This window comes from Streptomyces sp. PsTaAH-137 (genome assembly GCF_003259365.1).
In the GTDB taxonomy this organism is placed as follows: Bacteria; Actinomycetota; Actinomycetes; order Streptomycetales; family Streptomycetaceae; genus Streptomyces.
This window is the reverse complement of sequence record NZ_QLLY01000028.1, coordinates 1-57348: the sequence shown is the minus strand read 5'-3', so window position 1 is coordinate 57348 and position 57348 is coordinate 1. Positions and strand designations below refer to the sequence as shown.

Below are 57348 nucleotides of genomic sequence, written 5' to 3'. Positions count from 1 at the left end.
GGCCACCGGACCAGAAGCGACAGCGCAGTGTGCACAGGCCGGGAGGGGCGAGCGGCACACCACGCTTTTGGGGGGCTTTGACCATGGACCCGACGAACCGGGGACCTGAGGACTTCAGTCAGGACCGGCGCGACGACAGCACGCCGGCGCACGGCGGCCGCCCGCGGCCGCCCGTCCAGCCCGACTTCGGCCAGCCGGTGCCCGCGCTCGCGCGCACCGTGCGGGTCGTGTCGGGCGACCATCTGCTCACCGTCAATCCCGTCGACGGCAGCGAGATCGAACCCTGCCCGCCGGGTGAACGCCCGGGCAGGCCCGCCAAGTTCGACGCCACCGAGCGCGCGGAGCGCGCACGGGCCGCCCGCCCGCCGCTGCCACCCGGGCCCGCGCTGCCCCGGCAGCCGCTCCTGGAGCGCCAGGAGGACCGCGAGCGCCTGGTACGGCTCCTCGCGCGCGGGCGCTCCGTACGGCTCACCGGACCGTCGGGATCCGGGCGCACCGCGCTCCTCGACCAGGTCGCCGAGGACTGCCTCGACATCGCGCCCGACGGCGTCGTCCGGCTCTCCGGACACCGCCGCTCGGCCGACGACCTGCTGCACGAACTGTTCTGCGCCGTCTACAAGGCGCCCCTGCACCGCCCCGACCGCACCCTGATGCGCGAGCTCGTCCACGAGGTCGGCGCCGTCGTCGTCCTCGACGACCTGGAGTTCGGCGGCGCCCAGCTCGACGAACTCCTCGAAGCCACGCCGGAGTGCGCCTTCCTGCTCGCCGCGACGCCCGACGTCGCCGCGCCGTCGGCTGACTCCCACGTGGAGGAGGTCTTCCTCGGCGGCCTGGGCCGCGGCGGCAGCCTGGAACTCCTGGAGCGCGTCGTCGGCCGGGTCCTGACCGACGACGAGGCCCAGTGGGCGGGCGACCTGTGGTTCGAGTCGGAAGGGCTGCCGCTGCGGTTCGCGCAGGCCGGAGCCCTGCTGCGACAACGCGACCAGCAGCGCGCGGACCCGAGCGTCTTCGACGCGTTCGGCTCCCTCTCCGACGCCCCGGCGGACGACGTTCCGTTCGACCCCGCCGACGGTGACGGCGACGACGTGCCCCTGCCCTCGCTCGCCGAGGGCGCCGCGCCCGCCGCGCTGCTCGCCTCCCGGCTGAGCCGCTCGGCCCGCGCCACCCTGCGGTTCGCCGTCGCGCTCGGCGGCGAGATCCCGCACCAGGCGCACCTGCCCGCGCTCGTGGGCGACCAGCACGCCGACGCGGCCCTCGCCGAGCTGGTCTCCAGCGCGCTCGTCACCGCGGTCGGCGCGCGGTACCGCCTCGCGGCCGGGGTCCAGGTGCAGCTGGAGGCCGCCGGGTTCGGGGACGAGACCGTCGAGCGGGCCCGCACCGCGGCCCTGCACTACGCCTGGTGGGCCGGTCACCCCTCGGTCGGGCCCGAGCGGGTCGCCGCCGAGAGCGACGCCGTGCTCGCCGCGCTCGCCGTCCTCGTACCGGTGTCGGCCTCGGCCGACGACGAGGAGACGCCCGCGTCCGTGGAGCTGGCCCGTGCGGCCGCGCCCGCGTTCGCCGCCGGACTCGCCTGGAGCGCCTGGGAGCGTGCCCTGCGCTCCGGACAGGAAGCGGCACGCCTCGCCGGGCTGGTCCCCGAAGAGGCCTACTTCCACCACGAGCTGGGGATCCTCGCGCTGCTCGAAGGGCAGCTCGACCGGGCCCGCGCCGAGCTGGAGGCCTCCATCGGCCTGCGCGGCGCCCTCGCCGACAAGCGCGGCACGATCGCGGGACGGCGCGCCCTCGCGCTGGTGGCGGACCGTTCCGGCGGCGCGCTGCCCGGTGGCCGCACGGCGGCCGGCGAGGAAGTCCCCGACGCGATGTACGAGGAGTCGCAGTCGCCGCCCGGCGGGGTGGCCGCCGCGTTCACGCGGCCCGAACCCGCGGGCGAGGCCGCGACGTTGGTGAGCCGGCCGCCCGCGCCCGCCCCGACGGTGGTCGGCGGCGGCGCGGCACCCACGCGCAAGTCCATCGTCGGCGGCGCCCGGCGCAACATGGTCGCGGCCGGTGCGGGCGCGCTGCTCGCCGCGGTGCTCGGCACGGTCGTGACCCTTGGCACCTTGTCGAACAACGACGAGCCGCCGTCCGACAAGGTCAACACCAACCCGTCGGCCACGGCGGGCGAAACCGGCGGGGAGCTGGGCGCGGACAAGGCCGAGGACAGCGGCAAGGGCGGTACGGGTTCCGGCTCCGCGTCGGCGTCGGCCGATCCCGGCGCGGACGGCGTCCCGGGCACGGCGGACGACCCGACGCCGTCCCAGAGCGCCAGCGGCTCGCCGTCGGACGACCCGAGCGGCTCCAAGTCCCCGGACCGGCCGACGAAGTCCCCGACCAAGAAGCCGACCAAGTCCCCGACGAAGTCGCCCACCAAGTCTCCGACGAAGTCACCGACGTCCAAGCCTCCGGAGACGTCCGAGCCGCCCGCCACATCGGAGCCCCCGCCGACCTCCGAGCCGCCGACGCCCCCCGACACCACCGACACGGCGAGCGCCCCGGTGACCGCCGACGACCCGAGCGCCTCCGACACGGTCATGTAGAAGCGCTCCGTAAGCCCCGTAAGGGGCGCGGCGCTGTGTCGACATGCGGCTCCGCCGCGTGGGCGCGGTCAGCCACAGAAAAGCCGCGGTCGCGTCTGCCCGTCAACCAGGCAGACGCGACCGCGGCTTTCTCACAGCCGGGCTCTAGAAGAGCCGCAACTTGTCGTCCTCGATCCCGCGCATGGCGTCGTAGTCCAGCACCGTGCACCCGATCCCCCGGTCGGTGGCGAGCACCCGCGCCTGCGGCTTGATCTCCTGAGCCGCGAAAACCCCGCGCACCGGCGCGAGATGCGGGTCCCGGTTCAGCAGCTCCAGGTAACGCGTCAGCTGCTCCACACCGTCGATCTCGCCGCGCCGCTTGATCTCGACGGCGACGGTCTGCCCCTCGGCGTCCCGGCACAGGATGTCGACCGGGCCGATCGCCGTCATGTACTCGCGGCGGATCAGCGTGTAGCCCTCGCCGAGGGTGTCGATGCGGTCCGCGAGGAGTTCCTGGAGGTGTGCTTCCACGCCGTCCTTGATGAGACCCGGGTCGACGCCGAGTTCGTGCGAGGAGTCGTGGAGGATCTCCTCCATCGTGATGATCAGTTTCTCGCCCGCTTTGTTGATCACGGTCCAGGTGCCTTCGTCGTCACCCGTGCCCTCCTTCAGGGTGCAGGGCGGCGACATCCAGTTGAGGGGCTTGTAGGCCCGGTCGTCCGCGTGGATGGAGACGCTGCCGTCCGCCTTCACGAGGATGAGACGGGGGGCCGACGGGAGATGGGCGGTGAGCCGGCCCGCGTAATCAACGGAGCAGCGGGCGATGACGAGACGCATGGTGGGCAACGCTACTCGACTGCCGCCGCTCCCCGCACTTCGCCCACCCGGCGCCCTGATCCGCCGTGCACGAGCCCTTTCGAGTGCCCCTTTTATTAAGAAGCACCCCGTTCGATATTGGCTGGTTGTGTGCGACTGGGGCCCGGTACGCCCTGTTGCGCTCCGGAAGCGTTGCATACCGTAGAAGCAGGAGGTCGCGGTGCGCGCACGCTGCGTGTTCGAGGGGGCGCGTGTGCCGAGGGCTCCCGGCCTGTCCGTCAACCCCCACTCCCTGGGGGTGCGAGAGGAGAACCCATGTCGCTCGACGTCTCACCGGCACTGTTGGAACAGGCCGAGCGAGGCGAGGTTGACGAAGCGGACTTCGTCGACTGCGTCCGGACCTCCCTGCCTTACGCATGGGAGATGATCAGCTCCCTGGTGGCTCAGCTGAAGGTCGACGGCGGAGACTTCGCCGACAACCAGACGCCGCCGCCGGACGAGCAGGCACGTGGACAGCTGCTGCGTGCGCTCGCGAGTGACGCGATACGCGGCGCCCTGCAGCGGCACTTCGGTGTCCGGCTCGCGTTCCAGAACTGCCACCGGGTCGCGGTGTTCCCGCTGACCCCGGAGGTGGACGAGACGCTGGCCCGCTTCACCTCGGTCCGCAACCAGCTGCTCAACCAGTCACCGGAGCTGCGTGACTGCTGACGGCTTACGCCTTGGATCGGTCTGCCTGCCGTCCCGTGCGCGGGAGGTGTTCTGTACGGGCGGCAGGCACCGACCTCAAGGGTGACCGACGGGCGGGATCAGCCGAGTTGCGGGAGTACCTCGGCTCCCAGCCGGCGGACGTTCTCCTCCGTCGCCGCGAGATCCCCCGAGCCCTCGACGAGCAGCGCGAAGCGTGTGATGCCGGTGCGCTCCGCCGTGGCGGCGAGCCGGTCCGCGCACAACTGCGGGGTGCCGACCGGGTGCAGACGGCACAGCAGCTCCGTATAGGCGCGCGGATCCCGCATCTTGCGTACGCGTCCGTCCACCGTCACATGCGCGTCCAGCCCCTGTTTCAGCCAGCCTGGCATCGCCTTCAGAAGCGCCTCCGACGCGTCCGCGCCGCTGTCGCCGATCTGGGCGACCCCGGCGGAGACATGGGGCGCGGAGAGGATCTCGTCGGGCGTGCGCCCGGCCTCGCGCGCGCAGCGCCGCCACAGTGCGACCATCTCCGCCTTGTCCTCGTCGCCGCAGTGCATCCCGAGCAGCATCGGCAGGCCGCGCTCGGCCGCGGTGCGCACGCTCTTCGGTGACGTACAGGCCACGACGACCTCCGGTCCGGCCGGATCGGTGCCGCCTATCGCCTCCGCGGGGCGGGGCACCACCGGCACCTCGCGGAAGTCGAACCGGCCGCCCTCGCCCGCCACATGGGACTCGCGCAGCCAGCGCAGCAGCAGGTCGAGCGCGTCCGGGAACCCCGACTCGTACGCCTCGAGACCCGAGCCGAAGACCTCCAGGTCCACCCACGGCCCGCCGCGCCCCACGCCGAGCGAGAAGCGCCCGCCCGAGGTCAGGTGGAGCAGGGCCGCCTGCTCGCCCAGGGCCACCGGGTGCGCCGTCGGCAGCACGCTCACAGCGGTGCCGACCCGCAGCGTGCGGGTGCGGCCGAGCAGCAGCGCGGCCAGTGTGACGGCCGACGGGCAGGTCCCGTACGGCACGAAGTGATGTTCGGCGAGCCAGGCCGTGTCGAGGCCCGCCTCCTCCGCGACCTCGGCGGACCGCACCGCACGGTGCAGCGCCTCTCCCTGCCCCTGGCCCGGAAACTGAGCTGCCAGTACAAACGTTCCTACGCGCATCGCGTTTTTGCCTCCTTGGCGCCGACGCGGGCACTCCCCATGCAGGCATTAACGGTTGGCAAGTGCCAAAGACACGGCCTGGCATGAAGATTGACAGATTTTCTGCGGAACGCCGGTGCCGGTGGGGTCGGCGCGGGCCGTGGTGAGGGCCGAGGGGCCCCGCTCCGTCGGCGTACGCTGGTCCCAAGCCCCCACTTTCGTACCAGCACCCCGTGAGGTGATCCGTGTCCCCGCGTCGCAACCGCCCGAAGACCGGCGGATCGTCCGGCAGCAGCGAGGACGAGGGGCGGCGCTACGGCGGGTTCCAGTCCACCGAGCACTGGCAGGGCGAGGAGTGGAGCGTGCGCCATGTCGCGGGCGCGAGCGCGGTCGGCAAGACCTACCGCTGCCCCGGCTGCGACCAGGAGATCGCCTCCGGGGTCGCCCATGTCGTGGCCTGGCCGGAGTTCGGCGGTGTGGACGACCGCCGCCACTGGCACAAGGCGTGCTGGAACGCGAAGGACCGCCGCACCACGAAGGTGCAGCGGTCCCGGAACGCGCCGCGCTACTGAGGGATCCCTCCGGACAGGTCCTACACGTCCCGGCTGTTGAGGCTGGCGAACGCGGCGGCCAGAGCGACACCGCTGATGATCAGCATGATCCACATCGGGTCCCAGCCGGACGGGCCCGTGCCGCCGGTCACCGAGTTGTTGTAGAGCACGGCGAGCTGGCTCGGGATCGAGTACTCGAGCAGCGCCTGCTGGAGGTCCTTCAGCGACTCCGCGAACATGAACAGCGCGAGGACCAGCGGCAGCAGCACGATGCCGATCATGATGGTGATCGCGCCCGCCGAGTGCCGGACGAGCGTGCCGAGCGCGAGACCGAGCAGGCCGAGCAGCGCCACGAACAGGCCGACGCCGACGGTCGCCTTGAACCACATGGCGCCGGTCGGCGAGTCCTCGGCGCCCACGATGGCCACCTGGAGCGCGCCGACCAGGGCGGCGACCACCGTGGTCAGCACGAAGACCAGCGAGAAGAACACGATCGCCTTGGCGGCCAGCACCCGGCTGCGGCTGGAGCAGGCGGTCATCGTCGTACGGATCATGCCGGTGCCGTACTCGGACGCGATGGTCAGGACGCCCAGCGTGATCACGCAGATGATGCCGAGCAGCACACCGAAGAAGCCGAGGCCCAGCGTCTCGTCGCCGTCCATCGACGAGGTGTCCGATGAGGCGACGAGCGCGGCCGACGCGAGTCCGATGCCGACCATGAGCACGATCATCACTCCGAGCGTCCACATCGTGGAGCGCACCGATCTGATCTTGGTCCACTCCGAGGCGAGCGCGTCACCGAGGTGGGCGCGGCGCACGGGGATGGGGGAGTGGTACGAGGCGCCGGGCGGGGCGTAGGGCGGGGGCGGCGTGCTCATCGGGCGTCGTCCTTCTGCGTCTCGTCCGTCTGGTTCGGCTTGTCCGTCTGGGTCGGCTTGCTCAAGATGGCCGTCGCGTTCTCCGGGACGGGCGGCGCGGCCGGGAGGGCCGGTGCGGGCGGGAGGGCCGGCGCGGGTGCCGGGGGCTGCGCAGTGGCGTACGGGTTCTCGGCCGGCGCCGGCGGCTGCTGCGGCTGCGCCTGGGGCGGCGGCGGGGCGTACCAGCCCGGCTGGTCCTGGCCGGGCACCGGCATCGGCGCCTGCGGCGGCATCATGCCGGGCGCGAGCGGCTGCTGCAGGCCCGCGCGCTGGTCGACCGTGGAGCGGTAGTCGACGGCGCCCTGCGTCATCCGCATGTACGCCTCCTCCAGCGAGGCCTGGTGCGGGGACAGCTCCCACAGCCGTACGTCCGCCTCGTGCGCGAGGTCGCTGATCCGCGGGAGCGGCAGGCCCGTCACGCGCAGCCCGCCGTCCGGCTCGGGCAGCACCTGGCCGCCCGCCTCGGTCAGCGCCGCGCTCAGCTTCTCGCGCTGGGCCGGCTCGGTGTCGGGGGTGCGCACGCGCGCGAAACCGGCCGAGTTGTGGGCGATGAAGTCCCGGACGCTCATGTCGGCGAGCAGCTGTCCGCGTCCGATCACGATCAGGTGCTCGGCGGTCAGCGCCATCTCGCTCATCAGGTGCGAGGAGACGAAGACCGTACGGCCCTCGGCGGCCAGCGACTTCATCAGGTTCCTGACCCAGAGGATGCCCTCCGGGTCCAGGCCGTTGACCGGCTCGTCGAAGAGCAGCACCTGAGGGTCGCCGAGCAGCGCCGCCGCGATGCCGAGGCGCTGGCCCATACCGAGCGAGAACCCGTTCGAACGCCGTCTCGCGACCTCCTGGAGGCCCACGACGCCGAGCACCTCGTCGACCCGGCGGGCCGGGATTCCGGAGAGCTGCGCCAGGCTCAGCAGGTGGCTGCGGGCGGTGCGGCCGCCGTGCACGGCCTTCGCGTCGAGCAGCGCGCCGACCTGGCGCGGCGCGTTCGGCAGTTCGCTGTACGGGTGGCCGCCGATGGTCACGCGGCCCTGGGACGGCTTGTCGAGGCCGAGGATCATCCGCATCGTCGTCGACTTGCCCGAGCCGTTGGGTCCCAGGAAGCCGGTCACGGTTCCCGGCCGGACCTGGAAGGAAAGGTTGTACACGGCTGTCTTCGCGCCGTAGCGCTTCGTCAGGCCGACTGCCTCGATCATTCTCCGCACCCATCGGAAGGTCTGAACGGTTCTGAACGGTTCAGGACGTCGGGGCGGACGCCCCCGTAAGGGTTAGGAGCGTATCCGAGCGCTGACGGTTCCGGCCAAGAGTGAGCAAAGGGATCGGTGGGATCAGAGGGGCCAGTGGGCCGCCCGGTACCCGGTTTCCCGGAGCAGCCGGGTGCCCTCGTCGCGTGCGGCCGGGGAGGCGGCCGCACGCCGCACCCAGTCCCGCGGGGTCGGGCCGAGGAGGGCGAGCAGCGCGGGCGAGTGGCGCAGGAGCGCGGTGAGCAGCGCCGCCTGGTCACCGCCGCCGGGCCGCGGGGCTCCGCCGGTCCCGGGGTCGGTCAGGACCCCGTACTCGCTGACGTAGAACTGCAGCCCCGGGACCGGGGCGTCCGGCACCGCCACCCTCCGGTAGTTCGGCAGCTCGGTCGCGTCCACCGCCTTGAGCTGGACGTCGTCGAGCCAGGTGACGACGAGGGTGCGCTGCTCGCCCGGGGCGTCGTAGGGGGCCGCCGCCACGTAGCCGTTGCGGCCGATGTGGGCGGAGCAGCCGATGCCGATGCCGCGCGTCTCGACCGGGATCATGGGGACCCGCACCGGGAGGTTCAGGCGGGTCAGCTTGTGGGCGATCTGGGCGGGGGAGGCGTTGGAGCCCACGGCGAGGACCGGTGTGCGTTCCTTCAGTACGTCGTCCAGGGCGCCGTCCGCCGGGAGGGCGTGGAGTTCGTCGCCGACGAGGAGGGCCGGGGTCGTGATCGGGCGGCCCGGGTAGGTGAGCGGGGCCAGGGCCGGGGGTGTGCCGTAGCCGAGGGCCCTGAGGGTACGGGCTGGGATTTTTGGCGCCATAGGGGCGCAGGTTAGGGGGTGCGTGCCGGTCCGGTGGGGGTTCTCGCGCAGTTCCCCGCGCCCCTGAGGGGGCTTGGGTCGGTGGTTCTCTGACCGTTGTGGGTGGCTGGGAGCGCAGTTCCCCGCGCCCCTGGCGGGGTGCTTGTGCTGGTCGCGTCCGCGCGGCGGAGCCGCATATCGGTACAGTCCCGCGCCCCGACGGGACGCTACGCGTCCCGCTTCTTCAGCAGCGCGTAGCCGATCAGTAGTGCCGCCGCCACCCACACCAGCAGGATCGCCAGGCCGCCCCACGGGCCGTAGGCCACGTCGTCGTTCGCCGGAGTGACGACCTGCATGATGCGCTGGCCCGCCTGGTCCGGGAAGTACTGGGCGACCTTCTTCGTCGCCGAGACGCTGCCGAGGATCGGGGAGATCAGGAAGAAGAACGGCATGAGGATGCCGAGCGAGAGCATGGGGGAGCGGAGCATCGTGGCGATGCCCATGGAGAACATCGCCACCAGCGTCATGTAGACGGCGGCGCCGATGACGGCGCGCAGCACGTTCGGGGCGCCGAGGTCCGTGCTGTGGTCGCCGAGCATGAGCTGGCCGAGGAAGAACGACGCGAAGCTGGTGACCAGCGCGACGGCCAGGACGAGCAGCGAGGCCACCGCGATCTTGCCGAACAGGAACCTGCCGCGCTGCGGAACCGCCGCGAGCGAGGTGCGGATCATGCCCGTGCTGTACTCGCTGGCCACGACGAGGACCCCGAAGACCACCATCGCCAGCTGCCCGAGGGAGAGCCCGGAGAAGGAGATGTAGGTCGGGTCGAACGTCAGCCTGCTCTCGCGGGACATGTTGTCGAAGTCGTTGTTGGACAGGGCGCTGACGAGCATCCCGAGCCCGGCCGAGACGACGACGGCGAGGCTGAGGGTGAGGGCCGTCGAGTTGACCGACTTGATCTTGGTCCACTCGGAGCGGAGGACCTGGGCCGCGGCCATCTCAGGCCCCCTTCCCTTGGTTCTTGTCACGGTTCCAGGACGCGCCCCAGGCATCCTGCTGCGGCTGCTGAGGGGGCGGTGGCGCGCTCTCGCCGGAGTGCGCGTGGTACTCGACCGACCCGGCGGTCAGCTGCATGAAGGCCTCTTCGAGGGACGCCTGCTGCGGGCTCAGCTCGTGCAGGACCAACTGGTGGCTCGCGGCCAGCTCGCCCAGCTGCTCGGGGGAGCCGCCGTCGACCTCCAGCGTGCCGTTGCCGGACTCCACGACCGTGATGCCGTTCTCGTGCAGGACGTCGAGGAGCCGCTCGCGCTGCGGCGAGCGCAGCCGCACGAACGACCGCGAGTTCTCCCGGATGAAGTCCGCCATGGAGGTGTCGGCGAGGAGCCTGCCCTGCCCGATGACCACCAGGTGCTCGGCGGTGAGCGCCATCTCGCTCATCAGGTGCGAGGAGACGAAGACCGTACGGCCCGCGGCCGCGAGGGACTTCATCAGATTGCGGATCCAGTGGATGCCCTCGGGGTCCAGACCGTTCACCGGCTCGTCGAACATCAGGATCTGCGGGTCGCCGAGGAGCGCGCCCGCGATACCGAGCCGCTGGCCCATGCCGAGCGAGAAGCCCTTGGACTTCTTCTTGGCCACGGCGGTCAGCCCGACCGTGTCCAGGACCTCGTCCACCCGGCTCCTGGGGATGCCGTTGGACTGGGCGAGGCAGAGCAGATGGTTGTACGCGCTGCGGCCGCCGTGCATGGCCTTCGCGTCGAGGAGCGCGCCGATGAACTTGAGGGGGTCCTTGAGCCGCGCGTACTGATTGCCGTCGATCCGGACCGTGCCCGCCGTGGGGTTGTCCAGCCCGAGCATCATGCGCATGGTCGTCGACTTGCCCGCGCCGTTCGGACCGAGGAAGCCCGTGACGATGCCCGGCCGGACCTGGAAGGTGAGGTTGTCGACGGCGGTCTTGTCCCCGTAACGCTTCGTCAGCCCCTCGAGCTCAATCATGGGGCCACGCTAGAGGGCGCGTAAGCCCCCTGCCACTTGTTTGGGGCAGGGGGCTTACGGAGTGACGTACGGGGTGATCAGCGGGACTGCTGCGCCGGGACCCCGCGGGAGATCGGCTCGTCCTCGACCGGCGCACCGGCGGCCGCGACCGCCGCACCCGTGAGGGTGGCCAGCATCTCGCGCACGTTCGTCAGCTGGGCGTTGATCGAGTCGCGGCGGTTGGTGAGCGCCGCCAGCTCGCGCTCGGATTCCGAGCGGATCCGGTCGGCCTTGGCGTTCGCGTCGGCCACGATGTCCTCGGCCTGGCGCTGGGCCGTCTCCACCGTCTGACGGGCGCGGCGCTCGGCGTCCGTGCGCAGCTTCTCGGCCTCCAGGCGGAGCTGCTCCGCGCGGTGCTCGATCTCCGCGAGGCGCTTCTCGGCCTTGGCCTGACGCGAGGCCAGGTCGCGCTCGGACTGCTCGCGCCGCTTGGCCAGGTTCGTCTCGAAGTCCGCGGCGGCCTGGGCGGCCTTGGCGCGGGTCTCCTCGAAGAGGGCGTCCGCCTCCTCGCGCTTGGACTGCGCGTCCTTCTGCGCCTCGGAGCGCAGCGTGGACGCCTCGCCCTTGGCCTTCTCGACGATCCGGACGCCCTCGTCCTCGGCCTTGGCCTTGCGCTCGGCGGCGAACGACTCCGCGTCGTTGCGCACCTGCTGAGCCGCGGACTCGGCGAGCTCGCGGTGCTGCTCGGCGGCCCGGCGGGCCTCCTCGCGCAGGTCCTTGGCCTCCTCCTCGGCGAGGCGGAGGATCTTCTCGACGCGCGCGCCGAGGCCGGCGTACGACGGCTCCGCGTCGTTCACCTGGGCCTGGGCGTTCTGTGTCTCGAGGTGGAGTTCCTCGATGCGCTTTTCCAGAGCAGTGATGCGAGCGAGAGCGCTGTCACGGTCGGAGACGAGCTTGGAGATTCGTTCGTCCACCTGAGCGCGGTCGTACCCACGCCGCACAAGCTCGAAGCCGTAGGGGGAAGTGTCGCTCATGGGGTTCCTGTCGAATGAGACCGGTGAGGTGATAAGGGGAATCCTAGGGGCCAAAGCGGCGTGTCATCGAGCAGATGCCGGTTTGATCTGGAGAATGACACCCCTTTTGAGTGGCGTAGCGGCTGATCACTTGCCAGGAGTAGGGCCGAACGACCTCTTCAAGCACGTAACTTGCTCTCCTGGCTAGCCCTCTGAGCCCTTGCCACCCGATCGGGTAGCCCCTGCGGCGGCGCCGGCCTTGACGCCACCGTCCTTGCCCGAGCCCGGAGCCTCAAAAGATTCCAACGCTTCCAACACGTCCTGGACACGGGAGATTTCGGCGTTGATGTCCTCGCGGCGTCTGACCAGGACATCCAGGTCGCGCTGACCCTTCTCGATCATGGCGGTGGACTCCTCCTCGGCGTCGGCCCTGATCTTCTCCGCCTCGCGCGTCAGCTCGGCCTTCTTCTGCTCGGCCTCCTTGAGCAGCCCCTCGGCCTTCTTCACGGCGGCGATCCGGACCTTGCCGGCCTCCGAGTTGGCGTCGTTGAGGATGTCCTTGGACTTGGCGGTGGCCTCGGCCAGCTGCTCCTCGGCCGCCTTGACGAGGGCGTCGCAGCGCTCGCCCGCGTTCTTCATCGCTTCCGCCGACTCGCGGCGAGCCCGCTCGTGCAGCTCCTCGATCTCGCCCGTGATGCGGTCGCGCAGCTCCTCGGCCCGCTCTCTTATCTGCGTGGCGTCCCGGCGGGCCCCGACGAGGAGCTCGTCCGCGTCCGTACGGGCCTTCTCCACCGTCGTATTGCCCTCGACCGTCGCCTCGGACATCAGGCGCTCGGCCTCCGTGCGGGCCGCGCCGACCATCGTGTCGGCCTGCGCCTCGGCGTCGGCGGTCGTCTTCTGCGCCGTCTCCTGCGCCTCGCGCGTCAGCTTGTCGGCCTCGGCCGCGGACTCCGTGATGAGCGTGTCGACCTGCTCGGCGGCCTCCGTACGGCGCTTGTTCGCGTCCTTGCGGGCCTCGTCCAGGGTGCGCTCCGCCTCGTCGCGCGCGGCGGCCGTGAGGCGCTCCGCCTCCTCGGCGGCCTCGGCCTTCACACGCTCGGACTCGGTACGGATCCGCTCCGCGTGCTGCTGCGCCGAGCCGACCGTCTCCGCCGCCTCGGCCCGCAGCCGCTCGGCGTCGCCCGACGCGTCCGCGATCAGCTTCTCGGCCTGGGCGACCGACTCGGTGCGCAGCCGCTCGGCCTCGGTGGTGGCGTCGCCGACGCGCTTCTCGGCCGCCGCGGTGGACTCCGCGCGGACCCGCTCCGCCTCGGTGTTCGTCTCCGTCGTCAGCCGCTCGGCCTCGGTGCGCGCCTCGCCGATCAGGGTGTCGGCCTGCGTGGCGGCGTCCGACCGGATGCGGTTGGCGTCCTCGCGGGCCTCGGCGCGGGTGCGCGAGGCGTCCTGGTCGGCGCCCGAACGCAGGTCGGAGACCTCGGTGCGGACCCGCTGGGCGTGCTCGGCGGCCTCGCCGCGCAGCCGCTCGGACTCGGCGATCGCCTCCGAGACGGTGTGCTCCGCCAGCGACTTGGCGGCCTCCGCCTCGGTGGTGGCCTCGGAACGCAGCCGGTTCGCGTCCTCGGCGGCGCGCTCGCGCTCCGCGTAGGCGTCGGAGCGGACCCGGTCGGCCTCCTCCTGCGCCTCCTGCTTGGTGCGGTCCGCCGCGTGCTCGGCGGCCGAGCGCAGCCCCGCGATCTCCTCCTGAGCCTGCTCCTGCAGCCCCGACACGGAGTCGCGCACCTGCTGCGCGGTCTGCTCGGCGGCGGAGACGAGCTCGGTGGCCCGCTGGTCCGCCTCCTCGACCAGCCGGGTGGCCTCGGTCTGCGCCTCCTCGACCCGGGCGCGGGCGACGGCCAGCAGCTCCTCGCTCCGCTCGCGGGCCCGCTCGCGCTCCTGGTCGGCCTCCTGGCGGGCGCTGCCGAGCGTCTCCTCGGCCTCGCGGCGCCGGCGGGCGGCCTCCTCGGTCGCGGCGGCCAGCGTCTCAGCGGCCTCGGCGGAGATCCGCTCGGCGGCGGTCTGCGCCTCGGCGCGCAGCCGGTCGGCGGACTCCTGCGCCTCGGTCTTGAGCCGCTCGGCCTCGGTCGCGGCCTCGGTCCGCAGCCGTACGGCGACGTTCTCCGCCTCGGAGCGGGTCGTCGAGGCGTCGGCGGCGGCCTCGGTGCGCAGCCGCTCGGCCTCCGTCTCGGCCTGCGCCTGCAAGGTCCGTACGCGCTCGGCCGCCTCGGTGCGCAGCCGGTCGCCCTCGTCGGCCGCCTCCCGGCGCAGCCGCTCGGCCTCCGCCCGGGCGTCCGTCAGCGTCGTCTCCGACGCCGTGAGGCGCTCCTCGGCCTCGGTGTGCAGCCGGGTCAGCTCGCGGGCCGCCTCGTCCTGCCGGTTCCTTATGGCCTCTTCGGTCTCGTCCTTGAGGGCCTGCGCGGCGCGCTCCGCCTCGGCGCGGGTGGCCTCGGCCTGCTCGTCGGCCTCGGCGCGGTGCTTCTCGGCCTCGGCGCGGGTGCGCTCCAGCGTCTCCTCGGCCTGCTTGCGCAGGCCCGTGGCGCGCTCGATGGCCTCGGTGCGGACCCGCTCGGCCTCGGTCGTGGCACCGCTGCGCAGCTCGTCCGCGTCCGCCTTCGCCTTGGCGAGCAGCTGCTCGGCGGTCCTGGCCGCCTCCTCGATCTGCTGGACGGCCTCGCGGCGGGCCTCGGCCCGGATCCGCTCGCCCTCCTCGACGGCCTCGGCCCGCAGCTGCTCGGCCTCGCCGCGCAGCCGGCGCGCCTCCTCCTGGAGCTCGACCGTCTTGGCCCGGTACTCCTTGGTGTCGTCCTTGGCCGCGCCCTTGAGCTGCTCCGAGATGTCGTGCGCCTCGGCGCGCAGCCGGTCCGCCTCGGACTCCGCCTCGGTGCGGATCCGCTCGGCCTCCTCGGCGGCGGCCTTCGTCGTCGACTTGGCCTCGTCGGCGGCCTTGTTCAGCACGTCCTCGGCGGTGCGCGCGGCCTTCGCCAGCTCGCCGGCGGTCTCCTCGGCGGTGACCGTACGGGCCTTCTCCTTGGCCGTCGCGATCAGCTGCTCGGCCTCGGCCTTGGCGTCGGCGACGACCTGCTCGGCCTCCGACTTGGTGGTCTCGGCCTCCTTGGTGGCCTCCTGGACGAGGCGGGCGACCTGCTCCTTCGCGGTCCGCGTCCGCTGCTCGTTGGCCGACTCGGCGCTCGCGAGCTGCTTGGTCGCGGCGTCCTTGGCCTCGTTGAGGACCTTGTCGGCCTCGGCGCGGGCCTCGCGCAGCGCGGTCTCCGCCTCGGCGATCTTCTGCTCGGCGGCGCGGCTCAGCTCCCCGGCCTGGCGGCGCGCGGTGTCCGACTCGGCGGTCGTGGTGGAGCGCAGATGCTCGGCGTGGTCGGTGGCCTCCTGGGCCTGCGTCGACGCGGCATTGAGCAGGCGCTCGGCGTCCTGGCGGGCGCGGGCCAGGATCGCCTGGGCCTCGGCGCGGGCGCTCTCCGCCTCGCCGGTCAGCCGGCGGCTGGCCTCGGCGGCGACCCGCTCGGCCTCCGCGCGGGCGGCGGACAGCGACTGGTCGGCCTCGGCGCGGGACTCGTCGAGCAGGCGGCGGGCCTGCTGCTCGGTGCGGGCGCGCAGCTGCTCGGCCCACTGCACGTTCTCGTTGACGTGGGTCTCGACCGTGCGGCGGCGCTCGGCCAGCTCCTGGTCGAGCTGCTGCCTGCGGTTGACCGCCTCGGTGTGCAGCTCGGACTGGAGCCGGGACTGCTGCTCGGCGTGCTCCTGGAGGATGCGCTGGGTCTGCGCCCGGGCCTCGCGCAGCTCGCGCTCGGCGTCCGCGCGCAGCTGCTCCGCCTGGATCTGGGCATTACGGAGCAGCTGCTCGGCCTGGTAGCCGATGTCCGCCCCGTCATAGGCAGGCCGGGACGCGAGGCTGCGGCGCGCCTCGTGCAGCTTGGCGCGCAACACCTCCACCTGGTAGCCCAGGTCCTCGGCGTGCTGGACGGCCTTCTCCCGCTCGGTCTTCAGCCGCTCCATCTCGGCTTCGAACCGCGAGAGATGGTCGGTCTCAGCCGGCCGCCGGCCGTCCTGGCTCTCGTAGCCCCGCACTGCGCGGTCCCGTCCTTCCCCAAGCTCTCGAATTCGCTCGAGCAGGGGAGACCCCACTCCTGGTCGCAGGTTCTTCCCTACGAGCTCCGTCCGTACGCCGAACGGGGCCCCCGGGGAATGGTGTCAGATCGACAAGGAGTACGCAGTCGGCGCTCGGGACCCATGTGTTCCGGCCCTTTTGCCCCGACCCTCGTCCCCCGATACCCGGACCCCGGCCCACGACCGCCCGCAGGTTGCGGCAGTCGCTCCCCAACCCTACCGGCCCGAGTATGCGGAGGTCAGTGGTCGGCCGACTCCTGGGGGGCGGAGGTGACGAGTTCGGTCAGCACACCGTGGCAGTCCTTGGGGTGCAGGAACGTGATGCGGGACCCCATCGAACCCCGCCGGGGCTCGTCGTACAGGACGCGTACGCCCTTGCCCCTGATGGCGTCGGCGTCCGCGTCGACATCGGCCGTACCGAAGGCGATGTGGTGCACGCCCTCACCGTTCTTGGCCAGCCATTTGCCCACCGCGGAGTCCTCGCGGGTCGGTTCCAGGAGCTGGAGGTAGGACGCCCCGCCGTCACTGGTCTCGTTGATCTTGAGCATGGCCTCGCGCACGCCCTGCTCCTCGTTGACCTCGGTGTGGAACACCTCGAATCCGTACGTGGCCCGGTAGAACTCGACGGTCGCGTCCAGGTCGTGGCAGGCGATCCCGATGTGGTCGATTCGCGTCAGCATGGGTCAAGTGCAGCGCGGGTCGTCGTGGTTACGCAACGTGCGCGCGATCACATTCACTGGCCGGTGACGGGCGGCGTACCGCTCAGTACATTCGAGTAAACCCTCGTTCACTCCTCATCTCCCAAGGGGCTGTGCCTCATGTCTGGAACGACCGGTACCACCTCAGTGATCGTCGCGGGCGCGCGCACGCCCATGGGACGGCTGCTGGGTTCCCTGAAGTCCTTCTCCGGAGCCGACCTCGGCGGCTTCGCGATCAAGGCCGCCATCGACCGTGCGGGTATCGGTGGCGACCAGGTGCAGTACGTGATCATGGGCCAGGTGCTCCAGGCCGGGGCAGGGCAGATCCCGGCGCGCCAGGCCGCGGTCAAGGCGGGCATCCCGATGAACGTCCCGGCGCTCACGATCAACAAGGTCTGCCTGTCGGGCCTCGACGCGGTCGCGCTCGCCGACCAGCTGATCCGCGCGGGTGAGTTCGACATCGTGGTCGCGGGCGGCCAGGAGTCGATGACGAACGCCCCGCACCTGCTCCCGAAGTCCCGCGAGGGCTACAAGTACGGCGCGGTCGAGATGCTCGACGCGATGGCGTACGACGGCCTGACGGACTCCTTCGAGAACATCCCCATGGGCGCCTCGACGGAGAAGCACAACACCCGGCTCGGCATCGCCCGCCCCGAGCAGGACGAGGTGGCCGCCCTCTCGCACCAGCGGGCCGCCGCCGCGCAGAAGAACGGCCTGTTCGAGGCCGAGATCACGCCCGTCGAGATCCCGCAGCGCAAGGGCGACCCGGTCCTGTTCAGCAAGGACGAGGGCATCCGCGCCGAGACCACGGCGGAGTCCCTCGGCAAGCTGCGCCCCGCCTTCGCCAAGGACGGCACGATCACGGCCGGTACCTCATCGCAGATCTCGGACGGTGCCGCCGCCGTCGTCGTCATGAGCAAGGCCAAGGCCCAGGAGCTGGGCCTGGACTGGATCGCGGAGATCGGCGCGCACGGCAACGTGGCGGGGCCGGACAACTCGCTCCAGTCCCAGCCGTCGAACGCCATCCGGCACGCCCTGAAGAAGGACGGGCTCGGCGTTGAGGACCTCGACCTCATCGAGATCAACGAGGCCTTCGCGGCGGTCGCCGTGCAGTCAATGAAGGACCTCGGCGTGTCCTCGGAAAAGGTGAACGTCAACGGCGGCGCCATCGCCCTGGGTCACCCGATCGGGATGTCCGGCGCGCGCATCGTGCTGCACCTCGCCCTGGAGCTGAAGCGGCGCGGCGGCGGTGTCGGCGCGGCCGCGCTGTGCGGTGGCGGCGGTCAGGGTGACGCGCTCGTGCTGCGGGTACCCAAGCCATAACCGGTTCGCCGGTTCGCCGGTTCTTGGTACGGGTCTGACGGAACGGAGCTGTGATGCAGGACGTCCCCACGCTGGTCGCCCAGGCGAGAGAGGGCAGGCCACGGGCCGTGGCCCGGCTGATCTCGCTGGTGGAGGGGGCGTCCCCGCAGCTGCGCGAGGTCATGGCCGCCCTCGCCCCGCTGACGGGGAACGCGTACGTGGTCGGGCTCACCGGATCGCCGGGTGTCGGCAAGTCGACGTCGACGTCGGCGCTGGTGAGCGCGTACCGGCGGGCCGGGAAGCGGGTCGGGGTCCTTGCCGTCGACCCGTCCTCGCCGTTCAGCGGGGGCGCGCTGCTCGGCGACCGGGTGCGGATGTCCGAGCACGCGTCCGACCCCGGGGTCTACATCCGCTCCATGGCCACCCGTGGGCATCTGGGCGGGCTCGCCTGGGCCGCGCCGCAGGCCATCCGGGTGCTCGACGCCGCCGGGTGCGATGTCGTTCTGGTCGAGACCGTGGGCGTCGGGCAGTCCGAGGTGGAGATCGCCTCGCAGGCCGATACGAGCGTGGTGCTGCTCGCGCCCGGGATGGGCGACGGGATCCAGGCCGCCAAGGCCGGGATCCTGGAGATCGGTGACGTGTACGTCGTCAACAAGGCGGACCGGGACGGCGCCGACGCCACCGCCCGCGAGCTGAACCACATGCTGGGGCTCGGGGAGTCGCGGGCGGCCGGTGACTGGCGGCCGCCCATCGTGAAGACCGTCGCCGCGCGGGGTGAGGGGATCGACGAGGTCGTCGAGGCGCTGGAGAAGCACCGGGCGTGGATGGAGGAGCACGGGGTGCTCTCCGAGCGGCGGGCTTCTCGGGCCGCCCGCGAGGTGGAGACCATCGCGGTCACCGCCCTCCGCGAGCGGATCGGTGACCTTCGTGGCGACCGCCGTCTCGGCGCGCTGGCCGAGCGCATCGTCTCCGGCGACCTGGATCCGTACCGGGCCGCCGACGAACTCGTCGAGGGCGTCACCCGGGGCTGAGCGCGCCTTCTCGCCTGCCGGGCCGCCACCGTCCCGCGTGCGCCGGTCGCGTCGTGGCTGGTCGCGCAGTTCCCCGCGCCCCTGAAAGCGAGCTTCGCTCGCTCCAGGGGGCGCGGGGAACTGCGCGGGACGCGGTCACCGGGTGTCGTCAGTCGTCGTCCGACGAGCGGTCCACGGTCAGGGCGCCCGAGCTGAGGTCGACGTGCCAGTCGTGTTCGACCCCGTTCGCCGACGTCGTCTCGACCTCCCACACGGTCACGGCGCCGGCGCCGGCACCGTCGATATCCGCGTCCACCGACGTCACCGTCCCCTTCGCGGCAGCGACCCGCGCGGCGTCCGAGGCCGAGGTCGACGCGTTCTTCAGGGCGGCGGCGGCCCGCGCGGGGTCGTCGTCGTCATCGTCCTTCTCGACGTGCGAGCCGAGCACCTTCCCGGTGCCGGGGTCGACCTCGATGTGGTGCCGGGCGGCGCCGGAGCCGATCACGTCGACGTCCCAGACGAGGCGGCCGTCGTCGGAGTCGAGGTCCGCCTCGGCGGCGACGCCCGGGGTGTGCTTCAGGGCGGCGGCGATGGCGTCCTCGGCGGTGATCCGTGCGCCCTTGGCCTCGTTGGCGTTCTCCTGGGCGTCACTGACGCCGTCGTCCTTGACGGTCACGCTCGACCGGGAGGCGGTGGTGTCCGGGTTCCCGTCGTCGGAGAGGGCGACCGCCGTGGCGGTTCCTCCGCCGATCAGCGCGACGGCGGCGATGGCGGAGATGACGGTCGTACGGCGCTTCATGGGGTCCGTCCCTTCGTGGAGTTCGACGAGGACCAAGGTGCCCGAGTGATGCTGAAGCCCCGCTGAAGGAAGCTGAAGAAGACTTCAGGAACCACCTGCGACCCTGAACCCCATGCGCCTGTTGATCGTGGAGGACGAGAAGCGGCTGGCTCTGTCGCTCGCCAAGGGACTGACCGCCGAGGGATACGCCGTCGACGTGGTCCACGACGGCCTCGAAGGACTGCACCGCGCGAGCGAGTCCCCGTACGACCTGATCGTCCTGGACATCATGCTGCCCGGCATGAACGGCTACCGGGTCTGCGCCGCCCTGCGCGCCGCCGGGAACGACGTGCCGATCCTGATGCTCACCGCGAAGGACGGCGAGTACGACGAGGCCGAGGGGCTGGACACGGGCGCCGACGACTACCTCACCAAGCCGTTCTCGTACGTCGTGCTCGTCGCGCGCGTGAAGGCGCTGCTGCGGCGGCGCGGCAGCGCGGGCCGGGCCAACCCCGTGCACACCGTCGGCCCGTACGCCGTCGACACGGCCGCCCGCCGGGTCACGCACGCCGAGGACGGTGAAGTGCCGCTCACCACCAAGGAGTTCGCGGTGCTGGAGCAACTCGTCGCGCGGGCCGGTGAGGTGGTGTCCAAGGGCGACATCCTGGAGCACGTGTGGGACTTCGCCTACGAGGGCGATCCCAACATCGTCGAGGTCTACGTCAGCGCCCTGCGCCGCAAGCTCGGCGCGTCCCTCATCCGGACCGTGCGCGGCGCCGGCTACCGGCTGGAGCTCCCCCGATGAGGCGGCGTCTCCTCGGCTCCGTACGGTCGCGTGCCGCCCTCGCCGCCACCCTCGTCGTCGCCGTCGCGCTGGTCGCGGCCGGCACCGCCGTGCTGCTCGCCCTGCGCGACAACCTCGGCGAACAGTCCTCGGCGGGCGCCGACTCCGCCGCGCGCCGCGTCGCCACGTCGCTGGTCAGCGGGGCCGCGCCGCGCAGCCTCGACCTCGACGACGAGGACCATCCGGTGCAGGTCGTCGACGACGACGGCAGGCTGATCGCCGCCACCGATGACCTGGAGCGGATCTCCGGCGCCGGAACCGACGCCGTGAAGCCCGTCGCCGCACAGCGGGACGACAGCGACGACGACGGTGACGACGACAGCCGCGGCGGCGGAAAAGTGTCCGGCTCCACCGACTATTCCGACGGCAGCGCCACCGTGGACGGCGACAGCGCCGACTACCGGTTCGCCGAGGTGAAGGTCGACGACACCGCGTACGGCGATCTGACCGTGTACGCGGGCGCCTCGCTGACCGCCGAGCAGAGCGCCGTGACGACGACGAAGACCGCCATGCTGATCGGCTTCCCGCTGCTGCTCGTGGTCGTCGGCACCGTCACGTACCTGGTGACCCGGCGCGCGCTGCGGCCCGTCGAGGGCATCCGCGCCGAGATGGCCGCCATCACCGCGTCGCAGGACCTCGGCCGCCGGGTGCCGCAGCCGGACACGCACGACGAGGTCGCCCGCCTGGCCGCGACCACCAACGAGACGCTGGCCGCGCTCCAGGCGTCGGTCGAGCGGCAGCGGCGGTTCGTCGCCGACGCCTCGCACGAACTGCGCAGCCCCATCGCCTCCCTGCGCACCCAGCTGGAGGTCGGCGCCGCCCACCCGGAACTGCTCGACGTACCGGGCGCCGTCGAGGACACGGTGCGGCTCCAGGAACTCGCCGCGGATCTGCTGCTGCTCGCCCGGCTCGACGCGGGGGAGCGGCCCGCGGACACCGGAGTGGATCTGGCGGCCCTGGTGCGCGAGGAGCTCTCGCAGCGCACGGGCGACCGGCTGCCCGTCACGGTGGAGTCGGCCGAGCCGGCCCAGGTCACCGGCTCGCGCGGGCAGTTGGCCCGGGTGCTCGGCAATCTCGTGGACAACGCGCAGCGGCACGCGGGCACCGGTGTCGTGGTCGCCGTGAGCGTCGAGCGCGGCGAGGCGGTCCTCACCGTCGCCGACGACGGTGCTGGGGTGCCGGCCGAGGAACGCGAGCGGATCTTCGAGCGGTTCGTCCGGCTCGACGACGCCCGCTCCCGGGACGGCGGCGGAGCGGGTCTCGGACTGGCCATCGCCCGGGATGTGGCCGTGCGGCACGGCGGCACCCTGACGGTGCGCGCCGCGCCGCAGGGCGGGGCACTGTTCGAACTGCGGCTGCCCGCCGGATGATGGCGGGTATCCACGGGGGAGGTCGGCGGTCCTCCGGGGACTGCAACCTCAGACGTTCGCAGGTGTCACGGTTTGCCGCGCTGCGAACGCAGGTGCTCGGCGATGGGTGCGAGCGCCTTGTGGAGCTCGCTCAGCGCCTCCGGCGAGACAAGATCCACGAAGTGCTGCCGCACGGACGCCACATGGAACGGGGCGACCTTCCGCATGGTCTCCAGGCCGAACTCGGTGAGGACCGTGTACAGGCCGCGCCGGTCGGACTCGCAGTTCTCGCGGCGGACCAGGCCCGCGTTCTCCATCCGGGTGATCTGGTGCGAGAGCCGGCTCTTGGACTGCAGGGTCGCCGCAGCCAGGTCGCTCATCCGCATCCGGTGCTCATCCGCTTCGGAGAGGTTCACCAGAATCTCGTAGTCGTTCATCGTCAGGCCGAAGGGCTGGAGGTCTTTCTCCAGCTGGTAGTTCAGCAGCCTGTTGACCTCCAGGTGGGTGCGCCAGGCGCACTGTTCCTCGTCGGTCAGCCACTTCGTGGCCGTCTCGGTCTCCATGGAATCGATTCTACCTAAGAAGTTGAAAGGTGAACGAAGGTGAGGGGTGTGACGTTCACGCGTTCGACGTCACACTCCGCAGACTACCGCTCACAGCCCGAAGCGACGCTGGAGGTCTCCGAGCTGTCCGGGAAGCCTCGGTGTCGGTGACGGGCCCGCGCCCGGCCCCGAACCACCGCCCGGAACACCCGCTTGGTGAGGTACGTCACCCGTGGCGGCCTCCGGCATCAGCGCCTCGCTCGACTGCAGCAGCACCGTGCCCGCGCCCACGAATTCGAACTGGTGCTCCTCGCCGCTGACCCCGCCGATCCCCGTCATCGCACGTAGACCGCCGATGACCCCGGTCAGGTAGCCGTGGTCGTAGTGATGGCAGGGGGACGGGCAGTCGGCCCAGCCGACGAGCGCCTGCGGATCGACGCGGATCGGCGGCTCCATGAAGACGACCGGACCGTTTGAAGCCGCGACGAATTTGCCAGTGCCAATGAGTGTGAGAAAGCCGGGCACGATGGACTGCTTGAGCGCGAGACTTGGCTGAAAAGCGAGCAGATTGCCCGCGCGGATGGTCAGGTTGCCGTCGTCCAGGTCGTAGGAGTTGACGTCGAACGCCCGGTCCGCGAGGAGCATCTTGCCGCTGCCCTCCGCCACCACCCAGTCGCTCGCGTGCAACGGCGAATGGAACGAGGTGCGCACCAGGCGGTCGAGCCGCCCGTGCCCGATCCCGTTGAACTCCATCCGCCCGTAGTAGGCGATCATCTTGCCCTTCTGCAGGAACCACTGACTGCTCTTCAGTTCCACGCAGAAGGTGTACGCGTTGACGTTGTCGTCGACCGGCAGTGTCCTGGGGTCGTGGATCACCGGGCCCGCGGGCATGGGGTGGTTCACAGCTTCTCCTCCGACGCCTGTACGTACACCGCACCGCTCCCGCTCAGCTCCAGCTGGAACGCCTCGCCGCTGCCGCGCCCCACCATGTCCCGCCAGCCGAGCGCCGTCGACAGCTTGTTGCGCACGTCGCCGTGGTGGGCGACGTACGCCTGGGGGTCGACGTGCACCGGGTTGTTCGGGGTGATCGGCACCTCGATGACCCCGCCGTGCGCCATCACCGCGACCGCCCCGTGCCCCTTGAGCGTGGTCGTGAAGAGGCCCTGCCCGGTGACCTGCCCGCGCACCATGCCCATCACCCCGCCCTGGGAGCCCATGAACATCGTGCCCTGCTGCAACGCCCCGTCGAAGGCGAGCAGCCGGTCCGCCTCCACGTACAAGGTGTCGCCGGAGAGCGTGATCACCTGCACGTGATGGCCGCCGTGCCCGAACAGCACCGTGCCGCTGCCCTCGACCGACATCAGCGGCGTCGCCTCGTTCGCCACCCGCCGTCCGAGCATCGACATCAGCCCGCCCTGCCCGCCCTGCATGTTGGGCGTGAAGGTGACGTCCCCCTTGTACGCGAGCATCGCGCCGCGCTGGCTGTAGAGCCGCTGCCCGGGCACGACGGTCGCCTCGATCATCTTCGAGTTGATCTCACGAAAGCTCGCCGGCATCTCAGACATCCCCCGCGATCGTGTTGCGCTCGCTGGGCTGTACGTAGACCAGCCCGTCCCCCTCGAAGAGGATCTGGAACGCCTCGCCGCCGCCTTCCCCCAGGAACGTACGGAAGGTGACGCCCGACTGGAACGACTGCCGCAGACTGCCCTGGTGCGCGATGTAGGCGCCCGGGTCGACGGTCAGCGGGTAGTCGCGGCTGACCCGCAGCACCACCGCCGGGCCGTCGCTCATGATCGCGGCCTGGCCGTGTCCCTCGACGGTCGTCGTGAACAGCCCGTTGCCCTGGGAGGCGCCGCGCATCCCCGTGAAGCTGGTGCCGGTGCGCAGTCCCGCGTCCGTGCACAGCAGATTGCTCGCCTCGACCCAGAGCTTGTCGCCCTGGAGCCCGACCAGGTTGATCTCGGACGCCCGGTCCGCGAACCAGCAGGTCCCCTGGCCCTTCACCTCCATCACGGTCATCTGCTCACCCGTGATGCGGCGGGTCACCATCCCCCGTATCCCCTCGCCACCCCCGCTCAGCTTCTTGAACGCCATACGGCCGTCGTACGCGACCATCGACCCGTTCTTCGCCTTGACGCTGTCGCCCGTCATGTCGACGGCGAGCATCTTGCTGCCCTGCAGCCGGAACGTTGCCACGGGGACGACGGTAGCCGGGCGGGGGAGCCCGCCGACAGGGCGGCGGCGCGGCGATGCCACAATGGGGAACGCTTGTGCGCGCTTTCACAAGATCACTGCCCGCCCCGTCGACCACTCCAGTCAAAGGTGCCTCGTGGACATCAAGACCGCCTCCGCCATCCGCCGCCTCCGCCTGGTCTCCGCGCCCGAGGCCGTCTCCTTCATCCTGCTGCTGGTCTGCTCGGTGCTGAAGCGGACGACGGACTTCAACGCCGTGCCCGTCATGGGCATGGTGCACGGCGTGCTGTTCGTGCTGTACGTCGTCTTCTGGCTGGACGCCTGGAACCGTGCCAAGTGGGGCTTCGGCCGGGCCGCGCTCTACTTCGTCCTCTCCGTGCTGCCGACCGGCGGGTTCTTCGCCGAGCGCAAGCTGAAGCGGGAGTCCGAGAGCGCCGTCGACGCCGCCATCGCGGCGCGGGCCCGTCAGGAAGGGATCGTCAACGCATGATCGTCGCTTTCTCCGTGACGCCGCTCGGGGTCGGTGAGGACGTGGGGGAGTACGTCGCCGACGCGGTGCGGGTCGTTCGTGAGTCCGGGCTGCCTCATCGGACGGACGCCATGTTCACGTCGATCGAGGGGGAGTGGGACGAGGTGATGGACGTCGTGAAGCGCGCCGTCGCCGTCGTCGAGGAGCGCGCTCCCCGGGTCTCCGTGGTGATGAAGGCCGACATCCGCCCCGGCGTGACGGACGGCCTGACCTCAAAGGTCGCCACCGTCGAACGGCACCTCGCCGAATAGCCCCGACTCCCCGCCCGCCTGCGGCTCTCGTCGTGGCTGGTCGCGCAGTTCCCCGCGCCCCTGAGGCATGCGCTCCGCGCAGCCTCCCCTATGAGATGCCGCACGAAGTGCGCATCTCAGGGGCGCGGGGAACTGCGCGAGAAGCGGCCGCCGGTCTGCAGGTGGCCGACAACCCCCGAAGTGCGGCGCCGATTCACCCGCCCCCGTGAATCAACACGCCATACCTCACTCGTACGTACCCTCCGGTTCGACACGCCCATAAAAGTCACCTTTTGTGAGGTTATCGATACGCTCGGTCACCGAAAGCCGGGCGACGGGAACCTGGAGGGCGCTGTGCGGCCTGAGGGCTATGACTACGACACCTACAGCAGGCTGGCCGGGCCGCTGACCGAGCCGCCCGCCGACGGCTACCGGGTGCAGTACACCTCACTCCTCTCCCGCGAGCCCCACCGAATACGCGCGGTCCTGCTGATGACGCTGGCCCCGGTGCTCACCGGGATCCTGCTCGTCTATCTGGTGTGGCCCAGCCACTGGGTGGAGCGCGAGGGCGGCGCCCGCTGGCTCGTCCAGCTCGACATCGTGATGCTGGTGTCGATCGGCCTCATCGAGCTGTTCATGGTCGTCAACGTCGTCTCCATCGCCCACGCGACGATGGTGGCGAGGGACCCGGTGCCGGTGCGCCCCGAACCGGGCACCCGGGTCGCGTTCCTGACCACGTACGTCCCCGGCAAGGAACCCCTGTCGATGGTGCGCGCCACCCTCGAAGGCGCCGTCCGCCTCACCCACGACGGCCCGCTCGACGTGTGGCTGCTCGACGAGGGCGACGACCCCCGGGCCCGCGCCCTCTGCGCCGAGCTGGGCGTCCGGCACTTCACGCGGCACGGCGTCGAGGAGTGGAACCGGGCGAAGGGTGCCCACAAGACCCGTACCAAGCACGGCAACTACAACGCCTGGCTCACCGCGCACCACGCCGACTACGACTTCTTCGCGTCCGTCGACACCGACCACGTACCGGTGCCGGAGTTCCTGGAGCGGATGCTGGGCTACTTCCGCGACCCGGACGTCGCGTTCGTCGTCGGGCCGCAGGTCTACGGCAACTACGACTCACCGGTCACCAAGGCCGCCGAGTCCCAGCAGTTCCTCTTCCACGCGCTGATCCAGCGGGCCGGCAACCGCTACCGGGCCCCCATGTTCGTCGGCACCAACAACGTCGTGCGGATCAGTGCCCTGAAGCAGATCGGCGGCTTCGTCGACTCGATCACCGAGGACATGGCGACCGGCTTCGAGATCCACCGGCACACCAACCCGGCCACGGGCACCAAGTGGCGCTCCGTCTACACGCCCGACGTGCTCGCCGTCGGTGAGGGGCCCGCCTCCTGGACGGACTTCTTCACCCAGCAGCTCCGCTGGTCGCGCGGGACGTACGAGACGCTGTTCAAGCAGTACTGGAAGGCGCCGTTCAGCATGCCGGCCGGCCGCCTCTTCTCGTACACGATGATGCTCGTCTACTACCCGATGACGGCCGTCAACTGGCTGCTCGGCGTGCTGAGCTGCGTGCTGTTCCTCTGGTTCGGCGCGTCCGGCACGCAGGTGTCGGCGTCCGTGTGGCTGATGCTCTACAGCGACGCCGCCGCCCTCCAGATCGGCCTCTACCTGTGGAACCGGCGGCACAACGTCTCGCCGCACGAACCCGAGGGGTCCGGCGGTATCGCGGGCATGGCCATGTCGGCGATCTCCGCGCCGATCTACCTGAAGTCGCTGGGCGCCGCGCTGCTGCGCCGCCCGTCCCGCTTCGTCGTCACGCCGAAGGGCGGCGACGCCACCGCCGACCGGATGCTCACCTTCCGCATCCATCTCTTCTGGGCGGGCGTGCTCGCCGTGTCGCTCGCCGCGTCGGTCGTCCTCGACCACACGCACGTGGCCATGCGGACCTGGGCGGTCCTCGCCCTGTGCATCGCCCTCGCGCCGCCGGTCGTGTGGAGCGTGGCGCAGCGCCGCGAGGCGGCGGCCGCCGCGGCCGCCGAGCCCGGGAAGCACGAGAAGCCGGAGCCCGCCCTCGCCGGTTCGCCGGTCTCCAGCACGAGCACAGGAGGGAACTGACCCATGGCCTTCAACAGCTACAAGCCGTCCCAGAAGATGAAGAAGACGGTCCTGGGCGTGGGCGGCATCGCCCTCCTCGTCGGCCTCAACGCCCCGGCCGCCTGGACCTTCGCCTCCGAGAAGTACGAGGACTGGAAGATCGCCCAGCCCGGCTACAAGGCTCGGTACGGCTCGTGGTCGCAGGTCGACATCCCCGAGCAGTTCCGTACCAACGCCATCCACGCGGCGCTGCTGCACACCGGCAAGGTGCTGATCGTGGCGGGCTCCGGCAACGAGCAGCGGAAGTTCGACGCCGGGTCGTTCGACACGGTCCTGTGGGACCCGAAGGCGAACACCTTCAAGAAGATCGACACCCCGGAGGACTTCTTCTGCTCCGGGCACGCCGCCCTCCCCGACGGCCGGATGCTCGTGGCCGGCGGCACCGCCCGCTACGAACTCCTCGACGGTGAGGTGAAGCGGGCGGGCGGCGGGATGCGCGTCAAGAACGAGAGCCCCGACGAACCGGTGGTCCTGAAGAAGGGGACGAAGTTCCGCTCGCCGGACGGTGTCGAGTACGTGTCGAAGTTCGACGTGACCGTGCCCAAGGCCAAGCGCTCCTACGACATCAGCTACAACCGCGCCGGTGTCATGCAGCCCTGGAAGACGAAGATCAAGGCGAGCGAGGCCCGCGTCTTCGTCGAGGCCGTCGCCGACGGCAAGCAGTACGAGACGTCGAAGCAGGCCCAGTACGAGATCGAGGGCCTCACCGGCAAGGACGCCGACAACGCGTACGGGCTCTCCGAGAAGATCACCATGGAGAAGCAGGACTTCCAGGGGATCAAGGCCGCGTACGAGTTCGATCCGGTCGCCGAGAAGTACGTGCCCGTGGACCCGATGCAGAAGGCGCGCTGGTACCCCACGCTCGTCGGCCTGGAGGACGGCAAGGTGCTCGCCGTCTCCGGACTCGACGACGTCGGCGTCATCGACCCCGGGGACAACGAGATCTACGACCCGAGGACCAAGAAGTGGTCGATGGGCCCCAAGCGGTACTTCCCGACCTACCCGGCGCTGTTCCTGACCAAGGGCGGCAAGCTCTTCTACCCGGCCTCCAACGCCGGGTACGGGCCCGCCGAGAAGGGCCGGGAGCCGGGTCTGTGGGACCTGAGGACCAACAAGTTCGAGAAGGTCCCCGGCCTCACCGACGGGGACGAGACGGAGACGTCGGCGTCCCTGCTGCTGCCCCCGGCGCAGGACCAGAAGGTGATGATCCTGGGCGGCGGAGGCGTCGGTGAGTCGGAGCGGGCGACGCCGCGCACCGCGGTCGTCGACCTGAAGGAGGACAGCCCCCGCTTCAAGGAGGGGCCGAACCTGCCGCAGGGCACCCGCTACCTGAACAGCGTGATCATGCCGGACGACTCGGTCTTCACGTCCAACGGCTCGTCCGACTACCGCGGGCGCGGCGCCAGCAACATCCTCGCCGCGCAGTTCTACGACCCCAAGAAGAACGCCTTCCGCGAGGCGGCCTCGCCCAAGGTCGGCCGCAACTACCACTCGGAGGCGCTGCTGCTGCCCGACGGCCGGGTGGTGACCTTCGGCTCCGACCCGCTCTTCGACGACCAGCAGAACACCAAGCTGGGCCACTTCGAGCAGCGCATGGAGATCTTCACGCCGCCCGCGCTGCACAAGGGCGGGGACCGGCGCCCGGTCCTCGGTGACGGACCGGAGACGATTCCGGGCGACCACCGGGCGACGTTCAGGACGGACGCCGCCGACCGGATCGTGAAGGCGCGGCTGATGCGGCCGTCCGCCGTGACCCACACGACGGACGTCGAGCAGCGCTCGATCGAACTGGGCCTGAGCAAGCGCGAGGGACAGATCACGGTGGACGTGCCGACCGACCGGGCCCTGGTCCCGCCCGGCTGGTACATGCTCTTCGCGACGGACGCGGACGGGGTGTCGTCCGAGGCCAAGTGGGTCAAGGTCGGCGAGGACTGACCCGCAGGCGATCCGCGCGCCGGGTCCCGTCCGCGTCAGGTGTGTGCGGCGCGGGCGAGACCCAGCGCGTACTCCGCCCACCAGGTGCCCGCCGCGGGTCCGCCCCGGCAGGCGCCGTCCGACTCCCCGGGCCGCTTCACCCACAGGTACGCGTCGACCAGAGGGTCACCGGTCCTGGTGGTCGGGGCGGAGCCGAGGGCGCGGCCCGGCGGGTTGCACCAGCCGTCGGCGCCGGCCGGGGAGTAGGGGCCCGCGCCGTTGCGGCTGGTGTCCACCACGAAGTGTGCGCCACCGAGCAGCCCCGAGAGCTGCTTGCCGTACGCCGAACTCGCCTGGTCCGTCTGGAAGTTCGAGACGTTCAGGGAGAAGCCGTCGGCGCGCTCGACGCCCGCCCGGCGCAGCGGTTCGACGAGCTTGGTCGCGTCGGGGATCCAGGCGGGGTTCCCGGCGTCGACGTACACCTTGGTGTTCGGCTGCTGCTTGAGCCGGTCGATCGCCGAGCCGATCAGCTGGTAGCGCTCCTCCCGGTACTCCTCCGGGGTGCAGCCGTCGACGATGTGCCCGAGGGCGTCCGGTTCGAGCACGACGAGCGCCTTGGCGTCACCGATGCCCGTCGCGAACGCGTCGACCCACTGGTGGTAGAACTCCGCGCTGTGCGCGCCGCCCGCCGAGTGCTGGCCGCAGTCGCGGTGCGGAATGTTGTACGCGACCAGGACCAGCGTCTTGTCGGCCTTCTTCGCCTTCTCCCCGGCCTCGGCGATCACCGGGCGCGGATAGTCGCCCGGCGCCCACATGCCCTGCGGGTGCTGCGCGATGCGGCGGATCACGGTGGCGTCCGAGGCGCGGCCCTGCTTCTCCCACCGCTCGGCCTGGACGGCGGCGGCGGAGGCGGGGTCGACCCAGAACGGCGAGGAGTCGGCGGTGTCGGCGGAGGGCGCGGTCCGTCCGGCGGCCTCCCGGCCGGCCTGCTCGGAGTCCGCGCCGGAGCAGGCGGTGGCGAGCGCGGCGAGGACGAGCGCGGCCGTGCCGAGCGCGAGCGTGCGGGACGGTGTGCGGCGGACGGTCGGGACGGGCATCCTGCCCCCTGGGTCGGAGCGCGTACGATTCCGGCAATCGTGACATAAGGGTCCGCTGTTGCCGTGGATTAGACGCCCCGTCAGGCGCCCAGTCGGCTGTCCTGACCACCCGTCAGGAGCGCGCTGCCCAGCGGCGTACGTTCGTAGAGCACCTGATGGCCGTAGCGGCGGGCGGTGAGCAGGCCCGCGGCGCGCAGCGCCGTCAGGTGCGCGGAGACGGAGGACGGGGCGCGGCCCAGGGCGTGCGCGAGGGCGCTGGTCGACGTCGGCGCGTCCAGGGCGTGCAGCACATCGGCGCGGCCCCGGCCGAGGACACCGGCCAGCGCCGCGGGGGTGGACGCCGCCGGAGCCGACCAGAGACCGGCGATGCCGCGCGCGGGATAGGCGACGGTCGGCTGCCAGGGCGCCTCGAAGCCGCTCACCACGTCAGGCCAGGAGAACACGCTGGGCAGCAGCACGAGCCCCTGCCCGTCGAGACGGCGCCGGTGACTGCTCGCGCGGGCGCTGAGGGTGAGCGTCCCCGGGTCCCAGTCGATGCGCGGATGCAGCTCCTTGAGGAGCCCGTCGAGGCCGACCTGGGCGAGGCGCCAGGAGTGGTGGGCCACATCGGCCTCAAGGAGCGCGCGCAGCCGGGGCCAGTCCGGCTCGACCAGCACCCGCCAGGCCCGCTCCAGAGCGTCGGCCAGCTCCCGTACGGCGGTGGCGGGTTCGGCCAGCATGGCGCGTCCCGCCGGGCTGTCGGCGGCGCCCGGGGTGCAGGCCAGCGAGAGCGCGATGTCCCGCCGCGCCGCCTCCGGGTCCGACGCGCGCACCGCCGCGATCTCCTCCTCGAAGGGCGCGGCGGGCCCGATCGGCGGCGGCCCGAGGAAGTCCGGAGTGTGTCCCGGGGTCGGCATCAGCAGCCAGAGGGGCGCCAGATCGAGCCCCCTGGCCGCCTCCCTCACCCGGCGCAGCCACGGCAGGTGATAGCCCTGGCGGCCCGGCATCTTGAGCGTACGGACCGCCTCCTGCGTCTCCCACAGCGGCGAGATCGCGAACCGGCAGCGCGCCAGATCGCTCTGCCCGAGGTGCAAGTGCAACGGCATGGGGCGACGGCTCCCCGGTTCGGCGGAAGATTCGGCTGGGTCCGAAACAGTACGGCCCCGGGCCGGCGCCGACCAGGCTGCCCCCATGACGACCGACCCCTCGACCGGCACCGCCGCGGATGCCGCCACCGCCGACCCCGCCGCCGGATATCTCCGGCTCTTCCGCGTCCCCGAGTTCCGGGCCGTCTTCCTCGCGCACGCCGCGTCCCTGTTCGGCGTCGTCGTCGCCGAGATCTCGCTGAGCGTGCTCGTCTACCGGCTCTCCGGATCGCCGCTGCTGAGCGCGCTCACCTTCGCCGTCGGCTTCCTGCCGTACGCGGTCGGCGGCACGCTCCTGGCCGGGATCGCCGACCGGTGGGCACCGCGCCGGGTGCTCGTCGGCTGCGATCTGCTCTGCGCGGCCTGCGCCGCGCTGATGGCGCTGCCCGTGACCCCGGTCGCCGCGCTGCTCGCCCTGCGCTGCGCCGTCGCGCTGGTCTCGCCCGTCTTCAATGGCACCCGGATGGCGACGCTCACCGACGTGCTCGGCGACGGGGACCTGTTCGTGCTCGGCCGCTCCCTGCTGCGGATCGTCTCGCAGAGCTCGGTGCTCGGCGGGCTCGCGCTCGGCGGCGTGCTGCTGACCGTGGTGAGCCCGCGCGGCGCGCTCGTCATCACCGTCGCCACGTTCCTCTGCTCGGCCGCGCTGCTCCGGTTCGGCACCCGGCGCCGCCCGGCCCGCCCGGCGGGACGGGACGCCCTGCTGCGCAGCTCCCTCTCCGGCGTGCGGAGCCTGTTCGCCGACCGGCGGATCCGGACGCTGCTGCTCCTGCTCTGGACACCGCCGATGTTCGCGGTCGTCCCCGAGGTCCTGGCGGCGGCGTACGCGGACGAGATCGGGGTGGGCACGGCCGCCGTCGGGCTGCTGATGTGCGCCATGGCCGTGGGCACGGTGAGCGGCGAACTGGCCGCCGGTTCCCTGCTCACACCGACCACCCGGTCCCGGATCGCGCTGCCGCTGGTCTGCGTCACCCTGCTGCCCCTGATCGGCTACGCGGCCGGTCCCGGCCTGGTCCCCACGCTGCTGATCCTGCTGCTGGCCGGGGCCGGATTCGCGTACACGCTCGGCGTCGACCGCTGGTTCGTGGACGCGGTCCCCGAGGAGCTGCGCGGGCGCGCCATGACCCTGCACAGCGCGGGCCTGATGACCGTCCAGGGTGTCGGAGCCGCGCTCGGCGGAGCGGCCGCCGAGGGGCTCGGGGCCGGGCCCACCGTGGCCGGTGCCGGGGTGCTCGGCGCGCTCTGCTGCGCGGGTCTCGCCCTTGCGGCACGGGCGAACCGGCCAAAGGGCGAGACGGGGCTGACCACCATATGACCGGCCGGTAAGGTCGAGGGGTGCCGAAGCCGCTCAGTCTTGCCTTCGATCCGATCGCGCGCGCCGATGAACTCTGGAAGCAGCGCTGGGGATCCGTGCCGTCCATGGCCGCGATCACCTCGATCATGCGCGCGCACCAGATCCTGCTCGCCGAGGTCGACGCCGTCGTCAAGCCGTACGGGCTCACCTTCGCGCGCTACGAGGCCCTGGTCCTGCTCACCTTCTCCAAGGAGGGCGAGCTGCCGATGTCGAAGATCGGCGAGCGGCTGATGGTCCATCCGACCTCGGTGACCAACACCGTCGACCGGCTGGTCAGGTCGGGCCTCGTCGACAAGCGGCCCAACCCGAACGACGGCCGCGGCACCCTCGCCTCCATCACCGGCAAGGGCCGCGAGGCCGTCGACGCGGCCACCCGCGACCTGATGGCGATGGACTTCGGGCTCGGTGTGTACGACGCCGACGAGTGCGGCGAGATCTTCGCGATGCTGCGGCCGCTGCGGGTGGCGGCGCACGACTTCGACGAGGAGTGAGCGAGGCCACCGGGCCCGCCTGAAGATCCCGCAAAACGGGCGGTTACGCTCGACCCATGAAGAAGAGCGTGCTGACCCGCTACCGGATCATGGCCTACGTGACCGGTGTCCTCCTGGTCCTCCTGTGCCTCGGCATGATCGCCAAGTACGCGCTCGGCATGGACGGCGCGGCGGACGCCACGCGCGTCATCGCCATCGCGCACGGCTGGCTGTACGTGATCTACCTGGTCTTCGCCTTCGACCTCGGCTCCAAGGCGAAGTGGCCGGTCGGCAAGCAGCTGTGGGTGCTGATCGCGGGCACCATCCCGACCGCCGCGTTCTTCGTGGAGCGCAAGGTCTCCGCGGAGCTGGACGCCAAGGTCGCCGCCGACGGCACCGAGCTCGCCAAGGCGTAGTCCGGGGGACGCCCTCACCGCTCGCACGAGGTGCGGGCGGTTTCGCCATCGACATTTACTAGGACGTCCTAGTAAATTCGAGGGTATGGGAACCAGTGACGCTGACGCCAGGGCCGCCGCCATCGAGGAGGGCCGCCGTCGCTGGCAGGCCCGCTACGACACCGCCCGCAAGCGGGACGCGGACTTCACCACGCTCTCGGGCGACCCCGTCGACCCGGTCTACGGGCCGCGGCCCGGGGACACCTACGAGGGGTTCGAGCGGATCGGCTGGCCGGGGGAGTACCCGTACACGCGCGGGCTCTACCCGACCGGGTACCGGGGCCGCACCTGGACCATCCGCCAGTTCGCCGGGTTCGGCAACGCCGAGCAGACCAACGAGCGCTACAAGATGATCCTGGCCGCAGGCGGCGGTGGCCTCTCCGTCGCGTTCGACATGCCGACGCTCATGGGGCGCGACTCCGACGACCCGCGCTCGCTCGGCGAGGTCGGGCACTGCGGGGTCGCCATCGACTCCGCCGCCGACATGGAGGTCCTGTTCCGGGACATCCCGCTGGGCGACGTCACGACCTCCATGACGATCAGCGGCCCGGCCGTCCCCGTCTTCTGCATGTACCTGGTCGCCGCCGAGCGCCAGGGCGTCGACCCGGCCGTCCTGAACGGCACGCTCCAGACCGACATCTTCAAGGAGTACATCGCGCAGAAGGAGTGGCTTTTCCAGCCCGAGCCGCACCTGCGCCTGATCGGCGACCTGATGGAGCACTGCGCCGCGTCCATCCCCGCGTACAAGCCGCTGTCGGTCTCCGGGTACCACATCCGCGAGGCGGGCTCGACGGCCGCGCAGGAACTGGCGTACACGCTGGCGGACGGCTTCGGTTACGTCGAACTGGGCCTGAGTCGCGGCCTGGACGTCGACGTGTTCGCACCGGGTCTCTCCTTCTTCTTCGACGCGCACGTCGACTTCTTCGAGGAGATCGCCAAGTTCCGCGCGGCCCGCAGGATCTGGGCCCGCTGGATGCGGGACGTGTACGGGGCGACGAGCGAGAAGGCGCAGTGGCTGCGCTTCCACACCCAGACGGCGGGTGTCTCCCTCACGGCCCAGCAGCCGTACAACAACGTCGTACGGACCGCCGTGGAGGCCCTCGCCGCGGTTCTCGGCGGCACCAACTCCCTGCACACCAACGCCCTCGACGAGACGCTCGCCCTGCCCAGCGAGCAGGCCGCCGAGATCGCGCTGCGCACCCAGCAGGTCCTGATGGAGGAGACCGGCGTCGCCAACGTCGCCGACCCGCTGGGCGGTTCCTGGTACGTCGAGCAGCTCACCGACCGCATCGAGGCCGACGCCGAGAAGATCTTCGAGCAGATCAAGGAGCGCGGGCTGCGGGCCCACCCCGACGGGCAGCACCCCATCGGGCCGATCACCTCCGGCATCCTGCGCGGCATCGAGGACGGCTGGTTCACGGGCGAGATCGCCGAGTCGGCGTTCCAGTACCAGCGGTCGCTGGAGAAGGGCGACAAGCGGGTCGTCGGCGTGAACGCGCATCACGGGTCCGTCACCGGGGACCTGGAGATCCTGCGGGTCAGCCATGAGGTGGAGCGCGATCAGGTACGAGTGCTGGGCGAGCGCCGCTCCGCCCGCGACGACGCCGCCGTCCGCTCGGCCCTGGACGCCATGCTCGCCGCCGCGCGCGACGGGTCGAACATGATCGGCCCGATGCTCGACGCGGTGCGGGCCGAGGCCACGCTCGGGGAGATCTGTGACGTGCTGCGCGACGAGTGGGGGGTGTACACGGAGCCGGCCGGATTCTGACGCTTCGTCGCCGGGCGCGGGCGGTGGGTGGCCGGTCGCGCAGTTCCCCGCGCCCCTGGGTTGTTTTCCGCGTGCGGCCCGGTGGCCGCTTCTCGCGCAGTTCCCCGCGCCCCTGGGTTGTTTTCCGCGTGCGGCCCGGTGGCCGCTTCTCGCGCAGTTCCCCGCGCCCCTGAGATGCGCACTTCGTGCGCCATCTCATCAAGAGAGGCGCGCCACCGTTGCCCCATCGGGAGAGGCGCGCCCCGCCGTCCCATCGGAGAAGCGCGCCACCGCTGCCCTCATCGGGAGGCGCGCGAAGCGCAGCCTCAGGGGAAGGCTGCGCGTAGCGCATGCCTTCAGGGGCGCGGGGAACTGCGCGGCCAGCCACGATGGTGGCGCGCGTGAGGAACTGCCCAGGGGCGCGGGGAACTGCGCGAGAGGCCCACCGCCGGTGGGCTAGTCGGCGGCTGCCGACAAGCCCCCGACCAGCAGCGCGGTGAAGCGGCGGACCCAGTCGGGGTCCACCGGCTCGGCGCTGACCAGTGTCCGGTGCACCACGGCCCCGGCCGCGACGTCGAAGATGAGATCAGCGGTGGCGGCCGCCGTCGAAGGATCGGCCGCGACAGGCAACTCCCCGCGCCGCTCGGCCCGAGCCCGCCCCTCCAGCACCAATCGTTTCTGCCGATCCACGATCGAGGTCCGGATCCGCTCCCGCAGCGGAGCGTCCCGCGTCGACTCGGCCACGACCGCCATCAGCGCCGTCTTGGTCTCGGGCCGGTCGAGCAGCGCGGCGAACTGCAGCACCACACCCTCGATGTCGGCCGCGAGGGAACCTCTGTCGGGCAGTACGAGTTCATCGAAGAGGACCGCGACCGCGTCGACGACGAGTTCGTTCTTTCCGGCCCAGCGCCGGTACAGCGTCGTCTTCGCGACCCCGGCCCGCGTCGCCACGTCGCCCAGGGTCAGCTTGGACCAGCCGAGCTCCACCAGCGCCTCGCGCGTCGCCTCCAGGATCGCCTCGTCCGCCGTGGCGGACCGAGGCCGGCCCGGGCGGCCCGAGGGGGAGGGGGTGCGGCTCTGCATGGACGCGACCATACCGGCCGGTAGGCACGAAGCGGATCGACCGTTCCGGGTGAGCCAGATCACCGGAGAGTCCACCCCGCGCACCCAGCTCGGCAGTTACGCTACGACTCGTAGCGAAAGCTCATACTCGTACGGTCTCCCGGATCTGCACCCCGGTCGGCCACGACGAGCGGCAACCACAGGTGCCGGGTGGGGACCCGGCGCCGAAGCACCCGGCCGAGTCCGGTTCGTGTCTCTTATTGCGTCTCGCAATCCGGCGGGAGGCGCTCGGAGCCGGACCCGGCCCACAACCGTCCGCGGAAGGGGGAGACTGTACGCATGCAGCCACGGAACATGTCCATGAGCGGAGTCGTCGACCTCGCCGCGGTGAAGGCGGCCCAGGAGGCCAAGGCGAAGGCCGAGCAGGCCCGCGCCGAAGCGGCCCGGCAGGGCGGGGGCGGCGCGGTGTCGCCGTCGAGCCTTGTCATCGACGTCAGTGAGGCGGACTTCGAGAGCGATGTACTGCAGCGCTCCACAGAGGTGCCCGTCGTCATCGACTTCTGGGCCGAGTGGTGTGAGCCCTGCAAGCAGCTGAGCCCGCTTCTCGAGCGCCTCGCCACCGAGTACAACGGCCGCTTCGTGCTCGCCAAGATCGACGTCGACGCCAACCAGATGCTGATGCAGCAGTTCGGGGTCCAGGGGATCCCGGCCGTCTTCGCCGTCGTCGCCGGGCAGGCACTGCCCCTCTTCCAGGGGGCCGCCCCCGAGTCCCAGATCCGGGGCACCCTCGACCAGTTGATCCAGGTCGCCGAGGAGCGCTTCGGCCTCGTCGGCATCACGGTCGACGCGGATGCGGAGGGCCCCGCGCCGGTCGTGGAGGCTCCGGCCGGCCCGTACGACGCGCTCCTCGAAGCCGCCGTGCAGGCCCTTGACGCCGGCGACATGGCCGGCGCGATCCAGGCGTACAAGAACGTCCTGTCGGACGACCCCGCCAACACCGAGGCCAAGCTCGGCCTCGGCCAGGCCGAACTGCTCCAGCGCGTCCAGGGCCTCGACCCGCAGAAGGTGCGCACGGACGCCGCGCAGAACCCCGGTGACGTGCAGGCCCAGGTCGCGGCAGCCGATCTGGACCTGGTCGGCGGTCATGTCGAGGACGCCTTCGGACGCCTCGTCGACACGGTGGCCCGTTCGGCGGGCGACGACCGCGACACGGCGCGGGTCCGCCTGCTCGAACTGTTCGAGGTCGTCGGGGGCGACGACCCACGTGTGACCACGGCGCGTACGGCTCTGGCCCGGGTTCTCTTCTGAGCCGTCAGTGACCTGTTCCTAAACGCCACGGCATGTGGTGCCGGGGTGAAAGTTCTGTCCTCAGGGGCACACAGCGGCCGCGCTTTACCAAAACTTGGTAATCGCGGCCGCTGTTACTTGGAGTAAGTCGAAGCCCTTCTTCTGTCCGGCTATGTACCGGATTCAACCGTTCTGGAAGCGGGTCGGGCTGCACCCTGCGTCGCCGTTCGAGTCCGGGCGGTCGCATCGCGGTTATCCGTCCGTTACCCGTGAGTAACGAACCCCCTTGTGCGAGCGCCGGGAATGCACCACGATCGGGCACGCTCGGTCCACTCCCCACTCGTCCGACAGCCAATCGGACGGCGGGGCTCAGGGGTCCCCACCGGGCAGGTCGGCGGTGAACCAGGGGAGCGCCGTCGGTCTATGGACAGGGGGGTCTCAGCCAGTCGGCTGGGCCTGTCCGGCAGGTTGCGCGTGATGGCTCAGGTGCGACCAGTGGTTGTCGCTCGGGGGTGATCGCCGGTGATCCGGGTGCGGTTGGTTTCTTCCGTCCCCGATGCGGGCGCTCCCCTTCCCGAGGACGTAGCACTTCTCCCATCCCTGCCCGGCTGAGCCGCCGTAAGGGGCAGTCAGGGCCGGAGATGTACGTCCGAGAAGGAGGAACAGTCATGAATTCCATGATTCGTGGCGGAACCAGATGGAAGCGGTTCGCCGTAGTCATGGTGCCGAGCGTTGCGGCGACCGCCGCGATAGGCGTCGCCCTGTCCCAGGGTGCGCTCGCGGCATCGTTCAGTGTGTCGGGTCAGTCGTTCAAGGTGACGGCCGACTCCCTCGACGGTAAGGGCTTCGTCCAGTACGGCGCCCTCGACACCGGTAAGTCGGGTGCCCACCCCGTCGCCGTGGTCGGCATGAAGTCCGCGACGATCAACAACCTGTGCCAGTCGGTTGTTGTCCCCGTCCCGGTCTTCGGCGACGTGTCGATGAAGCTGTCGGCCGGTGCCGACAAGAACAACCCGGTCGAGGCGAAGACCCTCTACATCGACGCCGATGACCTGAAGGCCGACGCGACCTTCGAGAACATCGACATCGGTGTGGCGGCGGGTGACGCGGCCAAGGGTCCTGGCATCCACCAGGGCGACAAGGCCGACCCGAACTCGTTCGCCCAGCAGGCCGACTCGGTGCACTTCGAGAACGTCCAGCAGCGGGCGTGGGCCACCACCGCCGGCACCTTCAAGCTCTCGGGCCTCAAGATGAGCGTCAAGAAGGGCTCACACGAGTGCTACTAGGCCACACGGACCCGCACGCGGGTCCGGCGGTCGGCACTTGATGCGCTGAACGGCCGGGCGCGGGGATGCGCGGGGATCATTCCGACCGTCCCCGTGCCCGTCACCGGACAGCCGTCATCACCACAGAACAACGCCATTCCCGAGGAGCTGTACGACATGAGCGCCGAAGCGCACGCAGGATCGGGCAGCAAGCTTGATCACACGCGCCAATCGTTCCGAGGGTGGCGCGGTCAGCGCCCGTTCTGGGGTGGTCTGCTGGCCATCCTCGGCGGCATCCCGATCATGTACTTCCCGTACGCGAACCTGACGCTCGGCTCCATGACGATCCGCATGGCGACGACGGCGGGCGCGGGATCGCTCATCATCGGCGTACTGCTGGTCGTGCTCGGTCTGACGATGTGGTTCCAGCCGCACTCCCGGGTGTTCGCGGGTGTGGCGGCGATTCTTCTCGCCCTTGTCTCTCTGGTGGTCTCCAACTTCGGTGGTTTCGTCATCGGCTTCCTGCTCGCCCTGATCGGCGGTGCCCTCGGCATCTCCTGGGCGCCGGGACGGCCTGGCGAGGAGACCGGGACGACAGCCGCGGCGGGCGGTGAGCACGCGGTGGAGCCCGATCTGGGCGCGCCGGTCGCGCCCCCGGTCGCGGGTGCCACCTACCGGGTCTCGGGCGCAAACGACGACGAGTCAGGGACGAGCCCGGACAACGGGACGAACGGGAGGCACCGTGCCGGCTGACGAGGTGCACCACGAGGACTCTCTCGGAGAGTCCCGTGCGAGAACCGGGCCGCGGCATGCAGCACCGAGAAAGCATCTGTTCACCAGGCTGCACATGCCCGCGGGCAAGGCGATAGCCATCGCGGCCATGCCCACGGCCGTCCTCATGGGCTTCGGCCTGACGCCCACGCTCGCCGCGGCCAAGGACAACCCCACCGGGATATCCGCGGACGACTACAAGGCGTGCGCGGACGCGGTCGAGGCGCAGCAGGACGCGAAGGACGGCAAGGACACCACGGAGGCGACGCCGTCGCCGTCGGCATCGGAGTCCAAGGCCACCGACGACGCCGACAAGTCCAAGGACGACACGTCGGACGACAAGGCGGAGCCGACCCCGTCGCCCTCCGCCTCCGCGGACAAGGGGGCCACCGGCTCCTCGTCGTCCTCGGACTCCGGCTCCAAGAGCGAGGACACGGCCACCCCGTCGCCCTCCGCGTCGGAGACCAAGAACCCGCTCGACCCGCTGGGCGTCGGTGACGCGCTCAAGGACCTCTTCACCCCGAAGGACAAGGAGTCGGCCAGCCCGACCCCGAGCCCGTCCGCCTCGGCGAGCAAGACCACCGAGAGCGCCGGCGACGCGGTGAAGGACACGACCGACAAGCTGGGCGACACGGTCAAGGACACGACCGACAAGGCCGGCGACGCGGTCAAGGGCGCCGAGAGCGAGGCCGACAAGGCCACCGACAAGGCCGCCAAGGCCCTGGAGGACGCCTCTTCGGCCACTCCGTCGCCGAGCTCCACCGAGCTGCCGGACGACTGCGAGGCGGCGACCACCAAGGCGGGTGCCAACGAGGACACGCCCGCCCAGCTCCCGAACTCCACCTGGAAGCTCCAGGCCAGCTCGCTCCTGCTCAAGGGCGCGGACTACAAGGGCCTGGTCGACGTCCGGATGGCCGACGGCAGCACCAAGCGGGTCATGAAGTACGTCATCTCCAACGGCACCGACATCGGTGATCTGCACCAGATCGCCTCGGGGCCGAACGGGAAGTACTTCCACATCCGCGCGGACAAGGGCTCCACGTCCACGATCCGCGACGGCAAGACGATCATGTACACGGAGGAGCTGTCGGGCAATCTGCTCGGGCTCATCCCCATGACGTTCAACGCCGACAACCCGCCGCCGATCAACCTGCCGATCCTGTACTTCACCAACGTGAAGGTCACGCAGGCCGCACAGTTCGGCGGCACCCTGCACGTCCCCGGGCTGCACACCACGGTCGAGGACAGCTGACCGTACCCGGAAGCACGCCAGACCCCTCCGGGAGCCGCGCAAGAAACGAGGGCGCCCCCTGTCTCGTACAGGGGGCGCCCTCGGTGCGTGGTGCGGGGGGTGAGGCTACTTGCCGCCGCCCAGCTGGTGCACCCGGACCATGTTCGTGGTGCCGGGGACGCCGGGGGGCGAACCGGCGGTGATGACCACGGTGTCGCCGTCGTTGAAGCGGGAGAGCTTCACCAGCTCGGCGTCGACCAGGTCGACCATGGCGTCGGTGGAGTCCACGTGCGGGACGACGTACGTCTCCACACCCCAGGTCAGCGACAGCTGGTTGCGCGTGGCCTCGTCCGTGGTGAAGGCCAGGATCGGCTGGCAGACGCGGTAGCGCGACAGCCGGCGGGCGGTGTCGCCGGACTGGGTGAAGGCGACCAGCGCCTTGCCGTCCAGGAAGTCCGCGATCTCACAGGCGGCGCGGGCGACCGAACCGCCCTGCGTGCGCGGCTTCTTGCCCGGCACGAGCGGCTGGAGGCCCTTGGAGAGCAGCTCCTCCTCGGCCGCCTGGACGATCTTCGACATCGTCTTGACGGTCTCGATCGGGTACGCGCCCACGCTGGACTCGGCGGAGAGCATGACCGCGTCGGCGCCGTCCAGGATCGCGTTCGCCACGTCGGAGGCCTCGGCGCGGGTCGGGCGCGAGTTGGTGATCATCGACTCCATCATCTGGGTCGCGACGATCACCGGCTTGGCGTTGCGGCGGCACATCTCCACGAGGCGCTTCTGCACCATCGGGACCTTCTCGAGCGGGTACTCGACGGCGAGGTCGCCACGGGCCACCATCACCGCGTCGAACGCCGCGACGACGCCCTCCATGTTGGCGACGGCCTGCGGCTTCTCCACCTTGGCGATGACGGGGACCCGGCGGCCCTCCTCGTCCATCACCTTGTGGACGTCCTTGACGTCGTTGGCGTCGCGCACGAAGGACAGGGCGACCATGTCGCAGCCCATCCGCAGGGCGAAGCGCAGGTCCTCGATGTCCTTCTCGGACAGGGCCGGGACGTTGACGGCCGCGCCGGGCAGGTTGATGCCCTTGTGGTCGGAGATGACACCGCCCTCGATGACGATCGTCTTGACCCGCGGGCCCTCGACGTCCATCACCTTGAGCTCGACGTTGCCGTCGTTGATCAGGACCTGGTCACCGCGCGAGACGTCGCCCGGCAGCCCCTTGTACGTCGTGCCGCAGATCGACTTGTCGCCCGGGACGTCCTCGGTGGTGATGGTGAACTCGTCACCGCGCACCAGCTCGACGGGGCCCTCGGCGAAGGTCTCCAGACGGATCTTGGGGCCCTGGAGGTCGGCGAGGACACCCACGGCGCGGCCGGTCTTCGCGGCGGCGGCGCGAACACGGTCGTAGCGACCCTGGTGTTCGGCGTGCGTGCCGTGGCTGAAGTTGAAGCGGGCCACGCTCATGCCGGCCTCGATCAGCGAGACGAGCTGCTCTTCGGAGTCGACGGCGGGGCCCAGCGTGCAGACGATTTTGGAACGGCGCATGGGGGCGATCCTATCGGTTTGTTTCGCTACGGAATATTCCGTCTGGCGGAATCTACAAATGGGCGGCGGTGCGCTCAGGCGTTACGGTCACGGGCGTCCCCGACGAGCGCGTAGGTCTGCTGCGCGATCTCCAGCTCCTCGTCCGTCGGCACCACGGCGACAGCGACCCGGGCGTACTCCGGCGAGATGATCCGGGCCTCGTCGGAACGTACGGAATTCAGCTCGCCGTCGACCGCAAGACCCAGCTCCTCCAGACCGGCCACCGCAGCTTCGCGCACCGGCGCCGCGTTCTCACCGACCCCCGCCGTGAAGGCGATCGCGTCCACCCGGCCGAGCACCGCGTAGTACGCGCCGATGTACTTCTTCAGGCGGTGGATGTAGATGTCGAAAGCGAGCCGCGCGGCCTCGTCGCCCTCGTCGATCCTGCGGCGGATCTCCCGCATGTCGTTGTCGCCGCACAGCCCGACCAGACCCGACCGCTGGTTCAGCAGGATGTCGATCTCGTCCGGGGACATCTTGCCCACCCGCATCAGATGGAAGATGACGGCCGGGTCGACGTCTCCTGAACGGGTCCCCATCACCAGGCCCTCCAGCGGGGTGAGCCCCATGGAGGTGTCCACGCACTCCCCGCCGCGCACGGCCGACGCCGAGGCGCCGTTGCCCAGGTGCAGCACGATCAGGTTGACCTCGGACGGGTCCTTGCCGAGCAGCTCGGCCGTCTTGCGCGAGACGTACGCGTGCGACGTGCCGTGGAAGCCGTAGCGGCGCACCCGGTGCTCGTCGGCGGTGGCCACGTCGATCGCGTAGCGCGCCGCCGACTCCGGCATCGTCGTGTGGAACGCCGTGTCGAAGACGGCCACCTGCGGCAGGTCCGGGCGCAGCTCCGTCGCCGTACGGATACCGGTCAGGTTCGCCGGGTTGTGCAGCGGCGCCACCGGGATGAGCCGCTCGATCTCGGCCAGCACGGCGTCGTCGACGACCGTCGGCTCGGTGAACTTCAGGCCGCCGTGCACGACCCGGTGACCGATCGCGGCCAGCTCGGGGGAGTCCAGGCCGAGCCCGTCCGCCGCCAGCTCGTCGGCGACCGCGCTCAGCGCCTCGGCGTGGTCCTCGATTCTGCGGTTCTGCTCGCGGGCGTCACCGCCGCGGGCCAGCGGGGTGTGCTTGAGACGGGAGGTCTCCTCGCCGATCCGCTCGACCAGGCCGACCGCGAGCCGTTCATGGGTCGCCATGTCGAGGAGCTGGTACTTCACCGACGACGAGCCGGAGTTCAGGACGAGAACGCGGGTGGGGGACGACTGGGCTGTCACTGGGCGGATGCCTTTTCGGTGGGGGTCTGGGCCTGGATCGCCGTGATGACGACCGTGTTGACGATGTCCTGCACGAGCGCGCCGCGGGACAGGTCGTTGACCGGCTTGCGCAGTCCCTGGAGGACCGGGCCGACGGCGATCGCGCCGGCCGAGCGCTGCACGGCCTTGTACGTGTTGTTGCCGGTGTTGAGGTCGGGGAAGATCAGCACGCTCGCCTGCCCGGCGACCTCGGAGCCGGGCAGCTTGGTGGCCGCGACCGACGGCTCGACGGCCGCGTCGTACTGGATCGGGCCCTCGATCTTCAGACCGGGGTGCTGCTCCTTGACCAGCTCGGTGGCCTCGCGGACCTTGTCGACGTCGGCGCCGGAGCCGGAGGTGCCGGTCGAGTACGACAGCATCGCGATCCGCGGGTCCACGCCGAACTGGGCGGCGGTGGCGGCGGACTGGGCGGCGATGTCGGCGAGCTGGCGCGCGTTCGGGTCCGGGTTCACCGCGCAGTCGCCGTAGACGAGGACCTTGTCGGCCAGGCACATGAAGAAGACGGAGGAGACGATCGCGGCGTCCGGCTTGGTCTTGATGATCTCGAAGGCCGGGCGGATGGTGGCGGCCGTGGAGTGCACCGACCCCGACACCATGCCGTCGGCCAGGCCCTCCTGGACCATCAGCGTGCCGAAGTAGTTCACGTCGGCCACGACGTCGTGCGCCAGCTCGACGGTGACTCCCTTGTGGGCGCGCAGCTGCGCGTACTCCTGGGCGAAACGGTCCCGCAGTTCGGAGGTGGCCGGGTCGATCAGCTCGCTGTCGGCCAGGTCCACCCCGAGGTCGGCGGCCCGCTTGCGGATCTGCTCGACCGGGCCGAGCAGCGTCAGGTCGCAGACGCCGCGGCGCAGCAGCACGTCCGCCGCGCGCAGCACCCGCTCCTCGGTACCCTCGGGCAGCACGACGCGCCGCTTGTCCGAGCGGGCCTGTTCGAGGAGCTTGTGCTCGAACATCATCGGCGTCAGCCGGTCGGAGGAGGGCGCCTGGATGGTGCGCAGCAGACCGGCCGTGTCGACATGGCGCTCGAACAGGCCGAGGGCGGTCTCCGCCTTGCGGGGCGTCGCCGCGTTCAGCTTCCCCTCCAGCGCGAAGAGTTCGGCCGCGGTGGGGAAGGAGCCGCCGGCCACGGCGACCACCGGGGTGCCGGGCGCGAGCCGGTCGGCCAGCTTCAGGATCTCCTCGCCCGGCCGCTCGTCCAGGGTCAGCAGCACCCCGGCGATCGGCGGCGTGCCCGCACTGTGCGCGGCCAGCGAGCCGACCACCAGGTCCGCCCGGTCCCCGGGGGTGACGACCAGGCAGCCCGGGGTCAGCGCGTTCAGGAAGTTCGGCAGCATCGCGCCGCCGAAGACGAAGTCCAGGGCGTCCCTGGCCAGGCCCGAGTAGTCGCCGAGCAGCACCGTGCCGCCGAGCGCGTGGGTGATCTGGGCGACGGTCGGCGCGGAGAGCGCGGCCTCGTCGGGCAGCACGTAACAGGGCACCGGAAGCCGGTTGCCGAGCCGCTCGTCGATCTCGTCGCGGTCCTCGGGGCGGACCCGGTTGGCGACCATCGCCAGGACGTCGCAGCCCAGGCCGTCGTAGGCGCGGAAGGCGTTGCGCACCTCGGCGCGCACCGATTCGGCGGTCTGCTTCTTGCCGCCGACCACCGGGATCACCGACGCGCCGAACTCGTTCGCGAGCCGGGCGTTGAGCGCCAGCTCGTCGGGGAGCTGGGTGTCGGCGAAGTCGGTGCCGAGCACCAGGACGACGTCGTAGTCCCGGGTCACCGCGTGGAACCGGTCGACCAGCAGCGACACCAGCTCGTCGGTGCCCTGCTCGGCCTGGAGCGTGGACGCCTCGGCGTAGTCCATCCCGTAGACGCTCGCCGGGTCCTGCGAGAGCCGGTAGCGGGCCCGCAGCAGATCGAAGAGCCGGTCCGGGCCGTCGTGGACCAGCGGACGGAAGACACCCACCCGGTCGACCTGCCGCGTCAGCAGCTCCATGACTCCCAGCTCGACGACCTGCCGGCCGTCGCCCCGGTCGATACCGGTCACGTACACGCTGCGCGTCACGCGGGCTCTCCGTTCCCTCCACAGGGCCCCTGAGCAGGACCGGAGGGTCCTCACCCGGAGCCAGAAATGGCCATATCGATAGCTGTGCCCTCTTGACAATACCTCCGGGGATGGCTAGGCCGCCCGCCGGACAAAGGGCCTCGGTATCAGGGTCTCAGTGCCCGACTCAGGAGTGCCGAACCGCCTCTCGTACGGCTGCGCGAACGCGTTGTCCCGCGGAGCGTGGAAGAATCGCAGTGGCTCAGACGAACCGGAAGCGAGCAGGAGACACAGCACGATGCGCATCGGAGTTCTCACCGCAGGCGGCGACTGTCCTGGTCTGAACGCAGTGATCCGCTCGGTCGTGCACCGAGCCGTCACGCACTACGGAGACGAGGTCATCGGCTTCGAGGACGGTTACGCGGGCCTGCTCGACGGCCGCTTCCGCCCGCTGGATCTGAACGCGGTCAGCGGCATCCTGGCCCGCGGCGGCACCATCCTCGGCTCGTCCCGGCTGGAGCGCGACCGCTTCCGCGCGGCGTGTGACAACGCCAAGGAGCTGATGGACAAGAGCAGCCTCGACGCGCTCATCCCCATCGGCGGCGAGGGCACGCTGACCGCCGCCCGGATGCTCTCCGACGCGGGCGTCCCGGTGATCGGCGTCCCGAAGACGATCGACAACGACATCTCGTCCACCGACCGCACCTTCGGCTTCGACACGGCCGTCGGCGTCGCGACGGAGGCGATGGACCGCCTCAAGACCACCGCCGAGTCCCACCAGCGCGTCATGGTCGTCGAGGTCATGGGCCGGCACGCGGGCTGGATCGCGCTGGAGTCCGGCATGGCCGGCGGCGCCCACGGCATCTGCCTGCCCGAGCGCCCCTTCGACCCGGCCGACCTGGTCAAGATGGTCGAGGAGCGGTTCTCGCGCGGCAAGAAGTTCGCCGTCATCTGCGTCGCCGAGGGCGCGCACCCGCAGGACGGCACGATGGACTACGGCAAGGGCGCCATCGACCAGTTCGGCCACGAGCGCTTCCAGGGCATCGGCACCGCGCTCGCCTACGAGCTGGAGTCGCGCCTCGGCAAGGAGGCCCGCCCGGTCATCCTCGGCCACGTGCAGCGCGGCGGCACCCCGACCGCGTACGACCGCGTGCTCGCCACCCGCTTCGGCTGGCACGCCGTGGAGGCCGCGCACCGCGCCGACTACGGCCGGATGACCGCGCTGCGCGGCACCGACATCACGATGGTGCCGCTCGCCGAGGCCGTCACCGAGCTGAAGACGGTGCCGAAGGACCGGATGGACGAGGCCGAGTCGGTCTTCTAGGGCGCCTGCGCTCACGGATGGCGGATCCTGGACCAGAACTCGTCCAGGATCCGCTCCATGAAGTCCCGCCCGGCGTCCCCCGACCCGGCCGAGGCACCGCCGCCCCAGCTCAGCGTCGCGGCCATCAGCGCCTGGTACTCCAGGTGCATCTCGTGCAGCACGTCCTCCAGCTCCCGCCTGGTGACGGGGATCAGCCGGCTCAGCGGCTTGGTGTACGCCTGCCAGCGCGTCGTCGCCGCCCGGCGCAGCAGCTCCGCCAGCTGCCCGTCCCGCCCGGTGACCGTCGCGAAGGCGCGTGGGGCCAGCCGCAGCACCTCGGCCAGCGCCGACGACTGCCGCTCATTGCCCCGCCAGTCGCCCGTCTCCTCCATCCGCAGATACGAGTGGATCTCCAGGCCCACGAACCGCGCCACGTCCTCCGGGGCGAGCCCGAGCGCGAGCCGGTGCTCCCGCAGCGTGCGTGGCGCGCCGATGAGTTCACCCGGGGAGCACCACAACGCCCCGGCCAGCGCGGTCAGTTCACCGGCCGTCGGGGTCGCGTCGCCGTGCTCCCAGGCGATGATGGTCTCGGGGGTGATGTGCGCCAGCCCGTAGGAGGCGCGCATCCCGTAGGCGACATGGCCCGGGGCCATGCCCAGCGCCTCACGGAGGCGGCGGGCGGCGAGGGCGTTGAACGGCGGGGTCGGCTGGTTCGCCGGAGCCTTGTGCTGCACGGCCACAAAGTAGGGGGCGAACGCCCGCTTGGCTACGGTGCGTTCGTCCTCCGTAACATATCGTAGGAACGTACAGGTGTCGCGTGGTGCGCCGGACGGGGATCATCCCTTCACCGCGCCGCCGAGCGCGAAGCCGCCGCCGAACCGCCGCGACACCAGGACGTAGAGCAGGATCACCGGCGTCGAGTAGATGATCGAGAACGCGGCGAGCTGACCGTAGACGACCGTCCCGCGGTTGCCGAAGAAGTCGTTGATGCTCACCGACGCCGGCATCTGGTCGGGGGAGAGCAGCAGCATGAACGGGACGAAGAAGTTCCCCCACATCATGGCGAAGCAGAAGACGGTGACGACGGCGACGCCGGGCCCCATCAGCGGCAGCACGATCCGCAGCAGGGACTGGAAGGTGCCCGCTCCGTCGGTCCAGGCCGCCTCCTCCAGCTCCTTCGGCACACCGTCCATGAAGTTCTTCATCAGCCAGATGGCGAAAGGGAGTTGGGACGCGGCGAAGAAGTAGATCGTGCCCGCCATCGTGTCGATCAGGTTCACCTGCACGAACAGCGCGTACACCGGCACCATGACCGCCGTGATCGGCAGACACGTCGCGAACAGGATGGTCGTCAGATAGGGGTTGTTGAGCCGCGAGCGGTAGCGCGAGAGCGGATACGCGGCGAGCGCCGCGCACGCCACCGTCAGGGCCGTCGCTCCGCCGCACAGGATCAGGCTGTTGAGCAGCGGCGTGAAGGTGATGTCCGGGGTGAGGACGGCGTCGAAGTTGCGATACGTGGCGTGCGCGGGCCACTTCACCCGCAGGTTGGCGTCCGCGTCGAGCGAGGACAGGACCACCCAGGCGAGCGGCAGCCCGAAGGCGACGAGGACGAGAACCAGGGCCGTGTCGGCGGTGAGCCGGTTGCGGGTGGAGCGGCGGGTCACGGGCGCCTCCGTCTCACGGCTCTGAGCGCAACAGGCGCATGTAGACGACCGAGAACAGGGAGCCGACGACCAGCAGGAGCAGGGCGACCGCGGTGCCGTAGCCGATCATGCTCTTCTGGAACGCCTGCTCGTACATGAACAGCGGGAGCGTCTGGCTGTGGTTGCTCGGCCCGCCCCGGGTCATCACCCAGATCAGGCCGAACACGGACAGGGTCTGCAAGGTGTTCAGCATCAGGTTCGTGCCGATGGAGCGCCGGATCATCGGCAGCGTGACGTGCCAGAGCCGCTGCCAGGCGTTCGCACCGTCGACCTCGGCGGCCTCGGTGATCTCGGCCGGGATCTCGTCGAGCGCCGCCGAGTAGACGAGCATCGAGAACGCGGTGCCGCGCCACACGTTCGCGAACGACACCGCCAGGATCGGCAGCGTGAACAGCCAGTTCTGGGAGGGGAGTCCGAGCTGGTCGAGGATCGCGTTGAGCGTGCCCTCGCGGCGGAAGAACGCGTACAGCAGGAACCCCGCGACCACCTCCGGCAGCACCCAGGCCGTGACGACGACCGCGCCGGTCACGGTCCGCACCGGTTTCGAGGCGCGCTTCATCAGTGCCGCGAGGGCCAGGCCCAGGGTGTTCTGGCCCACGACCGACGACAGGAACGTGAAGACGAGGGTGAGCCTGACGGCGTTCAGGAACGCGGGGTCGTGGAAGGCAGCCGTGAAGTTGTCGAATCCGACGAAGGACGAGTCGGCCTGGCCGGTGAGCTGGAGGTCGGTGAAGGCGATGTAGACGCAGTAGGCGATGGGGCCGGCCAGGAAGAGGGCCATGACGATGGTGGCCGGGGCCAGGGGGAGGGACCGGAGCAGGGTTCGGGGCGCGGTGCGGACGGCCGCCTGTTCCCTCACGGCTTGCTGACGACCTTCCCGTCCGCCGCCGTCTTCAGCTGGTCGTCGTACGTGGCTGCCGCCTTGTCCACCGAGGCGTCGCCGGTCGTCACGGACTCCATCGCCTCCTGGATCGCCGTCGACACCTTCGGGTACGCGGGGTAGGCGGGCCGGTAGTGGGTCGAACCCACCAGGTCCGTGAAGAACTTGATGCCGGGCTGCGCCTTCACGTAGGCGGGGTCGGCGGCCACGTCCTTGCGGACCGCGATGCCGGAGTTGGCGATGTACCAGCGCCGGGCGTTCTCCTTCGTCTGCATCGTCTTGATGAAGTCGAAGGCGAGGTCCGGGTTGGCGGCCTTGGCGGGGATCGCCCAGGTCCAGCCGCCGGACATGGAGACCTTGCCGGGCGCCTGCCCGTCCTGGGTCGGCATGTGGGCGAGACCCAGTTTCCGCGACCACTCGGGCCAGGCGTGGCCGGCGCCCTCGATCCAGTCCTGCGGGAGCCAGGAGCCGTCGAGGTCGATGCCGATTCTGCCCTTGGGCAGGAGTTCGCCGCGGACGGTGGTGCCGATGTTCGGGTCGAGCGCGTCCGAGACGTCGGGGCCGAGCTTCTCCTTGTAGACGGTCTCGACGAACGACAGGCTGTCCCTGAACGCCTTCGACCCGGCGATCCACTGCTGCGAAGGCTTGTCGTAGAGCGGGTCGGCGGTGCCGTCACCGGTCCCGTACAGCAGCATCTCGAAGCCCTGCATCGTGGACTGCTCGCCGCCCGCCTTGCCGGTGTAGAGGTTCAGCGGGGTGACGCCGGGGACCTTCTTCTTGATGGTGCGGGCGGCGTCGAGGAGTTCGTTCCAGTTCTTCGGCTGCCAGGGCGTCGCGATGCCCGCCTTCTTCAGGACGGCCTTGTCGTACCAGAGGCCACGGGTGTCGGTGCCGTCGGGAACGCCGTACGTCTTGCCGTCCTGGCCCTTCGCGGCGGTCTTCGCGGTGTCGATGAACTGGTCCCAGTCCGCCCATGTGTCCAGGTACTTGTCCAGCGGCCTCAGGTATCCGCTGGTGATGTCGGAGTTGACCAGGAACGTGTCCTCGTAGACGAGGTCGGGCGCCGTTCTGGGGGAGCGGAGCATCTGCTGGAGCTTCGTGTAGTACTCGGCGTCCGGTGCCTTGATCGGGACGAGCTCGACCTTCTTGCCCGGGTTGGCCTTCTCGAACTGCTTCTTCATCGCGGTCAGGTAGGTGTCCGGGACCTTGCTCATGTTGTCCGTGGACTGCTTGTACGAGACCTTCACGGTGTTCGCGTCGCCGCCGGATCCACCGCCGCACGCGGTGAGGGTTCCGGCGGCCAGGAGCAGGGCGGTGGCGGTCAGGAGCGGGGCGGTGGGGCGCACGGGCACGACCTCCTACGGACCGTCGCGGGCTGCGTTGCCGCGCGTGGCTGCCCGTGAACGTACGGTCCGGTTCGTGCAGGGTCAATGGGTGTGCACCGGGCCGTGCGGAGACCCCGGAGTTACGTCAATTACTTAGGTAAGGCTAACCTAAGCTAGTCTTGCGATGGCGCCACAACGTGCCCACCTGTAAAGGAGATTGACGCAGCATGCCTCGATTCACCCCCAGGATCCGTCGTTCCGCCGCCCTCGTGGTGGCCCTCGTCGCGGGCGGCGCGCTGGCCCCCGCCGCGCACGCCGGCAGCGGCACCGCCGCCACGTCCGCCCCGGTCGCCAAAGGCCTCTACCAGTCGGCGTACTCCGAGCGGAACCACGCCCTGTGGACCACGTCGGCCGTGGGCCGCCCGCCGGTGACGACCTCGGCGCTCACCCGCCTGAACCCGGACACCCTCGCCGTCGAGGCGACGTACACGCCGCCCGTCACCGACACCGCCACCGGCGCCGTCGAGGCGGTCTACGGCATCGCCGTCGACGACGAGCACAACACCGTCTGGGTCACCAACACCCGCAACAACAGCGTCGCCGTCTACAGCCAGCGCGACGGCCGTCACCTCGCCACGCTCCCGGACGTCGCGCACGCCCGCGAGATCGTCGTCGACGAGCGGCACGACACGGTGTGGGCCTCCGGCTTCGGCGACGGCAGCCTCGTCGCCTTCGACAGCCGCACCTACAAGGAGAAGAAGCGCGTCACCGTGGACGGCGCCGGGCCGACCGGCCTCGCCGTGAACGAGCGCACCGGCACCGTCTACGCCGCCGACCTCACCAACGACCAGCTCATCGAGGTCACCCGCCGGTCCACCACCCCGCGCCTGATCCCGACCGGCGACGGCCCCATCTCCGTGGCCCTCTCCGCCAACGGCCGCACCGCCTACACCGCCGACAACACGGCCGGCGCCGTCGACGTCATCGACCTCGGCAAGGGCCTCGTCACCAAGTCCGTGCCCACCGGCGCGGGCCCGCTCTCGGTGGCCACCGACACCCGCTCCGGCAAGGTCGTCGCCGTCAACCGCACCGACGCCACGGCCACCGTGGTCGACCCCCGCAAGGGCACCGTCGTCAAGACCGTCCCGACCGGCACCAACCCCAACCACGTCGAGATCGCCCACGGCACCGCATTCGTCGTGGACAAGTCGGCCTCGTCCCCGACGGGCGAAGACACACTGACGCGCTTCCGGGTGAAGTAGGGACCAGCCCGGAACTACAGCGCCCCTGGACGAGCGCAGCTCGCTTCAGGGGCGCGGGGAACTGCGCGAGAAGCGGCCACCGGCCGTCAGCCGACCGACAACCCGACAGGGGCGCGGGGAACTGCGCGACCAGCCACGACGCAACCCGCACCCGACAAGCGGCGCCCCCTACTTCCAGCTGTACACCAGCTCAGGCCGCCCCACCTGCCCGTACTGCGGACTCCGCCCAGCCCGCCCCGACTCCACCAGATGCTCCAGATACCGCCGGGCGGTGATCCGAGAAATCCCCACGGCCTCGGCAGCCGACGCCGCGGTCACCCCATCAGGCGCGGCCTCCCGCAGGACATGCGTCACCCGCTCCAACGTCGGCCCGCTCAACCCCTTCGGCAACGCGGCCGGCGCCGGCGACCGCAGATTGGCCAGCGCCCGGTCCACCTCGTCCTGCCCGGCCGCCTCCCCACTACTGGTCCGGTACTCGGCATACCGCACCAGACGGTCCCGCAGCGTCGCGAAGGTGAACGGCTTCAGCACGTACTGCACCACCCCGAGCGACACCCCCTCCCGCACCACCGCCAGATCCCGCGCCGAGGTCACCGCGATGACATCGGTCTGATGCCCGGCGGCCCGCAACGACCGCGCCAGCGCGAGCCCGTGCCCGTCCGGCAGATGCAGATCGAGCAGGATCAGATCGACGGCGACCCGGTCCAGGGCCCGCCGCGCCTCGGCGGCGGTGTGCGCCCGCGCCACGGTGACGAACCCCGGCACCCGGTCCACGTACATCGTGTGCGCGTCGGCCGCCACCGGATCGTCCTCGACGACCAGGACCCGGATGTCACTCATGAGGTACTGCCTTTCGCATCGGACGTGGTCGCGGAAGCCCGGGGACCCGGCACGCCGAACGGCATCCGCACGGTGAACGCCGCGCCCCCGCCCGCGTCCCGGTCCAGCGCGAGCGTCCCGTGCCCGCGCGCCACAGCCTGCCGTACGAGGGCCAGCCCGAGCCCGCGCCCCCCGGGCCCGGCCGGCTTGGTGGACCAGCCGCGCTCGAACACCGCGTCGGCATGCTCCGGATCGACCCCCGGCCCCGAGTCCGCGACCCGCAGCAACAGCCCGTCCGCCTCCGTACGGGCGGTGACGGTGACCCGTGCCCGCGGCGAACCCTGCGCCGCGTCCACGGCGTTGTCGATGAGATTGCCGAGCACCGTGACGAGATCCCGCGCCGACAGCACCTGCCCGAGCGCCCCGCCGGGCCCCTCCTCGACCTCCTCGACCCGGGTGTCGGCGGAGACGACCAGCTCGACCCCGCGCTCATTGGCCTGCGCCGCCTTGCCGAGCAGCAGCGCGGCGAGCACCGGCTCGCTCACCGCGCCCACCACCTGGTCGGTCAGCGCCTGCGCCAGCTCCAGCTCGGCGGTCGCGAACTCGACGGCCTCGTCGGCGCGGCCCAGCTCGATCAGCGACACCACGGTGTGCAGCCGGTTCGCCGCCTCGTGCGCCTGCGACCGCAGCGCCTGCGTGAACCCGCGCTCGGAGTCCAACTCGCCCATCACCGCCTGGAGTTCGGTGTGATCGCGCAGGGTCACGACGGTGCCGCGCCGCTCCCCGCTGGTGACCGGCGACGTATTGACGACCACGACCCGGTCGGCGGTCAGATGCACCTCGTCGACCCGCGGCTCGGTGGCGAGCAGCGCCCCGGTCAGCGGCGCGGGCAGCCCCAACTCGGCGACGGACCGCCCCACGGCCTCCTCACCGTCACCCACCCCGAGCAGCACCCGCGCCCCGTCGTTCATCAGCGCCACCCGCCGCTGCCCGTCGAGCATCAGCAGCCCTTCGCGCACGGCGTGCAGCGCGGCCTGGTGATAGGCGTGCATCCGGCTCAGCTCACCGGCGTTCATCCCGTGCGTGTGGCGCCGCAGCCGCGCGTTGACGACGTACGTCCCGATGCCGCCGACGATCAGCGCGGCCCCCGCGACCCCGGCCACCGCGAGCACCTGCCCGCGCGCCTGCGCGGTGATCTCGTCGATCGTTATCCCGGCGCTGACCAGGCCGACGACCCGCCGCTGATCGTCGTACACCGGAGTGACCACCCGCACGGACGGCCCGAGCGTCCCGGTGTACGTCTCCGAGAACGTCCGCCCCTTCAGCGCGGGCCCGATGTGCCCGAGGAACCGCTGCCCGATGTACCGGGTCGTGGGATGCGTCCACCGGATCCCGTCCGTGTTCATGATCGTCACGAAGTCGACGCCGGTGTGCTGCTGCACGGCGAGCGCGTACGGCTGCAGCCGCACCGTCGGATTCGCGTCCCCGGTGATGGCGTCCCGCACCGAACCGGCGTCGGCGACCGCCGTCGCGGCGGCCGTCGCCTGCCGCTTCGCCGACGTCTCCGCCTGCCTCTTGTCACTGAGGTACGTGAACAGCGCGCATCCGGCGACCACGGCGGCGACCAGCACGACCTGCATCGCGAAGAGCTGGCCGGCCAGGCTGCGGGGACGGGGAAGACGCAAGGAGCGCATGGCGTCAGTCTGCCCGTCGGTTCAAGCGGGAACTAAATGAACGGAAGGGTGACGGTGCTCACGGCCTGGGAGATAGTCACCGGGATCCGAGCCGCAGGCCGTGAGCCGCACGCAGCCGTGGCCGGGAGCAGCCCAGTACGCCGACGCCGTCGTCAGCAGCCAGGAGGGAACCGTGGCCGAGAACGGGACCGCGACCACCGACCAGACCCCGCAGCCCGCGAAGCCCGCCGCGAAGCGGGACCGCACGCACTACCTGTACATCGCCGTCATCGTGGCGGTCCTCCTCGGCGTCGCCGTCGGCTTCATCTGGCCCGACTTCGCCACGGAGCTCAAGCCCATCGGCACGGGCTTCGTGAACCTGATCAAGATGATGATCTCGCCCATCATCTTCTGCACGATCGTCCTGGGCGTCGGTTCGGTCCGCAAGGCCGCCAAGATCGGCAAGGTGGGCGGCCTCGCCCTCGGCTACTTCATCGTGATGTCGATGGTGGCGCTCGCCATCGGCCTGATCGTCGGCAACATCCTCGACCCCGGCAGCGGCATGCACCTCACCGACGCCACGAAGGACGTCGGCCAGGCGGCGGCCAAGGACGCGAGCGAGGGCCCGGTCGACTTCGTCCTCGGCATCATCCCGACGACCCTGGTCTCCGCCTTCACGGAGGGCGAGGTCCTCCAGACCCTCCTGGTCGCCCTCCTTGTGGGCTTCGCTCTCCAGGCGATGGGCCGGGCCGGCGAGCCGGTGCTGCGCGGCATCGAGCACATCCAGAAGCTCGTCTTCCGCGTCCTCGGCATGATCATGTGGGCCGCCCCGATCGGTGCGTTCGGCGCCATGGCCGCCGTCATCGGCGAAACGGGCGTCGACGCCCTCAAGGCCCTGGCCACCATCATGATCGGCTTCTACGTCACCTGCGCACTGTTCGTCGGCATCGTGCTGGCCGCGATCCTGCGCATGGCGACGGGCTTCAACATCTTCGCCCTGCTGAAGTACCTGGGCCGGGAGTTCCTGCTCATCCTCTCGACCTCCTCCTCGGAGTCGGCGCTGCCGCGCCTGATCGCGAAGATGGAGCACCTCGGAGTGTCCCGCCCGGTCGTCGGCATCACTGTCCCGACCGGCTACTCCTTCAACCTCGACGGCACCATGATCTACCTGACCATGGCGTCCCTCTTCATCGCCGACGCGATGGACCAGCCCATGAGCATCGGCCAGCAGATCGGTCTGCTCCTCTTCATGATGATCGCGTCGAAGGGCGCGGCGGGCGTCTCCGGCTCGGGCATCGCGGTGCTCGCCTCCGGCCTCCAGTCGCACAAGCCGGGCCTGGTCGACGGAGTCGGCCTCATCATCGGCATCGACCGCTTCATGAGCGAGGCCCGCGCCCTGACGAACTTCGCGGGCAATGCGGTGGCTACGTTGCTGATCGGCTGCTGGACCGGAGAGGTGGACCGCGAGCGGGTCAAGCGGGTCCTCGCCGGCGACCTCCCCTTCGACGAACGCACCCTCCTCGACTCCGGCGCCGACGACACCCCGCGCTCGGACGTCCCCGCATCGCGCGACGGCGGGACGAAGGAGCCCGTCGGAGCCTGAGCAACGCTCCGAACACCCCTCTGACCTGCGGCGGGGCCCGTGCGAACACACGCACGGGCCCCGCTTTTGTACTACCGGCGCACGTGGCGTAGAGTCCTGCGAGTTGTCCGGGCCACCACGGCCGAGGGCAGCACCTCAGCCGCTCACGCGGCACCCCAAACACCAGCACGATCTCCCTCCGGGATTGATTTCGGCGCGCCCGAATTCACATTCCACCTCGATTAGTCATCGAAGAGGGAATCCGCTAAAGTCTGGGACGTCGGAACGGCCCAACAGCCGGAAAGGCAAATCCCGCTGACTGGGAATCAGGCCCGAAAGGATCTGATAGAGTCGGACTCGCCGGAAAGCCGAAAGGCCGGAAAGCGAAGCAAGATCCCGAGGAAATCGGCCGGTGAAACGGTCTGATAGAGTCGGAAACACGAAATACCGAAGGGAAGCGCCCGGAGGAAAGCCCGAGAGGGTGAGTACAAAGGAAGCGTCCGTTCCTTGAGAACTCAACAGCGTGCCAAAAATCAACGCCAGATATGTTGATACCCCGTCTCCGGCCATCAGGCTGGGACGAGGTTCCTTTGAAAAAGTCCTGCCGGTCACTGACTGGCAGGCGCACAGCGAG

The 57348-nt window shown here is 70.8% G+C and carries 49 protein-coding genes; 22 read left to right on the top strand and 27 right to left on the bottom strand.

Annotated elements, in window-relative coordinates; translation table 11 throughout:
* Positions 1 to 83 precede the first annotated feature (83 nt).
* On the top strand, positions 84 to 2576 hold the full coding sequence (locus K377_RS38325) for an ATP-binding protein (protein WP_111668274.1): 2493 nt from the start codon (positions 84 to 86) through the stop codon (positions 2574 to 2576).
* A 144-nt stretch (positions 2577 to 2720) separates the two neighbouring features.
* On the opposite strand, the gene nucS is transcribed toward K377_RS38325, so the two are convergent.
* On the bottom strand, positions 2721 to 3392 hold the full coding sequence (gene nucS / locus K377_RS38320; protein WP_111668273.1) for an endonuclease NucS: 672 nt from the start codon (positions 3390 to 3392) through the stop codon (positions 2721 to 2723).
* 294 nt (positions 3393 to 3686) lie between these two features.
* On the opposite strand from nucS, the gene K377_RS38315 reads away from it, so the two are divergent.
* A complete protein-coding gene (locus tag K377_RS38315; RefSeq protein ID WP_111668272.1) occupies positions 3687 to 4079 on the top strand; it encodes an SCO5389 family protein in 393 nt (130 codons plus the stop codon).
* A 98-nt stretch (positions 4080 to 4177) separates the two neighbouring features.
* Here the strand turns inward: K377_RS38315 and K377_RS38310 are convergent, their stop codons facing one another.
* Entirely contained in the window at positions 4178 to 5212 is a 1035-nt protein-coding gene (locus tag K377_RS38310) for an LLM class flavin-dependent oxidoreductase (protein ID WP_111668271.1), read from the bottom strand.
* A 224-nt stretch (positions 5213 to 5436) separates the two neighbouring features.
* Here K377_RS38310 and K377_RS38305 point away from each other — a divergent pair, with 224 nt between their 5' ends.
* Positions 5437 to 5763 (top strand): ATP/GTP-binding protein, encoded by a 327-nt coding sequence (locus K377_RS38305; RefSeq protein ID WP_111668270.1) that lies wholly within the window; start codon positions 5437 to 5439, stop codon positions 5761 to 5763.
* A gap of 20 nt (positions 5764 to 5783) precedes the next feature.
* On the opposite strand, the gene K377_RS38300 is transcribed toward K377_RS38305, so the two are convergent.
* From K377_RS38300 to mce, 8 genes are all read right to left on the bottom strand, one after another.
* Complete coding sequence (locus tag K377_RS38300; protein ID WP_111668269.1) at positions 5784 to 6620, bottom strand: ABC transporter permease; 837 nt, start codon at positions 6618 to 6620, stop codon at positions 5784 to 5786.
* Complete coding sequence (locus tag K377_RS38295) at positions 6617 to 7852, bottom strand: ABC transporter ATP-binding protein (RefSeq protein ID WP_111668268.1); 1236 nt, start codon at positions 7850 to 7852, stop codon at positions 6617 to 6619. The genes K377_RS38300 and K377_RS38295 overlap by 4 nt, the downstream gene beginning before the upstream one ends.
* A 132-nt stretch (positions 7853 to 7984) precedes the next feature.
* Complete coding sequence (locus tag K377_RS38290; RefSeq protein ID WP_202455375.1) at positions 7985 to 8704, bottom strand: hypothetical protein; 720 nt, start codon at positions 8702 to 8704, stop codon at positions 7985 to 7987.
* Positions 8705 to 8910: 206 nt separating this feature from the next.
* A complete protein-coding gene (locus tag K377_RS38285) occupies positions 8911 to 9681 on the bottom strand; it encodes an ABC transporter permease subunit (protein WP_111668267.1) in 771 nt (256 codons plus the stop codon).
* A 1-nt stretch (position 9682) separates the two neighbouring features.
* Positions 9683 to 10678: an ABC transporter ATP-binding protein gene (locus tag K377_RS38280; protein WP_111668266.1), complete on the bottom strand. Its 996-nt coding sequence runs from the start codon at positions 10676 to 10678 to the stop codon at positions 9683 to 9685.
* Between the two features lie 77 nt (positions 10679 to 10755).
* Positions 10756 to 11691 (bottom strand): cellulose-binding protein, encoded by a 936-nt coding sequence (locus K377_RS38275; RefSeq protein WP_111668265.1) that lies wholly within the window; start codon positions 11689 to 11691, stop codon positions 10756 to 10758.
* Positions 11692 to 11874: 183 nt separating this feature from the next.
* Positions 11875 to 15789, bottom strand: a complete 3915-nt coding sequence (gene scy, locus K377_RS38270; protein ID WP_111668264.1) for a polarized growth protein Scy — start codon at positions 15787 to 15789, stop codon at positions 11875 to 11877.
* Positions 15790 to 16067: 278 nt separating this feature from the next.
* Positions 16068 to 16508 (bottom strand): methylmalonyl-CoA epimerase, encoded by a 441-nt coding sequence (gene mce / locus K377_RS38265; RefSeq protein WP_111668263.1) that lies wholly within the window; start codon positions 16506 to 16508, stop codon positions 16068 to 16070.
* Positions 16509 to 16646: 138 nt separating this feature from the next.
* Here mce and K377_RS38260 point away from each other — a divergent pair, with 138 nt between their 5' ends.
* On the top strand, positions 16647 to 17849 hold the full coding sequence (locus tag K377_RS38260; RefSeq protein ID WP_111668262.1) for an acetyl-CoA C-acetyltransferase: 1203 nt from the start codon (positions 16647 to 16649) through the stop codon (positions 17847 to 17849).
* 53 nt (positions 17850 to 17902) lie between these two features.
* Positions 17903 to 18859, top strand: a complete 957-nt coding sequence (gene meaB / locus K377_RS38255) for a methylmalonyl Co-A mutase-associated GTPase MeaB (protein ID WP_111668261.1) — start codon at positions 17903 to 17905, stop codon at positions 18857 to 18859.
* Positions 18860 to 19007: 148 nt separating this feature from the next.
* Here the strand turns inward: meaB and K377_RS38250 are convergent, their stop codons facing one another.
* Complete coding sequence (locus K377_RS38250; protein WP_111668260.1) at positions 19008 to 19637, bottom strand: PepSY domain-containing protein; 630 nt, start codon at positions 19635 to 19637, stop codon at positions 19008 to 19010.
* 112 nt (positions 19638 to 19749) lie between these two features.
* Here K377_RS38250 and K377_RS38245 point away from each other — a divergent pair, with 112 nt between their 5' ends.
* Complete coding sequence (locus tag K377_RS38245; RefSeq protein ID WP_111668259.1) at positions 19750 to 20421, top strand: response regulator transcription factor; 672 nt, start codon at positions 19750 to 19752, stop codon at positions 20419 to 20421.
* Positions 20418 to 21830: a cell wall metabolism sensor histidine kinase WalK gene (locus K377_RS38240; protein WP_111668258.1), complete on the top strand. Its 1413-nt coding sequence runs from the start codon at positions 20418 to 20420 to the stop codon at positions 21828 to 21830. The genes K377_RS38245 and K377_RS38240 overlap by 4 nt, the downstream gene beginning before the upstream one ends.
* A 65-nt stretch (positions 21831 to 21895) precedes the next feature.
* Here K377_RS38240 and K377_RS38235 read toward each other — a convergent pair whose 3' ends face one another.
* From K377_RS38235 to K377_RS38220, 4 genes are all read right to left on the bottom strand, one after another.
* On the bottom strand, positions 21896 to 22372 hold the full coding sequence (locus K377_RS38235; protein WP_111668257.1) for a MarR family winged helix-turn-helix transcriptional regulator: 477 nt from the start codon (positions 22370 to 22372) through the stop codon (positions 21896 to 21898).
* A gap of 90 nt (positions 22373 to 22462) precedes the next feature.
* Positions 22463 to 23242, bottom strand: a complete 780-nt coding sequence (locus K377_RS38230) for an AIM24 family protein (RefSeq protein ID WP_111668316.1) — start codon at positions 23240 to 23242, stop codon at positions 22463 to 22465.
* A gap of 8 nt (positions 23243 to 23250) precedes the next feature.
* Positions 23251 to 23916, bottom strand: coding sequence for an AIM24 family protein (locus tag K377_RS38225; protein WP_375606000.1), 666 nt, complete (start codon positions 23914 to 23916; stop codon positions 23251 to 23253).
* Entirely contained in the window at positions 23909 to 24547 is a 639-nt protein-coding gene (locus K377_RS38220; RefSeq protein WP_111668255.1) for an AIM24 family protein, read from the bottom strand. The genes K377_RS38225 and K377_RS38220 overlap by 8 nt, the downstream gene beginning before the upstream one ends.
* Positions 24548 to 24680: 133 nt before the next feature.
* Between K377_RS38220 and K377_RS38215 the strand changes: the two genes are divergently transcribed.
* From K377_RS38215 to K377_RS38200, 4 genes are all read left to right on the top strand, one after another.
* The gene (locus K377_RS38215; RefSeq protein WP_111668254.1) at positions 24681 to 25034 is read left to right on the top strand and encodes a DUF3817 domain-containing protein; all 354 of its coding nucleotides are present in this window, start codon (positions 24681 to 24683) and stop codon (positions 25032 to 25034) included.
* Positions 25031 to 25324: an MTH1187 family thiamine-binding protein gene (locus K377_RS38210; RefSeq protein WP_111668253.1), complete on the top strand. Its 294-nt coding sequence runs from the start codon at positions 25031 to 25033 to the stop codon at positions 25322 to 25324. Before K377_RS38215 ends, K377_RS38210 begins: the two co-directional genes overlap by 4 nt.
* Positions 25325 to 25657: 333 nt before the next feature.
* Entirely contained in the window at positions 25658 to 27424 is a 1767-nt protein-coding gene (locus tag K377_RS38205; protein ID WP_111668252.1) for a glycosyltransferase family 2 protein, read from the top strand.
* A gap of 3 nt (positions 27425 to 27427) precedes the next feature.
* Entirely contained in the window at positions 27428 to 29398 is a 1971-nt protein-coding gene (locus K377_RS38200; protein ID WP_161195091.1) for a kelch motif-containing protein, read from the top strand.
* 35 nt (positions 29399 to 29433) lie between these two features.
* Here the strand turns inward: K377_RS38200 and K377_RS38195 are convergent, their stop codons facing one another.
* Positions 29434 to 30474 carry a glycoside hydrolase family 6 protein gene (locus K377_RS38195; RefSeq protein WP_111668251.1) on the bottom strand — a complete coding sequence of 347 codons (1041 nt, stop codon included), beginning with the start codon at positions 30472 to 30474 and terminating at the stop codon, positions 29434 to 29436.
* Between the two features lie 80 nt (positions 30475 to 30554).
* Positions 30555 to 31559 carry a DUF5937 family protein gene (locus K377_RS38190; protein ID WP_111668250.1) on the bottom strand — a complete coding sequence of 335 codons (1005 nt, stop codon included), beginning with the start codon at positions 31557 to 31559 and terminating at the stop codon, positions 30555 to 30557.
* Positions 31560 to 31644: 85 nt separating this feature from the next.
* Between K377_RS38190 and K377_RS38185 the strand changes: the two genes are divergently transcribed.
* The 4 genes from K377_RS38185 (at position 31645) to K377_RS38170 (ending at position 35645) form a co-directional block, all read left to right on the top strand.
* On the top strand, positions 31645 to 32913 hold the full coding sequence (locus K377_RS38185) for an MFS transporter (protein ID WP_111668249.1): 1269 nt from the start codon (positions 31645 to 31647) through the stop codon (positions 32911 to 32913).
* A 20-nt stretch (positions 32914 to 32933) separates the two neighbouring features.
* Positions 32934 to 33443 (top strand): MarR family winged helix-turn-helix transcriptional regulator, encoded by a 510-nt coding sequence (locus K377_RS38180; RefSeq protein WP_111668248.1) that lies wholly within the window; start codon positions 32934 to 32936, stop codon positions 33441 to 33443.
* A 56-nt stretch (positions 33444 to 33499) separates the two neighbouring features.
* The gene (locus tag K377_RS38175) at positions 33500 to 33838 is read left to right on the top strand and encodes a DUF3817 domain-containing protein (protein WP_111668247.1); all 339 of its coding nucleotides are present in this window, start codon (positions 33500 to 33502) and stop codon (positions 33836 to 33838) included.
* A gap of 85 nt (positions 33839 to 33923) precedes the next feature.
* Complete coding sequence (locus tag K377_RS38170) at positions 33924 to 35645, top strand: methylmalonyl-CoA mutase (RefSeq protein WP_111668246.1); 1722 nt, start codon at positions 33924 to 33926, stop codon at positions 35643 to 35645.
* A 435-nt stretch (positions 35646 to 36080) separates the two neighbouring features.
* Here K377_RS38170 and K377_RS38165 read toward each other — a convergent pair whose 3' ends face one another.
* On the bottom strand, positions 36081 to 36707 hold the full coding sequence (locus tag K377_RS38165) for a TetR/AcrR family transcriptional regulator (RefSeq protein ID WP_111668314.1): 627 nt from the start codon (positions 36705 to 36707) through the stop codon (positions 36081 to 36083).
* A gap of 318 nt (positions 36708 to 37025) precedes the next feature.
* Between K377_RS38165 and K377_RS38160 the strand changes: the two genes are divergently transcribed.
* The 4 genes from K377_RS38160 to K377_RS38145 all read left to right on the top strand — a co-directional run bounded on the left by K377_RS38160 (position 37026) and on the right by K377_RS38145 (position 41261).
* Complete coding sequence (locus K377_RS38160; protein WP_111668245.1) at positions 37026 to 37994, top strand: tetratricopeptide repeat protein; 969 nt, start codon at positions 37026 to 37028, stop codon at positions 37992 to 37994.
* A gap of 647 nt (positions 37995 to 38641) precedes the next feature.
* Positions 38642 to 39259 (top strand): DUF6230 family protein, encoded by a 618-nt coding sequence (locus K377_RS38155; protein WP_111668244.1) that lies wholly within the window; start codon positions 38642 to 38644, stop codon positions 39257 to 39259.
* 156 nt (positions 39260 to 39415) lie between these two features.
* Entirely contained in the window at positions 39416 to 39991 is a 576-nt protein-coding gene (locus K377_RS38150; RefSeq protein WP_111668243.1) for a DUF6114 domain-containing protein, read from the top strand.
* 94 nt (positions 39992 to 40085) lie between these two features.
* The gene (locus tag K377_RS38145; protein WP_202455374.1) at positions 40086 to 41261 is read left to right on the top strand and encodes a hypothetical protein; all 1176 of its coding nucleotides are present in this window, start codon (positions 40086 to 40088) and stop codon (positions 41259 to 41261) included.
* Between the two features lie 105 nt (positions 41262 to 41366).
* Here the strand turns inward: K377_RS38145 and pyk are convergent, their stop codons facing one another.
* The 3 genes from pyk to pta form a co-directional block, all read right to left on the bottom strand.
* Positions 41367 to 42791, bottom strand: a complete 1425-nt coding sequence (gene pyk / locus K377_RS38140; RefSeq protein ID WP_111668241.1) for a pyruvate kinase — start codon at positions 42789 to 42791, stop codon at positions 41367 to 41369.
* 74 nt (positions 42792 to 42865) lie between these two features.
* On the bottom strand, positions 42866 to 44101 hold the full coding sequence (locus K377_RS38135) for an acetate kinase (protein ID WP_111668240.1): 1236 nt from the start codon (positions 44099 to 44101) through the stop codon (positions 42866 to 42868).
* Positions 44098 to 46188 (bottom strand): phosphate acetyltransferase, encoded by a 2091-nt coding sequence (gene pta / locus K377_RS38130; protein ID WP_111668239.1) that lies wholly within the window; start codon positions 46186 to 46188, stop codon positions 44098 to 44100. The genes K377_RS38135 and pta overlap by 4 nt, the downstream gene beginning before the upstream one ends.
* A gap of 277 nt (positions 46189 to 46465) precedes the next feature.
* Here pta and K377_RS38125 point away from each other — a divergent pair, with 277 nt between their 5' ends.
* Positions 46466 to 47491 carry an ATP-dependent 6-phosphofructokinase gene (locus K377_RS38125; protein WP_111668238.1) on the top strand — a complete coding sequence of 342 codons (1026 nt, stop codon included), beginning with the start codon at positions 46466 to 46468 and terminating at the stop codon, positions 47489 to 47491.
* Between the two features lie 11 nt (positions 47492 to 47502).
* Here K377_RS38125 and K377_RS38120 read toward each other — a convergent pair whose 3' ends face one another.
* The 4 genes from K377_RS38120 to K377_RS38105 form a co-directional block, all read right to left on the bottom strand.
* The gene (locus K377_RS38120) at positions 47503 to 48210 is read right to left on the bottom strand and encodes a helix-turn-helix transcriptional regulator (protein ID WP_375605999.1); all 708 of its coding nucleotides are present in this window, start codon (positions 48208 to 48210) and stop codon (positions 47503 to 47505) included.
* Positions 48211 to 48306: 96 nt separating this feature from the next.
* Positions 48307 to 49134, bottom strand: a complete 828-nt coding sequence (locus K377_RS38115; protein WP_111668237.1) for a carbohydrate ABC transporter permease — start codon at positions 49132 to 49134, stop codon at positions 48307 to 48309.
* A 13-nt stretch (positions 49135 to 49147) separates the two neighbouring features.
* Positions 49148 to 49954 carry a carbohydrate ABC transporter permease gene (locus K377_RS38110; RefSeq protein WP_111668312.1) on the bottom strand — a complete coding sequence of 269 codons (807 nt, stop codon included), beginning with the start codon at positions 49952 to 49954 and terminating at the stop codon, positions 49148 to 49150.
* A gap of 74 nt (positions 49955 to 50028) precedes the next feature.
* Complete coding sequence (locus tag K377_RS38105; protein ID WP_111668236.1) at positions 50029 to 51399, bottom strand: extracellular solute-binding protein; 1371 nt, start codon at positions 51397 to 51399, stop codon at positions 50029 to 50031.
* Between the two features lie 206 nt (positions 51400 to 51605).
* Between K377_RS38105 and K377_RS38100 the strand changes: the two genes are divergently transcribed.
* Positions 51606 to 52640 carry a YncE family protein gene (locus K377_RS38100; RefSeq protein ID WP_111668235.1) on the top strand — a complete coding sequence of 345 codons (1035 nt, stop codon included), beginning with the start codon at positions 51606 to 51608 and terminating at the stop codon, positions 52638 to 52640.
* Between the two features lie 168 nt (positions 52641 to 52808).
* Here K377_RS38100 and K377_RS38095 read toward each other — a convergent pair whose 3' ends face one another.
* On the bottom strand, positions 52809 to 53480 hold the full coding sequence (locus K377_RS38095) for a response regulator (RefSeq protein WP_111668234.1): 672 nt from the start codon (positions 53478 to 53480) through the stop codon (positions 52809 to 52811).
* Positions 53477 to 55153, bottom strand: coding sequence for a sensor histidine kinase (locus K377_RS38090; protein WP_111668233.1), 1677 nt, complete (start codon positions 55151 to 55153; stop codon positions 53477 to 53479). Before K377_RS38090 ends, K377_RS38095 begins: the two co-directional genes overlap by 4 nt.
* A gap of 172 nt (positions 55154 to 55325) precedes the next feature.
* On the opposite strand from K377_RS38090, the gene K377_RS38085 reads away from it, so the two are divergent.
* On the top strand, positions 55326 to 56735 hold the full coding sequence (locus K377_RS38085) for a cation:dicarboxylate symporter family transporter (protein ID WP_111668311.1): 1410 nt from the start codon (positions 55326 to 55328) through the stop codon (positions 56733 to 56735).
* Positions 56736 to 57348 lie beyond the last annotated feature (613 nt).

Bases quoted from the DNA above. Each gene is read 5' to 3' on its own strand.
- K377_RS38325 (WP_111668274.1), top strand. From the start codon at position 84: ATGGACCCGACGAACCGGGGACCTGAGGACTTCAGTCAGGACCGGCGC.
- nucS (WP_111668273.1), bottom strand. From the start codon at position 3,392: ATGCGTCTCGTCATCGCCCGCTGCTCCGTTGATTACGCGGGCCGGCTC.
- K377_RS38315 (WP_111668272.1), top strand. From the start codon at position 3,687: ATGTCGCTCGACGTCTCACCGGCACTGTTGGAACAGGCCGAGCGAGGC.
- K377_RS38310 (WP_111668271.1), bottom strand. From the start codon at position 5,212: ATGCGCGTAGGAACGTTTGTACTGGCAGCTCAGTTTCCGGGCCAGGGG.
- K377_RS38300 (WP_111668269.1), bottom strand. From the start codon at position 6,620: ATGAGCACGCCGCCCCCGCCCTACGCCCCGCCCGGCGCCTCGTACCAC.
- K377_RS38295 (WP_111668268.1), bottom strand. From the start codon at position 7,852: ATGATCGAGGCAGTCGGCCTGACGAAGCGCTACGGCGCGAAGACAGCC.
- K377_RS38290 (WP_202455375.1), bottom strand. From the start codon at position 8,704: ATGGCGCCAAAAATCCCAGCCCGTACCCTCAGGGCCCTCGGCTACGGC.
- K377_RS38285 (WP_111668267.1), bottom strand. From the start codon at position 9,681: ATGGCCGCGGCCCAGGTCCTCCGCTCCGAGTGGACCAAGATCAAGTCG.
- K377_RS38280 (WP_111668266.1), bottom strand. From the start codon at position 10,678: ATGATTGAGCTCGAGGGGCTGACGAAGCGTTACGGGGACAAGACCGCC.
- K377_RS38275 (WP_111668265.1), bottom strand. From the start codon at position 11,691: ATGAGCGACACTTCCCCCTACGGCTTCGAGCTTGTGCGGCGTGGGTAC.
- mce (WP_111668263.1), bottom strand. From the start codon at position 16,508: ATGCTGACGCGAATCGACCACATCGGGATCGCCTGCCACGACCTGGAC.
- K377_RS38260 (WP_111668262.1), top strand. From the start codon at position 16,647: ATGTCTGGAACGACCGGTACCACCTCAGTGATCGTCGCGGGCGCGCGC.
- meaB (WP_111668261.1), top strand. From the start codon at position 17,903: ATGCAGGACGTCCCCACGCTGGTCGCCCAGGCGAGAGAGGGCAGGCCA.
- K377_RS38250 (WP_111668260.1), bottom strand. From the start codon at position 19,637: ATGAAGCGCCGTACGACCGTCATCTCCGCCATCGCCGCCGTCGCGCTG.
- K377_RS38245 (WP_111668259.1), top strand. From the start codon at position 19,750: ATGCGCCTGTTGATCGTGGAGGACGAGAAGCGGCTGGCTCTGTCGCTC.
- K377_RS38240 (WP_111668258.1), top strand. From the start codon at position 20,418: ATGAGGCGGCGTCTCCTCGGCTCCGTACGGTCGCGTGCCGCCCTCGCC.
- K377_RS38235 (WP_111668257.1), bottom strand. From the start codon at position 22,372: ATGGAGACCGAGACGGCCACGAAGTGGCTGACCGACGAGGAACAGTGC.
- K377_RS38230 (WP_111668316.1), bottom strand. From the start codon at position 23,242: ATGCCCGCGGGCCCGGTGATCCACGACCCCAGGACACTGCCGGTCGAC.
- K377_RS38225 (WP_375606000.1), bottom strand. From the start codon at position 23,916: ATGTCTGAGATGCCGGCGAGCTTTCGTGAGATCAACTCGAAGATGATC.
- K377_RS38210 (WP_111668253.1), top strand. From the start codon at position 25,031: ATGATCGTCGCTTTCTCCGTGACGCCGCTCGGGGTCGGTGAGGACGTG.
- K377_RS38200 (WP_161195091.1), top strand. From the start codon at position 27,428: ATGGCCTTCAACAGCTACAAGCCGTCCCAGAAGATGAAGAAGACGGTC.
- K377_RS38195 (WP_111668251.1), bottom strand. From the start codon at position 30,474: ATGCCCGTCCCGACCGTCCGCCGCACACCGTCCCGCACGCTCGCGCTC.
- K377_RS38190 (WP_111668250.1), bottom strand. From the start codon at position 31,559: ATGCCGTTGCACTTGCACCTCGGGCAGAGCGATCTGGCGCGCTGCCGG.
- K377_RS38185 (WP_111668249.1), top strand. From the start codon at position 31,645: ATGACGACCGACCCCTCGACCGGCACCGCCGCGGATGCCGCCACCGCC.
- K377_RS38175 (WP_111668247.1), top strand. From the start codon at position 33,500: ATGAAGAAGAGCGTGCTGACCCGCTACCGGATCATGGCCTACGTGACC.
- K377_RS38170 (WP_111668246.1), top strand. From the start codon at position 33,924: ATGGGAACCAGTGACGCTGACGCCAGGGCCGCCGCCATCGAGGAGGGC.
- K377_RS38165 (WP_111668314.1), bottom strand. From the start codon at position 36,707: ATGCAGAGCCGCACCCCCTCCCCCTCGGGCCGCCCGGGCCGGCCTCGG.
- K377_RS38160 (WP_111668245.1), top strand. From the start codon at position 37,026: ATGCAGCCACGGAACATGTCCATGAGCGGAGTCGTCGACCTCGCCGCG.
- K377_RS38155 (WP_111668244.1), top strand. From the start codon at position 38,642: ATGAATTCCATGATTCGTGGCGGAACCAGATGGAAGCGGTTCGCCGTA.
- K377_RS38150 (WP_111668243.1), top strand. From the start codon at position 39,416: ATGAGCGCCGAAGCGCACGCAGGATCGGGCAGCAAGCTTGATCACACG.
- K377_RS38145 (WP_202455374.1), top strand. From the start codon at position 40,086: ATGCCCGCGGGCAAGGCGATAGCCATCGCGGCCATGCCCACGGCCGTC.
- pyk (WP_111668241.1), bottom strand. From the start codon at position 42,791: ATGCGCCGTTCCAAAATCGTCTGCACGCTGGGCCCCGCCGTCGACTCC.
- K377_RS38125 (WP_111668238.1), top strand. From the start codon at position 46,466: ATGCGCATCGGAGTTCTCACCGCAGGCGGCGACTGTCCTGGTCTGAAC.
- K377_RS38110 (WP_111668312.1), bottom strand. From the start codon at position 49,954: ATGGCCCTCTTCCTGGCCGGCCCCATCGCCTACTGCGTCTACATCGCC.
- K377_RS38100 (WP_111668235.1), top strand. From the start codon at position 51,606: ATGCCTCGATTCACCCCCAGGATCCGTCGTTCCGCCGCCCTCGTGGTG.
- K377_RS38095 (WP_111668234.1), bottom strand. From the start codon at position 53,480: ATGAGTGACATCCGGGTCCTGGTCGTCGAGGACGATCCGGTGGCGGCC.
- K377_RS38090 (WP_111668233.1), bottom strand. From the start codon at position 55,153: ATGCGCTCCTTGCGTCTTCCCCGTCCCCGCAGCCTGGCCGGCCAGCTC.